Origin of the sequence: Janthinobacterium lividum (assembly GCF_034424625.1) — a bacterium.
GTDB lineage: Bacteria > Pseudomonadota > Gammaproteobacteria > Burkholderiales > Burkholderiaceae_D > Janthinobacterium > Janthinobacterium lividum.
Genome location: NZ_CP139976.1, coordinates 4574223 through 4630594, shown reverse-complemented (window position 1 = coordinate 4630594; position 56372 = coordinate 4574223). Strand labels below are relative to the sequence as shown.

General features: G+C 63.3%; 55 protein-coding genes, 1 pseudogene and 1 riboswitch (1 of these 57 only partly in view). Of the genes and pseudogenes, 37 read left to right on the top strand and 19 right to left on the bottom strand.

The genetic code is table 11. From position 1 onward, the window contains the following. Positions 1-683, bottom strand: the 5' portion of a protein-coding gene (gene dapC / locus U0004_RS20965) for a succinyldiaminopimelate transaminase (RefSeq protein WP_070255503.1). The gene continues 550 nt to the left of window position 1, outside the view; the window shows 683 of its 1233 coding nt (coding positions 1-683); it begins with the start codon at positions 681-683; its stop codon lies off the left edge, out of view. A 224-nt stretch (positions 684-907) separates the two neighbouring features. Between dapC and tsaB the strand changes: the two genes are divergently transcribed. Genes tsaB through U0004_RS20945 form a run of 4 tightly spaced genes read left to right on the top strand, consistent with a single transcriptional unit; the run spans position 908 to position 3972 of the window. Then, positions 908-1633, top strand: a complete 726-nt coding sequence (gene tsaB, locus U0004_RS20960) for a tRNA (adenosine(37)-N6)-threonylcarbamoyltransferase complex dimerization subunit type 1 TsaB (RefSeq protein WP_070255500.1) — start codon at positions 908-910, stop codon at positions 1631-1633. Then, positions 1630-2139 (top strand): ribosomal protein S18-alanine N-acetyltransferase, encoded by a 510-nt coding sequence (rimI, locus tag U0004_RS20955; RefSeq protein WP_070255497.1) that lies wholly within the window; start codon positions 1630-1632, stop codon positions 2137-2139. The genes tsaB and rimI overlap by 4 nt, the downstream gene beginning before the upstream one ends. Beyond that, positions 2136-3041, top strand: a complete 906-nt coding sequence (locus U0004_RS20950) for a uracil-DNA glycosylase (protein ID WP_070255494.1) — start codon at positions 2136-2138, stop codon at positions 3039-3041. Before rimI ends, U0004_RS20950 begins: the two co-directional genes overlap by 4 nt. Continuing rightward, positions 3037-3972: a DUF1853 family protein gene (locus U0004_RS20945; protein WP_070255778.1), complete on the top strand. Its 936-nt coding sequence runs from the start codon at positions 3037-3039 to the stop codon at positions 3970-3972. The genes U0004_RS20950 and U0004_RS20945 overlap by 5 nt, the downstream gene beginning before the upstream one ends. Before the next feature lie 75 nt (positions 3973-4047). On the opposite strand, the gene lplT is transcribed toward U0004_RS20945, so the two are convergent. Next, the gene (lplT, locus tag U0004_RS20940; protein WP_034779369.1) at positions 4048-5310 is read right to left on the bottom strand and encodes a lysophospholipid transporter LplT; all 1263 of its coding nucleotides are present in this window, start codon (positions 5308-5310) and stop codon (positions 4048-4050) included. Between the two features lie 257 nt (positions 5311-5567). On the opposite strand from lplT, the gene alr reads away from it, so the two are divergent. The 4 genes from alr (at position 5568) to fliD (ending at position 10178) form a co-directional block, all read left to right on the top strand. Next, positions 5568-6665, top strand: a complete 1098-nt coding sequence (gene alr, locus U0004_RS20935) for an alanine racemase (protein ID WP_070255488.1) — start codon at positions 5568-5570, stop codon at positions 6663-6665. Positions 6666-6734: 69 nt separating this feature from the next. After that, positions 6735-8111, top strand: a complete 1377-nt coding sequence (gene radA, locus U0004_RS20930; protein ID WP_070255485.1) for a DNA repair protein RadA — start codon at positions 6735-6737, stop codon at positions 8109-8111. A gap of 131 nt (positions 8112-8242) precedes the next feature. Further along, a complete protein-coding gene (locus U0004_RS20925; protein WP_071653418.1) occupies positions 8243-8563 on the top strand; it encodes a PilZ domain-containing protein in 321 nt (106 codons plus the stop codon). Between the two features lie 229 nt (positions 8564-8792). Further along, complete coding sequence (fliD, locus tag U0004_RS20920; RefSeq protein WP_070255482.1) at positions 8793-10178, top strand: flagellar filament capping protein FliD; 1386 nt, start codon at positions 8793-8795, stop codon at positions 10176-10178. Positions 10179-10290: 112 nt separating this feature from the next. Here the strand turns inward: fliD and U0004_RS20915 are convergent, their stop codons facing one another. Beyond that, positions 10291-11091 carry an AraC family transcriptional regulator gene (locus U0004_RS20915; protein ID WP_070255479.1) on the bottom strand — a complete coding sequence of 267 codons (801 nt, stop codon included), beginning with the start codon at positions 11089-11091 and terminating at the stop codon, positions 10291-10293. A gap of 100 nt (positions 11092-11191) precedes the next feature. Here U0004_RS20915 and U0004_RS20910 point away from each other — a divergent pair, with 100 nt between their 5' ends. The 3 genes from U0004_RS20910 (at position 11192) to U0004_RS20900 (ending at position 13748) form a co-directional block, all read left to right on the top strand. Beyond that, complete coding sequence (locus U0004_RS20910) at positions 11192-12442, top strand: MFS transporter (RefSeq protein ID WP_231958031.1); 1251 nt, start codon at positions 11192-11194, stop codon at positions 12440-12442. Positions 12443-12474: 32 nt separating this feature from the next. Further along, the gene (gene rraA, locus U0004_RS20905) at positions 12475-12969 is read left to right on the top strand and encodes a ribonuclease E activity regulator RraA (RefSeq protein WP_034779352.1); all 495 of its coding nucleotides are present in this window, start codon (positions 12475-12477) and stop codon (positions 12967-12969) included. Positions 12970-13106: 137 nt separating this feature from the next. Further along, positions 13107-13748 carry a choice-of-anchor C family PEP-CTERM protein gene (locus U0004_RS20900; protein WP_070255473.1) on the top strand — a complete coding sequence of 214 codons (642 nt, stop codon included), beginning with the start codon at positions 13107-13109 and terminating at the stop codon, positions 13746-13748. 59 nt (positions 13749-13807) lie between these two features. Here U0004_RS20900 and U0004_RS20895 read toward each other — a convergent pair. After that, positions 13808-14199, bottom strand: a pseudogene (locus tag U0004_RS20895) (MerR family transcriptional regulator). Positions 14200-14281: 82 nt separating this feature from the next. Between U0004_RS20895 and U0004_RS20890 the strand changes: the two are divergent. Beyond that, positions 14282-14719: a hypothetical protein gene (locus tag U0004_RS20890; protein ID WP_070255470.1), complete on the top strand. Its 438-nt coding sequence runs from the start codon at positions 14282-14284 to the stop codon at positions 14717-14719. A gap of 101 nt (positions 14720-14820) precedes the next feature. Then, positions 14821-16638: a DUF4153 domain-containing protein gene (locus tag U0004_RS20885; protein ID WP_115057636.1), complete on the top strand. Its 1818-nt coding sequence runs from the start codon at positions 14821-14823 to the stop codon at positions 16636-16638. A gap of 130 nt (positions 16639-16768) precedes the next feature. On the opposite strand, the gene U0004_RS20880 is transcribed toward U0004_RS20885, so the two are convergent. Continuing rightward, positions 16769-18022, bottom strand: a complete 1254-nt coding sequence (locus U0004_RS20880; protein WP_070255464.1) for an MFS transporter — start codon at positions 18020-18022, stop codon at positions 16769-16771. Between the two features lie 59 nt (positions 18023-18081). On the opposite strand from U0004_RS20880, the gene U0004_RS20875 reads away from it, so the two are divergent. The 5 genes from U0004_RS20875 (at position 18082) to U0004_RS20855 (ending at position 22478) form a co-directional block, all read left to right on the top strand. Then, on the top strand, positions 18082-19077 hold the full coding sequence (locus tag U0004_RS20875; protein WP_070255461.1) for an AraC family transcriptional regulator: 996 nt from the start codon (positions 18082-18084) through the stop codon (positions 19075-19077). 31 nt (positions 19078-19108) lie between these two features. Further along, entirely contained in the window at positions 19109-19636 is a 528-nt protein-coding gene (locus tag U0004_RS20870) for a GNAT family N-acetyltransferase (protein ID WP_231958033.1), read from the top strand. 242 nt (positions 19637-19878) lie between these two features. Beyond that, positions 19879-20463 (top strand): LysE family translocator, encoded by a 585-nt coding sequence (locus U0004_RS20865; RefSeq protein WP_070255455.1) that lies wholly within the window; start codon positions 19879-19881, stop codon positions 20461-20463. A 10-nt stretch (positions 20464-20473) separates the two neighbouring features. Further along, positions 20474-21946, top strand: a complete 1473-nt coding sequence (locus U0004_RS20860; protein ID WP_070255452.1) for an aminotransferase-like domain-containing protein — start codon at positions 20474-20476, stop codon at positions 21944-21946. Between the two features lie 133 nt (positions 21947-22079). Continuing rightward, entirely contained in the window at positions 22080-22478 is a 399-nt protein-coding gene (locus U0004_RS20855) for a VOC family protein (protein WP_070255449.1), read from the top strand. Positions 22479-22504: 26 nt separating this feature from the next. Here U0004_RS20855 and motA read toward each other — a convergent pair whose 3' ends face one another. Then, positions 22505-23368 carry a flagellar motor stator protein MotA gene (gene motA, locus U0004_RS20850; RefSeq protein WP_070255446.1) on the bottom strand — a complete coding sequence of 288 codons (864 nt, stop codon included), beginning with the start codon at positions 23366-23368 and terminating at the stop codon, positions 22505-22507. Between the two features lie 42 nt (positions 23369-23410). Then, positions 23411-24331, bottom strand: coding sequence for a LysR family transcriptional regulator (locus U0004_RS20845; protein ID WP_070255443.1), 921 nt, complete (start codon positions 24329-24331; stop codon positions 23411-23413). Between the two features lie 97 nt (positions 24332-24428). Between U0004_RS20845 and U0004_RS20840 the strand changes: the two genes are divergently transcribed. Then, positions 24429-25598, top strand: a complete 1170-nt coding sequence (locus tag U0004_RS20840; protein ID WP_070255440.1) for a mandelate racemase/muconate lactonizing enzyme family protein — start codon at positions 24429-24431, stop codon at positions 25596-25598. 3 nt (positions 25599-25601) lie between these two features. On the opposite strand, the gene U0004_RS20835 is transcribed toward U0004_RS20840, so the two are convergent. Together U0004_RS20835 and U0004_RS20830 are read right to left on the bottom strand one after the other, a co-directional pair. After that, the gene (locus U0004_RS20835; RefSeq protein WP_070255437.1) at positions 25602-25964 is read right to left on the bottom strand and encodes a glyoxalase superfamily protein; all 363 of its coding nucleotides are present in this window, start codon (positions 25962-25964) and stop codon (positions 25602-25604) included. Positions 25965-26006: 42 nt separating this feature from the next. Next, entirely contained in the window at positions 26007-26711 is a 705-nt protein-coding gene (locus tag U0004_RS20830; protein WP_070255434.1) for a hypothetical protein, read from the bottom strand. A gap of 172 nt (positions 26712-26883) precedes the next feature. On the opposite strand from U0004_RS20830, the gene U0004_RS20825 reads away from it, so the two are divergent. The 8 genes from U0004_RS20825 (at position 26884) to U0004_RS20790 (ending at position 34841) form a co-directional block, all read left to right on the top strand. Further along, complete coding sequence (locus U0004_RS20825) at positions 26884-27942, top strand: Lnb N-terminal periplasmic domain-containing protein (protein ID WP_070255431.1); 1059 nt, start codon at positions 26884-26886, stop codon at positions 27940-27942. Positions 27943-28027: 85 nt separating this feature from the next. After that, on the top strand, positions 28028-29290 hold the full coding sequence (locus U0004_RS20820) for a DEAD/DEAH box helicase (protein WP_070255428.1): 1263 nt from the start codon (positions 28028-28030) through the stop codon (positions 29288-29290). Positions 29291-29372: 82 nt separating this feature from the next. Further along, on the top strand, positions 29373-29837 hold the full coding sequence (locus U0004_RS20815) for a hypothetical protein (protein ID WP_070255424.1): 465 nt from the start codon (positions 29373-29375) through the stop codon (positions 29835-29837). Between the two features lie 148 nt (positions 29838-29985). Continuing rightward, a complete protein-coding gene (locus U0004_RS20810; RefSeq protein ID WP_070255421.1) occupies positions 29986-30834 on the top strand; it encodes a response regulator in 849 nt (282 codons plus the stop codon). Further along, positions 30831-31187, top strand: a complete 357-nt coding sequence (locus U0004_RS20805; RefSeq protein WP_147284984.1) for a hypothetical protein — start codon at positions 30831-30833, stop codon at positions 31185-31187. The genes U0004_RS20810 and U0004_RS20805 overlap by 4 nt, the downstream gene beginning before the upstream one ends. After that, positions 31184-32023, top strand: coding sequence for an HDOD domain-containing protein (locus tag U0004_RS20800; RefSeq protein ID WP_070255415.1), 840 nt, complete (start codon positions 31184-31186; stop codon positions 32021-32023). Before U0004_RS20805 ends, U0004_RS20800 begins: the two co-directional genes overlap by 4 nt. Positions 32024-32037: 14 nt before the next feature. After that, positions 32038-33501: an ATP-binding protein gene (locus U0004_RS20795; protein ID WP_070255412.1), complete on the top strand. Its 1464-nt coding sequence runs from the start codon at positions 32038-32040 to the stop codon at positions 33499-33501. 14 nt (positions 33502-33515) lie between these two features. Continuing rightward, positions 33516-34841: an HD domain-containing phosphohydrolase gene (locus tag U0004_RS20790; RefSeq protein ID WP_081345590.1), complete on the top strand. Its 1326-nt coding sequence runs from the start codon at positions 33516-33518 to the stop codon at positions 34839-34841. Here U0004_RS20790 and U0004_RS20785 read toward each other — a convergent pair. The 5 genes from U0004_RS20785 to U0004_RS20765 form a co-directional block, all read right to left on the bottom strand. Next, positions 34838-36166, bottom strand: coding sequence for an ATP-binding protein (locus U0004_RS20785; protein ID WP_070255407.1), 1329 nt, complete (start codon positions 36164-36166; stop codon positions 34838-34840). The genes U0004_RS20790 and U0004_RS20785 overlap by 4 nt on opposite strands. 87 nt (positions 36167-36253) lie before the next feature. Beyond that, entirely contained in the window at positions 36254-36925 is a 672-nt protein-coding gene (locus U0004_RS20780; protein WP_070255404.1) for a hypothetical protein, read from the bottom strand. Next, the gene (locus U0004_RS20775; RefSeq protein WP_034779304.1) at positions 36922-37953 is read right to left on the bottom strand and encodes an MlaD family protein; all 1032 of its coding nucleotides are present in this window, start codon (positions 37951-37953) and stop codon (positions 36922-36924) included. Before U0004_RS20775 ends, U0004_RS20780 begins: the two co-directional genes overlap by 4 nt. Before the next feature lie 55 nt (positions 37954-38008). Beyond that, a complete protein-coding gene (locus U0004_RS20770) occupies positions 38009-38827 on the bottom strand; it encodes an MlaE family ABC transporter permease (protein ID WP_092605990.1) in 819 nt (272 codons plus the stop codon). Between the two features lie 69 nt (positions 38828-38896). Next, positions 38897-39763: a LysR family transcriptional regulator gene (locus U0004_RS20765; protein ID WP_070255401.1), complete on the bottom strand. Its 867-nt coding sequence runs from the start codon at positions 39761-39763 to the stop codon at positions 38897-38899. Positions 39764-39897: 134 nt separating this feature from the next. On the opposite strand from U0004_RS20765, the gene U0004_RS20760 reads away from it, so the two are divergent. Continuing rightward, a complete protein-coding gene (locus U0004_RS20760; RefSeq protein ID WP_081345589.1) occupies positions 39898-41274 on the top strand; it encodes an MFS transporter in 1377 nt (458 codons plus the stop codon). 1 nt (position 41275) lies between these two features. On the opposite strand, the gene ribB is transcribed toward U0004_RS20760, so the two are convergent. Continuing rightward, the gene (ribB, locus tag U0004_RS20755; protein ID WP_070255398.1) at positions 41276-41923 is read right to left on the bottom strand and encodes a 3,4-dihydroxy-2-butanone-4-phosphate synthase; all 648 of its coding nucleotides are present in this window, start codon (positions 41921-41923) and stop codon (positions 41276-41278) included. Positions 41924-42018: 95 nt separating this feature from the next. Continuing rightward, positions 42019-42288, bottom strand: a riboswitch (FMN riboswitch). Between the two features lie 185 nt (positions 42289-42473). Between ribB and U0004_RS20750 the strand changes: the two genes are divergently transcribed. The 5 genes from U0004_RS20750 to U0004_RS20730 all read left to right on the top strand — a co-directional run bounded on the left by U0004_RS20750 (position 42474) and on the right by U0004_RS20730 (position 49384). Further along, a complete protein-coding gene (locus U0004_RS20750) occupies positions 42474-45308 on the top strand; it encodes a M16 family metallopeptidase (RefSeq protein WP_070255395.1) in 2835 nt (944 codons plus the stop codon). 93 nt (positions 45309-45401) lie between these two features. Continuing rightward, positions 45402-45599, top strand: a complete 198-nt coding sequence (locus tag U0004_RS20745; protein WP_010399555.1) for a hypothetical protein — start codon at positions 45402-45404, stop codon at positions 45597-45599. A gap of 144 nt (positions 45600-45743) precedes the next feature. Next, positions 45744-47327, top strand: coding sequence for a methyl-accepting chemotaxis protein (locus U0004_RS20740; protein ID WP_070255392.1), 1584 nt, complete (start codon positions 45744-45746; stop codon positions 47325-47327). A gap of 86 nt (positions 47328-47413) precedes the next feature. Continuing rightward, positions 47414-48283, top strand: a complete 870-nt coding sequence (locus tag U0004_RS20735; protein ID WP_034779294.1) for a ThiF family adenylyltransferase — start codon at positions 47414-47416, stop codon at positions 48281-48283. After that, positions 48284-49384, top strand: coding sequence for a nitroreductase family protein (locus U0004_RS20730; protein ID WP_070255389.1), 1101 nt, complete (start codon positions 48284-48286; stop codon positions 49382-49384). Positions 49385-49410: 26 nt separating this feature from the next. Here U0004_RS20730 and U0004_RS20725 read toward each other — a convergent pair whose 3' ends face one another. The 3 genes from U0004_RS20725 to U0004_RS20715 form a co-directional block, all read right to left on the bottom strand. Further along, entirely contained in the window at positions 49411-50406 is a 996-nt protein-coding gene (locus tag U0004_RS20725) for an EDSAP-1 family PEP-CTERM protein (RefSeq protein WP_081345574.1), read from the bottom strand. A 109-nt stretch (positions 50407-50515) separates the two neighbouring features. After that, a complete protein-coding gene (locus U0004_RS20720; RefSeq protein ID WP_070255383.1) occupies positions 50516-51496 on the bottom strand; it encodes an EDSAP-1 family PEP-CTERM protein in 981 nt (326 codons plus the stop codon). A 187-nt stretch (positions 51497-51683) separates the two neighbouring features. Further along, positions 51684-52916 carry a glycosyltransferase gene (locus U0004_RS20715; protein WP_070255380.1) on the bottom strand — a complete coding sequence of 411 codons (1233 nt, stop codon included), beginning with the start codon at positions 52914-52916 and terminating at the stop codon, positions 51684-51686. A gap of 134 nt (positions 52917-53050) precedes the next feature. Between U0004_RS20715 and U0004_RS20710 the strand changes: the two genes are divergently transcribed. The 4 genes from U0004_RS20710 (at position 53051) to U0004_RS20695 (ending at position 54637) form a co-directional block, all read left to right on the top strand. After that, a complete protein-coding gene (locus U0004_RS20710; protein WP_162835752.1) occupies positions 53051-53224 on the top strand; it encodes a hypothetical protein in 174 nt (57 codons plus the stop codon). Positions 53225-53458: 234 nt separating this feature from the next. Then, positions 53459-53596: a hypothetical protein gene (locus tag U0004_RS20705; RefSeq protein ID WP_162483240.1), complete on the top strand. Its 138-nt coding sequence runs from the start codon at positions 53459-53461 to the stop codon at positions 53594-53596. A gap of 129 nt (positions 53597-53725) precedes the next feature. Next, positions 53726-54094, top strand: a complete 369-nt coding sequence (locus tag U0004_RS20700) for a hypothetical protein (protein ID WP_034779283.1) — start codon at positions 53726-53728, stop codon at positions 54092-54094. A gap of 84 nt (positions 54095-54178) precedes the next feature. Beyond that, positions 54179-54637, top strand: a complete 459-nt coding sequence (locus U0004_RS20695) for an acyl-CoA thioesterase (RefSeq protein WP_070255772.1) — start codon at positions 54179-54181, stop codon at positions 54635-54637. 85 nt (positions 54638-54722) lie between these two features. Here U0004_RS20695 and U0004_RS20690 read toward each other — a convergent pair whose 3' ends face one another. Next, the gene (locus tag U0004_RS20690; RefSeq protein WP_035820280.1) at positions 54723-56129 is read right to left on the bottom strand and encodes a DEAD/DEAH box helicase; all 1407 of its coding nucleotides are present in this window, start codon (positions 56127-56129) and stop codon (positions 54723-54725) included. Positions 56130-56372: the final 243 nt, after the last annotated feature.

Genomic DNA, 56372 nt, shown 5'->3' with positions numbered 1-56372 from the left:
CCCAGCATGTGCGCCGCCTGCAGCGCGCCCAGCGGGGGCGTGTCGCCGTGATAGATCTCGGAATAGCACTCGTCGGCGGCGATGACGAAATCGTAGCGCTCGGACAGGGCGAACAGGTGTTCCCAGTCCGTCAGGGTCAAGACGGCGCCCGTCGGGTTGCCGGGCGAACACAGGAACAGCAGTTTGACCTTTTCCCACACGCTGGCCGGCACGCTGTCGTAGTCGCAGCCGAAATTGCGCGCCGGGTCGGAATTGACGAAATACGGTTCGGCGCCGGCCAGGTAGGCCGCGCCTTCATAGATCTGGTAAAACGGATTCGGGCTGATCACGAGCGAGCCGGCCGACGGGTCGATCACCGTTTGCGCCAGCGCAAACAGCGCTTCGCGCGAACCGTTCACGGGCAGGATTTGCGTGGCAGGATTGAGCTTGGGGATGCCGTAGCGGCGTTCCAGCCAGCCGGCGATGGCCGTGCGCAAGGCTTCCGAGCCGATGGTGGTCGGATAGCTGGCCAGGCCATGGATATTGTCGGTCAATGCCTGTTCGATGAACGCCGGCGTCGGGTGCTTGGGTTCGCCCATGCCCAGGCTGATGGGCGCATACTCGGGGTTGACCGTCACGCCGGCAAACAGCTGGCGCAGCTTTTCAAATGGATATGGTTGCAGTTTAGCAAGAAGTGGATTCACGGAACGGACCAGGGCAAGAGTGGAAAGACGATGTTGCTAAGCGACTAACTGGCGCGGCAGACTTGATGCCGGTCAAATAATAAGCTGCGTCTTTCATTATAGCCGTCCTCGCGGGCCCGCTGTGCAAGCCGCATCGGGCCGCGTCGGCCTGATCGTTGCCCGGCTTGCCACGGCATGCCGCAGCGGGGAGTGCCGCGCCATGGCGCGGCAAGGTAAAATACGCTATGTCTACCTTACTTCCCACCCTGCTTGCTATTGAAACTTCGTCCGAACTCGCCTCCTGCGCCTTGCTGCGCGGCGATGTCGTCCTGTCCCGCGCGTCGTCGGGCGTGCGCACCCATTCCCAGTCCATCTTGCCGATGGTGCAGGAATTGCTGGCCGAAGCGGGCGTGACCCTGGCCGACGTCGATGCCATCGCCTATGGCTCCGGTCCCGGCTCGTTTACGGGCGTGCGCACGGCCTGCGGCATCGCGCAAGGCCTGGCCTATGGCGCCAGCCTGCCCGTCGTGCCCGTTGTCACGCTCGACGCCATGGCGCTGGCATGCCACCAGCAGCATGGCGCGCAACGCATCGTGACCGTGCTTGACGCCCGCATGGGCGAAGTGTACTGGGCGCAATATGATTACCAGGATGGCTTGCAGCTCGTTTCGCCACCGGCACTGAGCGCGCCCGCCGGCGTGGCGCCGCAAGGCGATGTTGCCGGCTGTGGCAACGGCTTTGCGGCCTATGCCGAAGCATTGGCCGCGCTGCCATGCGCCGTCAGCGCGGACGCGGCCATCATGCCGCACGCCGAGCAGGTGGCGCAACTGGCGCGTATCGCCTTTGCCGCCGGACATTTCGTGACGGCGGCCGAGGCGCAGCCTTTGTACTTGCGCAACAAGATCGCCTACACGAGCGCGGAACGGCACGAGATGCAACAGGCCAAGGCCGCTGCGGAGCCGGCACAATGATGGAGGCGGGCAAGGACGCAGTGACGCAGGATGGCAGCGCGGCAGGCTGGGACTTGCTGCGCCTCGACTATCAGCCCATGGTCGAAGCGGACCTGCTTGAGGTGCTGGCGCTGGAGCAGCGCGTGTATCCGCATCCCTGGACGCATGGCAATTTCGTCGATTCCCTCAAGAGCGGCTACCCTGCCTGGGTGCTGCGTGACGTGGACGGCACCCTGCTCGGCTACTTTTTGCTGATGCTGGTTGTCGATGAAGCGCACTTGCTCAACGTGGCCGTCGAGGGCGCCATCCAGGGCCAGGGGCTGGGCCGCTTCCTGTTGAATCAGTCCTGCGCCTGCGCCCGCCAGCTGGGCATGGAATCGATGCTGCTGGAAGTGCGCCCGTCGAACGTGCGCGCGCTCGATATTTACCAGCGCTATGGATTTGAACAGATCGGCCGGCGCAAGGGATACTATCCGGCCAGCAACTCGCAACGTGAGGACGCCATCGTGATGCGTTATACCTTATGAGCCGCAGCGCCGTTTTCCTCGATGAAATGGGCGTCGGTCCCCTGTGGCGCCTGCGCCAGGGTGGCGCAGCCGAGGCCGCTGATGTCGTCGAAGCTCCCGTGGAGATGGAAGTCGCCGTGGCGGCCCCCATGGCCGAAGCCGCTCAATCCGTGACTGAGGTGGTTGCCGAGGTGGCCGCTGCTGTCGTCGCCGAAGTGGTCGCCGAGGTGAAGGCTGACGTACCCGCTGCCGCTACACCGGTTCCCGCCGCCGAGCCCGACGACACGGCCTGGTTCGACGATGCGCCGCCACCGCCGCCTGCCAAACAGCCGAGCGATACGGATATCGCCGCCCTCGACTGGGAAGGCTTGACGGCCGCCGTCGCCAAGTGCGCGCGCTGCGACTTGTGCAAGACGCGCAAGGGCGTCGTCATGGGCCGTGGCGACCGCCAGGGCGCTTGGCTGATGCTGGCCAGCAGCCCCTCGCGCACGGAAGAACGCGAAGGGCGCGCCTTGCCGGGCGAGCAGGGCAAGTTGCTCGACAATATGCTGAAAGCCATCGAAGTCGATGCGGGTCGCGACGTGTACATCACGCATTTGCTGAAATGCCGTCCGCTCGACGAGGCGGGCCAGGAGCGCTTGCCGACTGAATCCGAGGCCGCCGCCTGCCGTCCGTACTTTGACCGCGAACTGGCCCTGCTGCAGCCGCGCACCATCGTGACACTGGGGTCGATGGCCGCCGCCGGCATCAATCCGGGCGAAAAACCCGTGCGTGGCAAGGTGCGCCAACTGGGCAATGCCTCGGTCGTGGCCACCTTCCATCCGGAACTGTTGTTGCAGGACGAGACGGGCAAGGCCAAGGCGCGCGCCTGGGCCGACCTGTGCCTGGCGAAAAGCGCCCACGGCGATTCGCACGGTGATTGATGCGGCCGTCGTCACCTTCCAGGCCCGTTTCGAGCAGCGCTGGGGGCATCTGACGCACCCCCGCGTGCGTGCGCTGGCCTGGCTGCTCGACTCGCCCGACTTGCTGGACCCGGCCAGTCCCCACTGGGGCGGGCGCATCGCCAGCCTCGCGCCCGTCACGCCAACTGTGGCGGCCTGGCTGGGCGCGCTGCAGGATGATCCGTCGCCGCTCGATGCGGCGCTGGGGCCGAAATTCTATTCCCGCCTGGGCCTGTATGCTGAAAAGCTGCTGGCCTTTTATTTTGAGCAGCATGGAGTATTGCAAGCGCATGGCTTGCAAGTGCAGGTCAACCGCAACGACACGGTGGGCGAGTTCGATTTTTTGCTGCGTGATGGTAACGACTTGCTGCATTGGGAATTCGCCACCAAGTTCTACCTGCTGGAAGGCGCGCCCGATCCCGGTATTTTCAACCACTTGATCGGCCCCAACCTGGCCGATACTTTGGGCTTGAAGATGCGCAAGATTCTCGACAAGCAATTGGCCTTGTCCCGTCATCCGGCCGCGCAAAGCCTGCTGGCGCAACCTGTGCGCGCGGCGCAGGCGCTGGTCAAGGGCTGGCTGTTTTATGCGCTGGGCGCCACGCCCGCCATGGACGGCATTTCCCGGGAGCATGGACACGGCTTCTGGTGCACGCCGGCGCAATTGCCGGCGCGGCGCTATGTCGTGCTGCCGCGCCTGCAATGGCTGGCGCCATTCAAGGGGCGCGACGTGGAAGTGCTGGACGTGGATGCCTTGCGCGCACAGTTGTTTGATCTGGCGCAACCCGTAATGGTGGCAACGGTGGATACTATCGAAGGCTGGGAAGTGGAGTGCTCGCGCGGTTTTGTCGTGCCGCATGACTGGATGGAGCAGGCTGCCGCGCGGCGGCTGACAGGCACGCTACCTGCGTAACCATGTACCGTGAGCCTATTGCCGAAGTCATGTAGGTCGGATTAGCGCGTAGCGCGTAATGCGACGCCACATTGCTTAATGTTTTTGCTCGCCAATCAAAGAAAGATTGTCGTGCTCAGCCTGGTTCAGCTTGTGCTTGCGCATGATCATGTACATGGTGCCGGCGACGAACAGGCCGAACAGGGTGATGATGATATTGAGCGGCAGGTGCAGGCGGATCATGATCGAGTACACGGCCAGCATGGTCAGAATCGACAGGTTTTCATTGAAGTTCTGCACGGCGATGGAATGGCCGGCGCTCATCAGCACGTGGCCGCGGTGTTGTAGCAGAGCATTCATAGGCACGACGAAGAAGCCGGACAGGGCGCCGATCAGTATCAGCAGCGGGTAGGCGATCCACACGGAGTGCACTTGCGTCATCATCATGACGATCACGCCCATGGCGATGCCCAGCGGAATGACGGTCAGCGATTTGCGCAGTGGAATGAAACGTGCCGACAGCACGGCACCGGCGGCCACGCCGATGGCGACCACGCCCACCAGGCTGGTCGCCTTGTCGAATGGCATGTTCAAGGATTGCTTGGCCCATTCCAGCACGATCAGTTGCAAGGTGGCGCCGGCGCCCCAGAACAGGGTCGTCACGGCCAGGGTGATCTGGCCCAGCTTGTCTTTCCACAGGATGGAATAGCAATTGGCAAAATCGGTAATGAGTTTGATAGGATTGCGTTCCTGGTGCGGATACACGCAGCCCGTGTCGGGAATCTTCAGGTTGGCCAGGGTCGCCAGCACATAAATGCCGACCACCACGCACAGGGCCGCTTCCGTCTTGTTGGTGATGCCCGTGTCGATCAGGGGGAAGTCGAAGGACAGCAGCATGTCGGACACGTGGCCGCTGACGAGCGCGCCGCCCATGACGGTGCCGAGGATGATGGAGGTGACGGTCAAGCCTTCGATCCAGCCATTCGCCGCCACCAGCTTTTCCGGCGGCAACAGTTCCGTCAGGATGCCGTACTTGGCGGGAGAGTACACGGCCGCGCCAAAACCGACGACGGCGTAGGCCAGCAGCGGGTGTACGTGGAAGAAGACGAGGGCGCAGCCGAAGATCTTGACCATGTTGGCGATGAACATGACCTTGCCTTTAGGCAGAGCATCCGCGAAGGCGCCGACAAAAGCGGCCAACAGCACGTAAAACAGGACGAATGACAGTTTGAGCAGCGGCGTGATCCACGCCGGTGATTTCATGGACACCAATAAATCGACGGCGACAAAAAAGAGGGCGTTATCTGCCAGCGAGGAAAAGAACTGCGCCGCCATGATGGTATAAAAACCACGATTCATTCTGGAATGCCTGAAATCATATCTGGCTTGCTTTATACCACGAAAAAACGGCAAACCCCAAGTTTGGAAGGGGCTGCTTTGCATAGTCTTGTCTAAGCGAAGCTTAATTTTTCTGCCGTAGAAAAATACACATACATGTGAGCATTTTGTACATGCTGTCCTGGGCGACCATCGCAGGCATTCCCTTGCCGGCTTGCCGACCCGCATCCAGCCCATCCGGTAAAATACGGCTTTCCCACCCGCCGTGAACGACGCATATGCCCAGGCCCCTTATCGCCACCATCCATCTCGATGCCATGCAACACAATCTGGCGCGCGCCCGTGCCGGCGCCCGCGGCGCCAAGGTGTGGGCCGTCGTCAAGGCGAACGCCTACGGCCACGGCCTGGAACGGGCCATGCGGGGCTTTTCTGACGCCGATGGCCTCGCGCTGGTCGAGGTCGATTATGCCGTGCGCTTGCGCGAACTGGGGTGGACCAAGCCCATCTTGCTGCTGGAAGGGTTTTTTGATGCCAGCGATTTGCCGGTCATGGCGCAATATGGATTGAACGGTAGCGTGCATTGCGAAGAACAGATCGCCATGCTGGCAGCGGCGCACTTGCCGCACAGTATTGATGTGCACTTGAAAATGAATACGGGCATGAACCGCCTGGGTTTCACACCGCAGGCCGTGGCTGCCGCGTATGCGCGCCTGCGCGCCATCCCGCATATCGGTACGATCACCTTGATGACGCACTTCGCCAATGCGGACGAGGCGGCGCCCACGCGCTTGCCTTTGGCCCAGCAGATGCTGCGTTTTGAAGCGGGCGCGGCCAGCATAGGCACGCCGCTGCCGCGCAGCCTGTGCAATTCGGCCGGCGTGCTGCTGCACCACCTGGACAGCGATTGGGTGCGCCCCGGCATCATGCTGTACGGCGGCACGCCCAGTGGCGCTCCCGGCGGCACGTCGGCGCAGGCATTCGGCTTGCTGCCCACCATGACCTTGCGCAGCCGCATTATCGGTATCCAGGATATCGCCGCCGGCGAAGTGGTGGGCTATGGCAGCCGCTACGAAGCGGTAGGCAATATCAAGGTGGGCGTGGTGGCCTGCGGCTATGCGGATGGCTACCCGCGCCATGCGCCCGAAGGCACGCCCGTGCTGGTCGACGGCGTGCGCACGGGCCTCATCGGCCGGGTATCGATGGACATGCTGATGGTCGATCTGACGCACGTGCCGGGCGCAAAAGTTGGCAGCGCCGTGACCTTGTGGGGGCAGGGCATGCCGATCGACGAGGTGGCTCTGGCTGCCGGCACCATCGGCTACGAGCTGATGTGCGCACTGGCGCCGCGTGTGCCCGTGATCGAAGCGACACAGTGACGGCGGCCCGCTGTTTGTATATACTGTATATATAGACAGCAGTTTCACCTTACCCGGGCAAAGTACACCATGGCAAAAGTCAAGACCATCTACACCTGCAGCGATTGCGGCGCCATCAGCAACAAATGGATGGGGCAATGCACCTCGTGCAACCAGTGGAACACCATGGTGGAAACCCTGCCCGAGACGGGCGGCAACAACCGTTATTCGAATCCGCAGCACATGTCGCTGGCGCAGACGGCGCCCGTGCTGTCGCTCGATGATATCGACGCCATCGACGTGCCCCGCTTCGGCACGGGCATCGAGGAATTCGACCGCGTGCTGGGCGGCGGCATGGTGGCGGGCGGCGTCGTGCTGATCGGCGGCGACCCCGGCATCGGCAAGTCGACCCTGCTGCTGCAGGCGCTGGCCAACATGTCGCATCACAAGCGCGTGCTGTACGTCAGTGGCGAGGAATCGGGCGCGCAGATCGCCCTGCGCGCCAAGCGCCTCGTCATCGACGCCAAGGAACTCAAACTGCAGGCGGAGATCCAGCTGGAAAAGATATTGTCCACCTTGAACGACCTGAAGCCGGAAGTGGTGGTGATCGACTCGATCCAGACCGTGTATTCGGACGCGCTCAGCTCGGCGCCCGGTTCCGTGGCGCAAGTGCGCGAATGCGCGGCCCAGCTGACGCGCGCGGCCAAGCAGACGGGCGTGACCATCATTCTGGTCGGCCACGTGACGAAAGAGGGCGCGCTGGCCGGTCCTCGCGTGCTCGAGCATATTGTCGACACGGTGCTGTATTTCGAGGGCGACGCGCACTCCAGCTTCCGCCTGGTGCGCGCCATCAAGAACCGTTTCGGCGCCGTCAATGAGCTGGGCGTGTTCGCCATGACGGAAAAGGGCCTGAAGGGAGTATCGAACCCGTCCGCCCTGTTCCTGTCGCAGCACGACAATCAGGTGCCCGGTTCCTGTGTGATGGTGACGCAGGAGGGCACGCGCCCGCTGCTGGTGGAAATCCAGGCCCTCGTCGACACGAGCCACTTGCCCAACGCGCGCCGCCTGTCCGTCGGCCTGGAGCAAAACCGCCTGGCCATGCTGCTGGCCGTGGCGCACCGCCATGCGGGCATCGCCGCCTTCGACCAGGATGTGTTTATCAACGCCGTTGGCGGTGTCAAAATTACGGAACCGGCGGCCGACCTGGCCGTGTTGCTGGCGATTAACTCGTCGATGCGCAACAAGCCCTTGCCGCGGGGACTCGTGGTGTTTGGCGAGGTGGGGCTGGCCGGTGAGATCCGCCCCGCGCCACGGGGCCAGGAGCGCTTGCGCGAAGCGGCCAAGCTTGGCTTTACCCTGGCCGTGGTGCCCAAGTCGAACTTGCCCAAGCAAGTCATCGAAGGCCTCAAGGTCATCGGCGTCGAGCGTATCGATGAAGCATTCAACAAGCTGCGCGACCACGAGTAAAAGTTGGTATGGTTTAAATGCCAAGCTTGAGACAAGTCAAACAGAATTTCCGTTTAGAACTATAATATTTGTCCGATGGATTCTCCCCATGAATCCGCATCGACAATGAATTGATAGAGAAGCGGAATACAGTGTCAGTTGAGCAAAGGCAGGGCGCACGCAAGATATTGCGTGCCAAGGCGATGTTGGTAATGGATGGCGCGGGCCCCGTGGCGGCGCGCACCCTCGATGTGGGGCCGGGCGGCATGGCGGCCGTCATCGCGGAACCGGTGCCGACAGGCAAGAAGGGCAAGGTGCTGTTCGAATTGTTTTACGACGGCGCGGCGCACATCATCGAGGCGCGCGTGTCCGTCTCGCACTGCATTTTCAGCAGCGCAGGTTTCAAGGTGGGACTCACTTTCCTGCAGCTGGACATGGCCGTCAGCAGCGCCATCTCGAAATTCATGCGCTGAGGCAAGCCGGGAGGGTGCTGCAAGTGAACTGCGCTAAAATGGTGCATATGGGTTTGCAGTCAGGAAAAACCTGTTCTGTTCGCTGTTTTGATATTCCAGTAATACTGCATAATTATCAACCAGAAGAGGGACCTTGCCGCGTCACGCGCGCCTGCCGTCCGTTTCTCGCGCAGCACGGTCACGACCTGAACCGTGCGACATGACCTTACATCCGACGGGAACGCCTACCATGTTTAATTCGACCATCAACAGCAGGGCCTATACCAACAATACGCAGCAGACGACGCAGGGCAATATCTCGGCCGATGTGTATGCGAAGGTGGAGCGCCAGATGCAGTCGCAAAACACGGGCGTCGTCAAGCTCAACGCCAGCCTGGCGCGCGACCAGGCCAAGTTCTCGGGCCTGGGCCAACTGCAATCGGCGCTGGCGAAGTTTCAGACCGTGGCCAAGAACATGGCCGGCAGCGGCCTGGCCACGTCGGCCACGTCCAGCAGCAAGGATGTGCTGAGCGCCACCACCACCGACAAGGCCGCCAGCGGCAGCCATGAACTGAACGTCAAGCAACTGGCGCAGGGGCAGACCTTGCTCAGCGGCGCGCAGAAATCCTCGAGCGCGGCCATCGGCACGGGCGCGCCCGCGTTGGTGAAGATCGAAGTGGGCTCGGCCGACGGCAAGCAATTTACGCCCGGCAGCGGCAAGATCATTTCGCTGACGATTGACAGCAGCAACAATAGCCTTGACGGCATCGCCGCCGCGCTCAAGCAGCAGGGTATCGACGCCAGCGTGGTCAAGGGCCCCGATGGCTACTCGCTGGCCTTGAACGGCAAGAGCGGCGCCGACAGCAGCATGCGCATCAGCGTGGCCGGCGACGCGGCCGTCAGTAATTTGCTCAGCTATGCGCCCGGCGCCGGCAAGGGCATGCAGCAGACGGCCGCTGCGCAGGACGCGCTGCTGACCGTTGACGGCAAGGAAATCAAGAGCGCCACGAATACCCTGACGACGGCCGTCGAGGGCGCCACCATCGAATTGAAGAAAAAAGGCACGACGGACCTCGTCATCGCCAAGGACAGCAGCCAGATCGCCAGCAACGTGGCCAGCTTCGTCACGGCCTACAATGAACTCAACAGCAAGCTGCAGAGTCTGCAGCAGGGCGATTTGAAGTCTGACACGGCCCTGGGGCAGGTGCGTTCGCAGATGGAGCAGGTGCTGCGCACGGCCAGCACGGGCGTGCCATCGTCGGTGCTGGGCAGTGCCGGCGTGACCCTGGGCAAGAGCGGCGAGCTGGTGCTGGACGATAAAAAACTCAAGGCGGCCATCGCGGCCGATCCGGACGCCGTCAGCAAGATGTTCACCAATAACGGCAAGGGAGTGGCGGACCAGTTCGTCAGCAAGATCGGCGAGCTGACAGGCGAAACGAGCATCATACGCAAGGAAGTGCAGACGGTCGGCAAGGATATCACGACGCTCACCAACAAGAAAGCCGTGCTGGCCAAGGCGCTGACGGCCCAGGCGCAGGCGCTGGTGAAAGCATATTCGGCCCAGGAACAGATGGGAACGAACTCGGCCTTGCCGGGTTATACCGGCAAGAATTCCTTGTTCGACTTCATGGCTTAAGAGTGCACCGCTAAAGCGCCCATGGCGGCGTTGCATCGCCTTGCCGTACCAGCGTACTGCCTGCGGCGCTGCGCCTTGCCCTGAGCGCTGTATCGGCGCGCTTTCCAGCTGGCTAGATTCTGTCGCCCTGGGCAAAGAAGGCTGACGGCGAGCTGCCGAAAGTCTTCTTGAACATGGCGGAAAAGGCCGACTGGCTGGCATAGCCCAGTTCTTCGGCCACTTGCGATAGCGGCACGCCGCGCGCGATCAGCGGCGCCGCGTGCGCCAGGCGCACTTGCTGGCGCCACTGGCCAAAACTCATGCCCAATTCCCGTTCGAACAGCCGCGCCAGGGTACGCTCCGAGGCGCCGACCAGCTGCGCCCAGTGTTCCAGGGTCTGGTGCGAACCCGGTTTCTCGATCAGGCTGTCGCACAGGGTTTTCAGGCGCTTATCGCTGGGCAAGGGTACGCGGATGGGGCGCGTGGCCGAGCGTTTCAATTCATCGAGGATCAGTTCGGCCAGCAGCGCCTCGCGCGCCGGTTCCTGGCCAGGGTCCAGCTGTTCCAGCGCCATGATCAGCTGGCGCAGCAGGTTCGATACTTCCAGCACCTTGCAGTCCTGGCCCGCGAAAGGCGCGCGCGCGGCATGGATGCACAGGGGGCGCAAGCGGGTTTTTTCCAGTATCGTGACGGCATGCTCCACGTTGGGCGCGATCCAGATGGCGCGCATGGGCGGCAGCACCCAACTGCTGTTGTTGGCGGTGATGCGCAGCACGCCTTCGAGCGCCATCGTCACCTGGCCCCAGGGATGGCTGTGCGGTAATAAAAATTCATCGGGTTGCAGGTCGCGCGCGATCATCGTCACGGGGATGGTCGCGCTGGGCGCTTCCCGCGGCGGACACATGCGGGTATGGTGGAGGATAGGTACACCCATCAGCTTGGCCTTAATTCGATAAATTATGTCGTTCTGTCGGAAAACAGACGATGGTATTTTGCATACACTTGAGCTTCACCAGTATAAGACAGGGTATGACATGATAACAACTAACTCGGCAATGGACTTGCCACCGCACTCACCGCCAACTCTGCGCAACGATGCGCGCGTCATCGCCCTGGTGGGGCTGGCGCATGGCGTGTCGCACTTTTACCATCTGATCCTCGCGGCCCTGTTCGTCTGGCTGAAACCGGCATTCGACCTGTCGTATGCGGAGCTGGGCCTGCTGATGACGGTGTTCTTCATCATCTCGGGCGTGGGGCAGGCGCTGGCCGGCTTTGTCGTCGACCGTTTTGGCGCCCGCGCTGTGTTGTTTTCCGGCATCTTTTTGCTGGGCGTGTCGGCGCTGGCACTGTCCACTGCGCACAGCTATGCGGCGCTGATGCTGGGCGCCATGCTGGCGGGCATGGGCAACAGCGTGTTTCATCCGGCCGACTACACCATCCTCAACCAGCGCGTCTCGGCAGCCCGCGTGGCCTACGGCTTTTCCGTGCATGGCATCAGCGGCAACATCGGCTGGGCCCTGGCGCCCCTGTTCATGACGTATGTTGCCACCCATTATGACTGGCGAGTGGCGCTGCAATGCGCGGCCGTACTGCCGTTTGGCGTGCTGCTGATCCTGTTCCTGAACCGCCACGCCATCCGCCCCGAGCCCGTGAAAAAGGCCGCGCCGGGCCAGGCGGCCGGCGGCGAAGGCACGCTGGACTTTCTGCGATTGCCTGCCGTGTGGATGTGCTTTGCCTTCTTCTTCATTACGGCCATCGCCCTGGGCGGCATCCAGAGCTTTGCCAGCGTGGCCCTCGTCAAGCTGTATGGCATGAGCCTGGCGCTGGCCACCAGCGCCTACACGGCCTATATGCTGGCCTCGGCCGTGGGCATGCTGGCCGGCGGCGTGGTGGGCGCGCGCAGCAAGCAGCCGGACCGTAACGTCGCCATCGCCTTTTCCGCCGCCGCGCTGCTGGCCGTGCTGCTGGCCATGGCCGTCGTGCCGGCCTGGGGCGCGGTGGCGCTGATGGGCGCCATCGGCTTGATGTCGGGCGTGGCGGGGCCATCGCGCGACCTGATGATACGCGCGGCAGCGCCGAAGAATGCCACCGGGCGCGTGTATGGCGTCGTGTATTCGGGCCTCGACAGCGGCCTGGCCGTCGGTCCCCTGTTCTTTGGCGCGCTGATGGATGGCAACCATCCGGCCCTGCTGTTTGTCTTCATCGGCGTGTTCCAGGCGCTGGCGATTGCCACGGCCGTGGGCGTGGGCGGCAAAACCCGCGCCGCGGCGCTGCAAAAGGCATAGAATCGTTGCCATCTGCCACTCCAGGAATTCCCATGACCTTTGCCACCACCGACCTGTGCGACGACTATGCAGCCATGCTGGATGATGGCACCCTGGCCGTGCTGCCGCCCGTGTACCGCGCCTTTGGCCAGCGCGTGCGCTTCAGCGGCCCTGCCACCACCTTGCACGTGTTCGAAGACAACGCCCTCGTGCGCAGCACCCTGGAAACGCCGGGCCACGGCCATGTGCTGGTGATCGATGGCGGCGGCAGCCTGCGCCGCGCGCTGGTGGGCGGCCAGCTGGGCGTGCTGGCCGAAAGCAACGGCTGGGCCGGCATCGTCGTCGATGGCTGCATCCGCGACAGCGAGGAAATCAATGTCTGCCAGATCGGCGTGCGCGCCCTGGCCACGCATCCGCGCAAGAGCAACAAGACGGGCGCCGGCCAGCGCGACGTGCGCGTGCAGATCAGCGGCGTGGCCGTGCATCCGGGCGACTGGATCTACGCCGATGCGGACGGCATCCTGGTGGCGCGCCAGGAACTTGATTGAGGCATTCCTCTCTGGAAGATGTGTTGCAAATTTTCTACATTAAATATATTTTTGCAAAGTTCTTTGATTTTCATCATGGCTGGGATATGATTTCACTTAAGGTAACTTTAATGTCAACAAAGCAAGGAAATCAGATCATGAAAATCGCCACCATCGCCGCAGTTGCCGCTCTGTTCGTCGCCGGCAGCGCCAGCGCCAGCCCCGTCAACCTGATCGCGAATGGCAATTTTGAAACGGTCGCTTCCGGTTACACCTTCGACAGCGGCTTTAAAGTCGTCAACAGCGGTTCGTCGGCCATCACGGGCTGGACCGTGGGCGCCAGTTCCGTTGACCTGATCCGCAATGCGTATAACGCCATCGATGGCTACAGCATCGATTTGCTGGGCACGCCAGGTCCGGGTTTCCTGTCGCAAAATTTCAGCGTCGTTGCCGGCCAGACATATAACCTGAGCTTTGACATGGCGCGCAATTCCGGCGGCCCCGCAGGCCAGGGCGTGAGCGTCAATTTCGGCGGCGTGGCCGGGGATTTCTACTCGACGGCTGCCGCTTCGAACACCTTGTACAGCAACACGCTGAGCTTCACGGCCGCTGCCACCGGCCTGGCGACCCTGTCGTTTGCCAGCGCCGCCAAGGCCGGCACGCCGTTCGACAATTACTCGGGCGCCGTGATCGACAATGTTTCCGTGATGGCCGCCGTGCCGGAACCGGAAACCTATGCCATGCTGCTGGCCGGCCTGGGCCTGATGGGTTTCCTGCGCCGCCGCAAGGCCGCCAGGTAATCCCGGCTCCGCCCCACGTCAAAACCGCCTGCTGCATTGCACAGGCGGTTTTTTGTTTTTCAGGGGGCTGGTGCTGCCTCGGCATCTCCCCGCAACGGACAGGCGGCCGCCTGCGGTTCCATCCGCCGCGCCAGTTCGCCGCGCAGCTCTGCGTCAAGCCGGCGATGCGCGCATCGATGTCGGCCAGCTTGCGCGCCAGCGCCGCGCGCAGCAGGTCCGCCATGGCCGGATCGCCTGCGCCGGCCAGCAGCGGCATGTCGGCCTCGATTTCCGCCAGCGTAAAACCCAGCTGCTGCGCCGTGCGCAGGTAACGCAGCCAGTCCGCCGCCTCGGGCGGATAGTCGCGGTAGCCATTCGCGCCGCGCCGCGCGCGCAGCAAGCCCCGCTTTTCATAGAAGCGCAGGGTATCGCGGCTCAAGCCCGTCGCCTGCGCCATCTCGCCGATCTGCATGGAAATATTCCTTCATAAAATGCTTGACCATGGAGTGTACTCCAGCCTTGAGAATGGGCGCTTTCCATAGACAGGAGTTCCCATGTTATCTGTTGTTGCTTTCCGCCGCCTGGTGCGCGCCAGCGCCATTTATGATGTGCTCATGACGGCCGCGTTTGTCACGCCGTGGACGTTCCTGCTCATGCGCGAGCACTTGAACGCCCTCAACCTGGCCCTGGGCGGCGCGTCACTGCCAGTGTTCGAACCCTTGCATTTGCTCATCAGCAGCATGATGGGCAGCGTGGTGATGGTCTGGTCGGTGCTGCGCATGCTGGATCCGCAGCCGCGCTTCGGCCGCTACGACGCGGTGGCCCGCTACCTGTTTTCCACCTGGATGGCGTGGGCCTTGCTGGTGACGGGCCAGCCCCTGCTGTGGCTGTTCCTCGTGCCGGAACTGGCCTGGGGCCTCGCGCAAAGCTTGCCATTGCGCCGCAGCGAAGGTGGGCGGGAAGGGCATCCACGCGAATCGCTGTTGAGATGACGATAACGAAATGCAATAATGGCCGTGCTCGCAGTGCAACAATGACTGCAATGAACGACTCTAAGGGAATGAATATGCAGCAGGATGCCGCTGGAAAAAACATGGCGTTGCTCGATCCGGTGGTGGCGCCGCGCATCGCGGTGACGCGCCTGGTGACGGGCCTGCTGCAAGGCTTGCTGCTGTACTGGCTGTACAGCACGGCCCAGGACAAGGTGTGGCCCGCCACGGAAGCCTATCTGCTGGGTCCGTTGATGCTGATCAGCTTGCTGCTACCGATCCTGCTGGTATCCAGCCTGGGCCATATGTCGGCGAAGCGCATCGTGCTGTGGATGGCGGGCGCTGCCGTCGTACTGGCCGTGCTGGCCTGGCATGACGTGGCGCGCGGCGCCGAGCACGTAATCTGGGGCAACTACAAGCCGGGCGCGCCCCTGCGCGTCATTTCCGCCCAGCTGTTCGGTTTTTGCGTGGTGGGCTTCTATATCGCCCACGCGCTGGTGCTGGCCAGCGCCCAGGATGGCCAGCGCATCGCCCGCTATCCCACCTACTTTGAAATCGCCTGGAAGCTCGGCATCCAGCTGCTGTTTTCCCTGCTGTTCGTGCTGGGCCTGTGGCTGGTGCTGTGGCTGGGCGGGCAGCTGTTCCTGCTCATCAAGCTGAGTTTCCTGAAAAAACTGCTGGGCCAGGCCTGGTTCGTGATTCCCGTCATCTGCTTCGCGTTTTCGTTCGCCATCCATATCACGGACGTGCGCCCGTCCATCGTGCGCGGCATCCGTACTTTGCTGCTGGTGCTGCTGTCGTGGCTGATGCCGATCGCCGCCGTGCTGGTCTCCGGCTTCCTGCTGACCTTGCCATTCATCGGTTTCGAGCGCCTGTGGGCCACGCGCCATGCGGCTTCCGTACTGCTGGGCATGGCCGGCGTGCTGGTGGTGCTGATCAATGCCGCCTTCCAGAATGGCGAAGTGGGTCATGGCGTGGCGCGCGGCATCCGCCTGGGCACGCGCCTGGCCTGCCTGCTGCTGCCGTGGGTGGTGGGCATCGCCATCTATGCATTGACCTTGCGCGTGATGTCGCACGGCTGGACGTCCGACCGCCTGATCGCGGCCGCCTGCCTGCTGGTCGCCACCTGCTACGCCGCCGGCTATGCCTGGGCGGCCAGCAAGTATGGCGACTGGCTGCACCTGATCGCCAACGTCAACGTGGCCACCGCCGGCGTTACCCTGCTGGTGCTGTTTGCCCTGTTCTCGCCGCTGGCGGACCCGGCGCGCATTTCCGTGGCCAGCCAGATGGCGCGCCTGAACAGCGGCAAGGTTGGCGTGGACAAGTTCGATTTCGAATACCTGCGCTTCCAGGGCGCCCGCTATGGCCAGGCGGCCTTGCAGGAATTGAGCAAACGCACGACGGGGCCCGACGCGGCCATCGTGCGGGCCCGCGCCGACGCCATGCTCAAGCGCCAGAACCGCCTCGACGAGACGGGCGCGCTGAGCGACGTGTCGATCAACCTGACCCTGCGCCCGGCCACGGCGAAGTTGCCGGAGAGTTTCCTGCGCCAGGACTGGACGCAAGTGAGTCCGGCCTGGCACCTGCCTGCCTGCTTGAAGCGGGCAGGGCCGCAGTGCGACGCGTATCTGCTCGATTTCGATGGCGATGGCAAGCAGGACGTACTGCTGATCAGCAATGACCCGCGCGCCTCGTCGGTGTTGCTGGCGGAAAAGGAAGACGGCAGCTGGTCGGCGCGCGGGCAAATCCCCACGGATGCCCTGCGCTGCAAGCCCCTGCGCGAGAAGCTGCAGGCGGGCGAATTCCAGCTGGTGCCGCCGAAAGTGCGCGAACTGGAAGTCGACGGCCAGCGCGTGCCGATGACTTTATATACGCCAGAGGACGAGGTCAGCTGCCCCGATGAGACGGCGCCGGCTCCGTAAATGGCAGTGAGAGGACTTGGCGTACGGGACCAAGCCTCTTGCTGGTTCCGAAGGCAGCACCTTCGTGCACTGAATCACTCAGACTGCCCGGTATCGGCTGCGGATTCAATCGATCAACGCAACACACTGTTCAAATCGTTGAGCCGGTGTCTGGTAGTGTCGCGTCTTCCTGTGGCAGTTCGACTTGAACTCTGAAAGCGATGACGAGAGAAGCGAACAGCATCACAACGCCAGCAATAATGAAAACGCCTGTGACGCCACCAAACCCGAACATCATGCCACCCAATGCCGCGCCGGCAGCGATGGAAGATTGCACCGCAGCGACGACCATGCCGCCGGCCGTCTCCGCTTGATCAGGAACGGCACGAGCTACCCAGTTGGACCAGGCGACAGGTACGCCGCCGAACGCCAAGCCCCAGAGGGCCACCAAAAGCATCAGGCCGGTTCCCTGGACTGGCAGTAAAATCATGCCGAATGCCGCCAAGCCCACCAGCGCAGGCATACCCACTAAAGTAGCATGCAGGCTACGCTCCATTAGCCAGCCGGCCAGCAGCGTGCCAATGAAGTTGGCGACACCAAAACCCAGGAGCATCAGAGACAAACTGTTTACATCAATATGGGCAACGCTTTCAAGAGCGGGGCGAATATAGGTGAACAATGCGTATTGCCCCGTATGGGCAAGTACACAGCCCAACATCCCGATCCCGATCCCCGGGCGACGCAGCAGTGCCAGTACAGACGGGGTGCGCATCATCGTGCGCGGTGCCATACGGGGCAGTGTGAACAATTGAAACAACAGTGTTAGCCCTCCGACAGCTGCGGCTGCTATAAATGCACTGCGCCAGCCATATATCCCCCCCAAGTAGCTGCCCAACGGTACGGAAACAACCGTCCCGATGGCGATACCGCTGAAGATTATGGATAGCGCTCGCGGCACTGACTTTGCTGGCACCAGTCGCATAGCCACGGCTGCCGCCATACTCCAAAAGCCTCCCAAGGCAACGCCCAGCAGAATGCGCATCACCAACAAAACTGTCAGGCTTGACGATAACGCCACCAGCAAGTTCGACGCGATCATCAGCACTGTGAAAGCTAACAAGACGACACGTCGGTCAAAACTGCGCGTCAGGCGCGGCACTGTAAGCCCTGCGACCATGGCCACGACGGCCGTCACCGTCACTGCCTGACCAGCCAGCGCCTCCGACACACCGAGATCGAAGGCCATCGGGGTCAATAGGCTGGCTGGCAGGTACTCCGCCGTCAGGAGGCCGAAAACTCCCATTGCCAGTGAAAACACTGCCATCCATGCTGCCGCCGCTGGCTCTGCAACAGACGCATCGCTCGCGTTGGGCGTTTGCCCGTTACCCAAAACATCATTGTTCATCTCTAACATTCCTAAAACGATCAGAGTCGAAAGTCTAGAGGGAAAGTCCAGGATGATCTATGATGACAAGTCTTGATGTTTTGACCGAAACACCTAAAATGAGCAAGAAGAATCAAGTTTTCCTGTCCTCAAGTCTCGTCAGTGAACTGTTGATGGGGATGCGCCTGCGTGGCGTCCAGTACCGCCGCATTCAGACCGGTCCAGCTTTCGGCATAGGCTTTGAAGACAAGCCAGGCCACGCCTACTTCCACTTCGTGGCTGTTGGTACTGCCTACCTATGTAAGGATGATGGCGAGTTGCATGAGCTGTCCGCCGGTAGCGCGGTGTTCATGCCGCACGGCAGGAGGCACCAGCTGCTATCGGATGCGGGCATTGCATTTCAGGACATCGACAAGTTCGATGTCGCGCCCCTTGGTGACGCCGTTAGCGGAGTCGACACATGTCCCAGTACGGCCTCCGTGCCCAGTGCAATTATTTTTTACGGCTGCATGGAATTCGATCTCGGCGGGATGCAGGGGGTCGGTAAGTTGATGCCAACCGTCATGGTGGCCGACACGCAAGCGCAGGGTTATCCTGGCTTGCTGCCTGTGCTGGATTCAATGAAGCGTGAAATCTGCGCCGGTCGTATTGGCTTTGCAGGCATTCTGGCTCGACTGGCAGAGGTTGCGGCAGCAATGATCGTGCGCGGCTGGATTGAATGCGGTTGTGAAAGCGCCTCCGGTCTCCTCGCCGCATTGCGTGATCCGCGCCTCGCTCTTGCCATATTGGCGCTGCACCGCCAGCCAGGACGGGAATGGACAGTTGCACAGTTGGCTGCGGAGTCTCATGTCTCTCGCTCTGTCTTCGCACGACGCTTTCAAACCACCATCGGGGTGCCGCCCCTGCGGTATGCCACGGAACTGCGGATGCGTCTTGCTAAACAATTGCTCACTCACGAAAGAGTGTCCATCGACGCCGTTGCCCAACGCCTTGGCTATACATCTCAAGCCGCGTTCAGTCGTGCTTTTAAGCGCGTCATCGGCAGGCCGCCGGGTCGCGATCGGGAAGTGCTGTGAGGAGAATAGCTTTCGGGGAGCAAATATTGATTTGGCGCGCCACTTTTCAAACCTCGCCACTAGAAGGTTTATTTTTGATATGTTATTGAAAAGACCGGTTGTAACGTTTACACCGACGCAGGAAGACGACGCGGATGAACTTGTCGCACTTCGCATTGAGGCAATGCGCGATAGCCTGATGCAGGTAGGGAGATTCGATCCGGTTCGAGCGAGAGAGCGGTTTCTGTCAGGCTTCTTGCCGGAGCACACGCGCCATATTGAAATAGAAGGCAAACGGGTCGGCTTTGTTGTTCTCAAACAGCAACCAAAGGCCATGCTGCTCGACCACCTCTATATTCATCCAAACAACCAGGGCAATGGTATCGGGGCGGTTGTTCTCGCTCGTATTATCGAAGAGGCAAACGCTCTCGGTTTGCCGGTTCGAGTGGGAGCCCTGCGCGGTAGCGGCTCAAACCGTTTCTATGTGCGCCACGGATTTACATTGATCGAGGAAGGAGACTTTGACAATTATTACATTCGTCCATGCGAAATGGACACCAGGCGCCCGGATCAAATGTAGAGCGCCATTTATAATAAAGATGAGCCTCCGTTTTGTGGCGGAAACTGCCAATGAGTCCAATTGACAATCCACCAGTTGCGTTGCGCGCCTGCGGTGGAGTTTGTCCGGGCAGGGCTGCCCGTATCGCCGCTGTAGCAGTCGTCCGACTGATACAGCATGTGCTTGTACGCGTCGCCTTGTGCCTTGTCCCTGCCGCGCCGCGCTTCTAGACTGGGGCCTTCTCCACGCTTCGACTGCCTGCCATGACCGAACTCCTGCCCCTGATGAGCTATTGCTTTGTGATGTCCGCCACACCGGGGCCGAACAATGTCATGCTGGCCACCACCGGTGCCAATTTCGGCTATCGCGGCGCGCTGCCGGTGATCCTCGGCATCCAGGCCGGCATCTTCGTGCAGACCGTGCTCATGTGCGTGGGGCTGGGCAGCGTGTTCGTCGCGTATCCGATGGCGCAGCAGGTGCTGCGGATCGCGGGCGCGCTGTACCTGATGTTCCTGGCCTGGAAGCTGGCCGGCGCCTCGGTGGCAGGAAGCAGCGCACCGAAGGCCGTGTCGTTTGCGCAGGCGGCGCTGTTTCAGGCGCTGAACCCCAAGAGCTGGCTCAAGGCGGTCACCATGGCGTCGGTCTTCATGCCTACGCAGGGCAATATGCTGGCCAGCGCGCTGCTGGTGTCCGTGACCGGCACCGTGGTGGGCACGCCGTGCAACGCCATGTGGGCGCTGTTCGGCGTCTCGATCCGCAGCGTGCTGAAGGCGCCCCGCAACCAGCGCCTATTCAATCTGGCGATGGGGGCCATCCTGCTGCTCCTCGCCTTGATGTTTTTACGCTAGACTGCCACCCATGTTCGCCATCGACCGCTCCTCGCCCATCGCCCTGTTCAAGCAGATCGAGGCCGCATTGCGCCTGCAGATCGCGCAACGCGTCTTGCCTGGCGGGACCAGGCTGCCGTCGATCCGCCAGCTTGCCACGCAGCTCGCGGTCAGCACCAACACCGTGGTGGTGGCGTATGACAGGCTGGTGGCCGCAGGCGTCATCGATACGCACGGCACGACGGGCTTCTTCGTCTGCGCGCCAAGCGATGCCAGCCGCGCCATTCCCGACGAGGTGGCGCTGGAAGCGGGCCAGGAGCAGGAGCCGGTCTGGCTGAGCCAGCAAGTGAACGACCAGCGGCCGGGCGTGCTGCTGGCCAGCAGCGGCGCCTTGCCGCCCACCTGGCTGCAGGACGCGCTGCCGGCGGCTGCCGTGCAACGTGGCCTGGCGCGCAGCGCGGCCGGTATGGCTTCGCGCTGTCCGCCGCAAGGGCTGGCCGAACTGCGCGAGCAGATCGCGCTGCTGTTGCGCGGCATCGGCATCGCTGCGGACGCCAGCCACATCCTCACCACGTTCGGCGGCACCCATGCAATCGATCTGATCTGCCGCACGTTTCTGCAGCCCGGCGATACGGTGCTGGTGGAAGACCCCGGATACTTCCTGATGTTCGGCAGGCTGCGCCAGGACGGCGTGCGCCTGGTGCCCATCAAGCGCCGTCCCGATGGCCTCGACCTGGACGAACTGGAAGCGGCCTGCCGCGCGCACCGTCCGCGCCTGCTGTTCGTGCAGACGGCTTTGCACAATCCCACCGGGTGGAGCAGCAGCGCCGCCAACCTGCACAAGGTGCTGATCATGGCGCAGCAGCATGGCTTCCTGATCGCCGAAGACGACGTGCACGGCCATTTCCAGCAGGGCCACAGCACGCGGCTGGCATCGTTGTCCGGGCTGGACGGCGTGATCTACTACTCGAGCCTGTGCAAAGCGCTGAGCCCGGCCCTGCGCATGGGCTACCTGGCTGCGGCGCCCGCTTTGCTCAAGCTGCTGATGCGCACCAAGATCCACGCCATCATGACTTTGCCTGCGCTGAACGAATACGTTTTGCTGGAAGTGCTCAAGGCCGGCAACCTGCGCAAGCACCTGGAGCGGCTGCAACGCAAGATCATGGTGGCGCGCAACGCCAGCACGCGGCAATTGAGCGCGGCCGGCGTGCTGTTCGAGCAGCCCGGCGACGCCGGCATTTTCCTGTGGGGCAGCATGCCCGAAGGGCTGGACGTGGACTTGCTGGTGCAGGACGCCTACCGCAACAAGATCCTGCTGATGCGCGGCGCCGCGTTCTCCGCCAACGACACGCCCGACCAGCACATCCGCTTCAACGTCGCCTTCAGCCAGCATCCCCGCGTGAGCGCCTACCTTGAAGAACGCCTGCGGGCGGTGGCTGGCGCACGCTCAAGCCTGGCCCGCGCCAGCCGCGCCGCCAGCATCGGCGGCAAGTCCAGCGCATAGGCTGCGCCTTTCTGTATTATTTATTGATATTCTAGAGGGGCTCTTTTTTCGCCAGCGTGTCGATTGTGTGTGCCATCTCCCGTTGCAGGGAGGATGCACCGGTTGCCCATTCCACTTTTATCAGGGAAGCGCCATGAACAAACAGATCATCCTGAACCTGCCCGTGAAGGACCTGGAGAAATCCAGGGCCTTCTTTTCCGCCCTCGGCTTTACCTTCAATTCCCGCTTCAGCGGCGAGAATGCGGCCTTCATGAACATCGTCGATGACAGCATCCAGGCCATGCTGACGACCGAAGCCTTTTTCCAGTCGCTGATCGGCAAGCCGGTGGCGAATGCGAAGCAAGCCAATGAAGTCGTCATTTGCCTCAGCTGCGAAAGCCGGGAAGAGGTGGACAGCCTGATCGCCAGGGCCAAGGCCGCAGGTGGCCGCATACCGCATCCGCCCGAGGACCATGGTTTCATGTATGACCAGGGCTTCGAGGATATCGATGGCCACCTGTGGAACCTGGTCTGGACGGCGCCGGAAGCCTGACGCGCCGAGTCAGCAAACAGGCCGTATCAGTTCTTCGTGCGCACCTGGCGGACGTGGTTTTCCAGTTCGCTGAACGAGGGGCGTTCTGTGGCGGAAATGACCTTGCGGCCGAATTCCACAGCCAGCGCCGGGGCGTAGCCGTTCAGGCTGGCCAGCAAGGTGACTTTCACGCATTGGTACATCTTTGCCGTTTCATGGTGCTTGCGGCGCAGCAAGCTGGCCAGCGGCGCGATGAAGCCGTAGGCCAGCAAGATGCCGATGAAGGTACCCACCAGCGCCTGCGCGATCAGCACGCCCAGCTCGGCTGGCGGCAAGCCGACGGACGCCATCGTGTGCACCACGCCCATCACTGCGGCGACGATGCCGAAGGCGGGCATGGCGTCGGCCAGCTGGGAAATCGTCTGGATCGGCATTTCCGCATCTTCATGGTGCGTTTCGATCTCGTTATCCATCAGGTTTTCGATCTGGTAAGCATCCATATTGCCCGATACCATCAGGCGCAGGTAGTCGGTGATGAATTCCAGGATGTGCTCGTCACCGAGCGTGTACGGGTATTTCACGAAGATGGGACTGCGGTACGGGTCGTCGATATCGTCCTCGACCGACATCAGGCCTTCCTTGCGGATCTTGCTGAGGATTTCATACATCAGCCCCATCAGTTCCATATAGCGCGCCTTCGTGTATTGCGAGCCGTGGAACAGGGTGGGCAGGGCTGCGAACGTGGCGCGGATGGCCTTGGCGTCATTGCCGACAAAGAAGGTGCCCAGCGCGGCGCCGCCGATCATCAGCAGTTCCAGCGGCTGGAACAGGGCCGCCAGGTGCCCTCCCTGCATGGCGAAGCCGCCGAAGACGGAAAACAGCACGACGAGAAATCCGAGTATGACTAGCAAAACCTACTCCTTCATAATATTGCCATATCGCAATATTGTAGTTTAACCTGATTTGGCCGCCGTGGCCGCTTCCGGCTGCAACTGCCGGCTGAGAAAATTGATAAAAGCGCGCACTTTGGCGGGCAACTGGTGGCGGCTCGGATAATAGGCGTACAGGTCGGCCGGCGCCAGCGCGTAGTCTTCCAGCACCACGCGCAAGCGGCCGCTGTCGAGGTAGCGGGCCAGGTCCCATTCCGAGCGCAGCAGGATGCCGTGGCCGTCCAGCGCCCAGCCCAGCACCACGTCGCCATCGTTGCTGGACACCGTGCCGCGCACTTTCACCGTGTGGGTGGCGCGGCCACGGCTCAAGCGCCAGATGCCGTAGGCGTCGTCGTTTTGCCGGTGCACGATGCAACGGTGCCGCGCCAGCTCGTCGGGGGTCTGCGGCGTGCCGTGCGCCTGCAGGTAGGCGGGCGAGGCGCACAGGAAGCGCCGGTTCGACATGATGCGCCGCGCCGACAAGCGCGTGTCGGGCAAGTCGCCGAAGCGGATGCCCAGGTCGTACGCCTGCTCGACCAGGTTGATGGGGCTGTCCGTCAGTTGCAGCTGCACTTCCAGCTGCCGATGGCGCAGGGCGAATTGCGACAGCAGGGGGGCGATCACCGTGCGCCCGAAACCCAGGGTGGCATTCACGCGCAGCAAGCCGCGCGGCTCGGCGCTGCCGCTGGCCAAGGACTCTTCCATGGCGCGGATATCGTCGAGGATTTGCCGCGCCTGTTGCAGATAGCTTTCGCCGTCGCCCGTCAGGCTGATGCGCCGCGTGCTGCGGTTCAGCAAGCGCACGCCCAGGCGCTGCTCCATCAGCACCAATCGCTTGCTGACGGCGGGCGGCGTGATGCCCAGCTCGCGCGCCGTGGCCGACAGGCTGCCCAGCTTGGCCAGCAGCACAAAGAAGGCCATTTCCGTCGTGGCGTCGCTTTTCATTATTAACTTCAAGTGAAGAATGGTTTAAATTACTATCGATTATACGGTTTCATATCGCGGTTAAGCTGGCGTCACCATTCAAACACAGGAGACCTGCATGAAAATCGTTGAAATCCGCGAAAAGACCATCCCCATCTCTTCCCCCATCCGCAACGCTTACATCGATTTCAGCAAGATGACGCTGAGCCTGGTGGCCGTTGTCACGGATGTGATGCGCGACGGCAAGCCTGTCGTCGGCTATGGCTTCAATTCGAATGGCCGCTATGGCCAGGGCATGCTGATGCGCGAGCGCTTCATTCCCCGCATCCTCGACGCCGATCCCGCTTCGCTCGTCACGGCGGATGGCAGCAACCTCGATCCGCACAAGGTGTGGGACTGCATGTACACGAATGAAAAGCCGGGCGGCCACGGCGAACGTTCGGTAGCCATCGGCACCATCGACATGGCCATCTGGGACGCCGTGGCGAAGATCGACAACAAGCCGCTGTTCCAGCTGCTGGCCGAGCGCCATGGCACGGGCGTGCCGGACAAAAAAGTGTTCGTGTATGCGGCCGGCGGCTATTACTATCCGGGCCAGAGCCTGACGGCGCTGCAGGACGAGATGCGCAGCTATATCGACCGCGGCTACACGGTGGTCAAGAAAAAGATCGGCGGCGCCTCGCTGGACGAGGACCTGCGCCGCATCGACGCCATCATGGAAGTGCTGCAGGACGGCCAGAAGCTGTGCGTGGATGCCAACGGCCGTTTCGACCTCGACACCTCGATCGCCTACGCCAAGGCGCTGCGCCAGTACGATCTGTTCTGGTATGAAGAGGCGGGCGACCCGCTCGACTTCGAGCTGCAATCGACCTTGCGCAGCTATTACGACAAGCCGATGGCGACGGGCGAAAACCTGTTTTCCATGCAGGATGCGCGCAACCTGATCCGCTACGGCGGCATGCGCGCCGACCGCGACTGGCTGCAGTTCGATTGCGCTCTCAGCTACGGTCTGGTGGAATATTTACGCACGCTGGATATGCTGCACCAGCACGGCTGGTCGCGCAGCCGCTGCATTCCGCACGGCGGCCACCAGATGTCCTTGAATATCGCGGCCGGCCTGGGCCTGGGCGGCAATGAATCGTATCCCGATCTGTTCCAGCCGTTCGGCGGTTTTCCCGATGGCGTGCGCGTGGAAAACGGCCACATCACCATGCCGGAGCTGGTCGGCATCGGCTTCGAGGGCAAGGCCAACCTGTATGCGGAAATGCGCGCCCTGAGCGGCCAGTAAGCGCTATGGCGTTCTTTGCCAGAAGCGCAGCCGGTTGCCGAACGGGTCCGCCACTTCCAGGATGCGCCCCCAGTCCTCGTCGCGGATGCCGGGCCGCGCATACGGGTAATCCTTCGCCTGCAGCTCCGCGTGCAGGGCGGCGATGTCGTCGACGGGGATCAAGAGCGCCGTGCCTGGCGTGGCGTCGCCGTAGTGCTCGGACAGATGCAGCACGAGATCACCGCGCGTCACCTGCAGGTACAGCGGCGCCGTGGGCGCGAAGCGGTGTTCCCAGTCCAGGGTAAAACCGAGAAAACCGAGGTAGAACTCGCGCGTTTTTTCTTCGGAAAAGCTGCGCAGGATGGGGATGGCGGGGGACAGCTGCATGGCGGCCCTTTCAACAAAGGTGGCAAGATTCCTATTCTAGCGTCAGGCCAGCGCCTGCCGTTTCATGCGCGCGGCGGGGCTGGCCTTCTCCCAGCGGAACAGCCACATGATGATCAGCTTGGTCGTGGCGCTGACGCAGGCCAGCAGCAGCAAGGGCCAGCCTGTCGCCAGCCCCATGGCGCAGGCAAAGAAGATGGTGCTGACATCCATCGCCAGGATGAACTGGCTCATTTTCAGGGACACGGCACCCGTCCTGCCCGAGCGCCAGATCAAGCGGATCTGGTGCGCGTAGCCCTGCGCCAGCAGCACGGTGACGGCAACGATCAGGCTTTGCGAGATCGCGCGCTTTTCATCCGTGAAGGTGGAGCCGAACAGCAATCCCGCCACGCCCGCACCCAGCAGCAGCGCGCAGGCCTGCAGCGCGTTGCGCGATGCCCGGCTGCGGCGGTCGCGGTTGATTTCATACAGGATGCCCAGCGCGATCAGCGAGGCGATCAGGCGTGGCCAGACGATGTAGTGGTTGAAGGGCGTGATCGAATAGCCGTAGACGAAGAAGGCGCAGTAGGCGAGGAAGCTGACGGTGAACTGGTTGAGCGACAGGATGTCCGTCGCCTGGCCTGCGCCCAGGCTGGCGTCGTGCTTGCGCCGCCAGATTTTTTGCAGCTGCGACCATAAACCAAGCAGGCTGACGACGATGAAGAGGGAGTTGAGGCTGCCGGCGAGGGCGTACAGTGAACTGGATTGCAAGGTGTCTCCCTGGAGGGCAAGGCAGTCCTGTGAGATGGGACGCCTTGTCTATATATTTTGCAACATATTCGCATGAGGTAAATTGCCATGCAAGCAATATTTCATGTCTGGCTGGCTTTGCCAATACTTGCCCGAACTCACCTCTCGCCGTACTTGCCCCTATAATCATGGCATGACTTTCTTATCACTGCGTGCCCGCTCCGTGCTGGGCAGTATCGGCAAAATGGCCGTTTCCCTGATTCTCCTGTTGACCGCACTGTGGGGCGCGCTGGCGCTGTGGTACCAGTTGTCCGGCGGCACGGCCGCGCAAGCCATCGGCGCGCTGCTGTGGGGCGCGCTGGGCGTGGCCAGCATCGCGCTGTGGTGGATGCGCGGCGATGCGCGCGTGCTGCTGCCCTATGCGGCCGGTTTTATCCTGCTGCTCCTGTGGTGGAGCCTGATCACGCCGAAACAGCAGCGCGTGTGGGCCGATGACGTGGCGCGCAATGTGACGGGCACGCTCAAGGGCAATCTCGTGACCCTGGACAATGTGCGCAATTTCGACTGGCGCAGCGATGACGACTACACGGTCAAGTGGGAACAGCGCAGCTACGACCTCGACGAACTGCGCACGGTGGACACGGCGCTGTCGTACTGGACGGGACCCTATATCGCGCATACCCTGATCTCGTTCGGCTTTGCCGACGGGCGCTTTTTGACGTTTTCCATCGAAATCCGCAAGGAGAAGGGCGAGAGCTTTTCCGCCATCGGCGGCTTCTTCAAGCATTTCGAGATGAGCCTGATCGCCGCCGACGAGCGCGACATCCTGCGCGTGCGCACGAATGCGCGGGGCGAGGACATGCATCTGTACCGCGTGATGATGCCGAAAGCGGCCATGCGCTCGCTGTTCCTCGCCTACCTGGACGAGGCGCAGGCGCTGAAAAACACGCCGCAGTTCTACAACACCCTGACGGCCAACTGCACCACCATCGTCTTCGAGATGGTGCGCCGCATCGTGCCGGGCCTGCCGCTCGACTACCGGCTGATGGCTTCGGGCTACCTGGACCGCTACCTGTTCGACGTCAAGGGCCTGGTGCCCGGCTTGAGCTTCCAGCAGCTGCGCACAGGGGGCCACATCACGGCGCGCGCGCGTGCCGCCAACGACGATGCGGATTTTTCGCACACGATCCGGCGCGGCATGCCGGGCTATGACGAAGCGGGCTTCCCGAAGCTGCAAATGCCCAGGCAGTAAGCGCCTGCTTTATACTGTCGCTATTCCGACCGGCCGCACATTGCGGCCGGTCTCACTTCATGACTAAATAATAAGAAGGCCCGCTATGCCATTTTCCTCACTGGGTCTGATTCCCTCCCTGGTCCGCGCCGTCGACAAGGCCGGCTATGCCGCGCCGACGGCCATCCAGGCGGCCGCCATTCCCGCCATCCTGCGCGGCAGCGACGTGCTGGGCGCGGCGCAGACGGGTTCCGGCAAGACGGCCGCCTACGCGCTGCCGCTGCTGCAGGCGCTGATGGCGCCCGTTTCCGGCCCGCGCCAGGTGCGCGCGCTGATCCTCGTGCCTACGCGCGAGCTGGCGGCGCAGGTGGGGCAGACGGTGCACGCGCTGGCCAAGCCGCTGCCGATCAAACTGAAGATTTCCGTGCTGTTCGGCGGCGTGTCGATCAATCCGCAGATGATGGATTTGCGCGGCGGCGCCGATATCGTCGTCGCCACGCCGGGCCGCCTACTGGACCTGGTGCGCCAGAATGCCGTCAAATTGGGCGGCGTGTCGCTGTTCGTCCTGGATGAAGCCGACCGTTTGCTCGACATGGGCTTCAGCGAGGAGATCAACGCCATCCTGGCGCTGCTGCCCAAGCAGCGGCAAAACCTGTTCTTCTCCGCCACCTTCCCCGACAGCGTGCAGGCACTGGCCGACAGCCTGCTCAAGGAGCCCGTGCGCATCGAAGTGGCGTCCGAACCGCAGGACAAGCCCGACATCGTGCAGCGGGCCATCACGGTCGACGTGCCGCGCCGCACGCAGCTGCTGCGCTACCTGATCCTGCAGCAGCAGTGGGAGCGCGTGCTGGTGTTTGTCGCCACCAAGTACGCGGCCGAACACGTGGCCGACAAGCTGCAGCGCGCGGGCTTGCACGTGGGCGCCTTCCACGGCGAATTCAGCCAGGGCACGCGCAGCCAGCTGCTGGCCGACTTCAAGGCGTGCCGCTTGCAGGTGCTGGTGGCTACCGACGTGGCCGCGCGCGGCATCGACATCGCCGGCCTGCCTGCCGTCGTCAATTACGACTTGCCCCGCTCGGCCGTCGACTACACGCACCGCATCGGCCGCACGGGCCGCGCCGGCGAAAGCGGCACGGCCATCAGCTTCGTGACGGCCGACACGGAAGCGCATTTCCGCCTGATCGAAAACCGCAACGACTTGCGCATCGTGCGCGAAGTGGTGGCTGGCTTCGAACCGACGGAACTGCCCGCGCCCGTGAGCACCGTGACGGACACGGTGAACGGCGGCGTGAAGGGGGCGCGCAAGAGCAAGAAGGATAAATTGCGCGAAGCGGCAGCCCTGGCAGCGAAGGCGGCCGAGGGCAATTAAATCGCCCTTATGTGCGCTAGCCGCTTGAACGGCTGGCCGTCCCGCTTTAAGATGATGTTTCTATAAAGCAAGGGGACTGTTGATGCACATGACATTCATCACGCGCGCGGGCACCCTGGCTTGCGCGCTGGCGCTGGCAGGCTGTGCCGGCATGGGCGGCAAAAGTGATGGCAGCGGCATGCAGATGCCGGGCAAGACGCCTGCCGATGCCGCCGTGGCCGCCACCTGGTACAACCCACCCAGCGAATTTCCCGGCATTTGCCTGACCCAGTTCAAGGATGGCAGCCTGCGTTTCGATGGCGGCTTCGCCTTCTATAATCCGGGCCGCTGGGCGTATGACAGCGCCACGTCCGAGCTGCGTTTGCAACTGGCGCCGACGCCATCGCTGGAACTGTCGCACGCGCAAATCGTGCAACACATGAACCTGCTGCGTATCGAGGCGGACAAGAGCACGCTGGTGTATGGGGTGAAAGCCGATACCAAGGCCATCGGCCTGGGCGGTTTTGTGTTTTACCGCGATACGCCTTGCCCGGCACGGCGCGGATAGGTAGCTGATAAATGCCATACAGGAATATTTAGTCGTATAATTTCAACGCAAGCTGGCTGCCGCGCAAGACTCGCAAGACTGTTCCGCGTAGCAGATTCCCCCCTCCAGGCAAGCTCCGATATCGCCGCGGCGATGAGAGGATGGTCCGATGGATTTGCACGACGAACAGGGTATGCCAGGGATTGTGGCGGCGGACGCCGTGGCGCCACCGCGCACCTTGCTGCTGGTCGATGACGAGCCGAATATCCTCGCTTCCCTCAAGCGCCTGCTGCGGCGCGATGGCTACCATATCCTGACGGCGGGCAGCGGCCAGGAAGGGCTGGAGGTGCTGGCCAGCCATGCCGTCGACGTGATCGTGTCGGACCAGCGCATGCCCGGCATGCTGGGCGCCGACTTCCTGCGCAAGGCCAAGCTGCTGTGTCCGCAAACCATCCGCATCATGCTGTCAGGCTATACCGAGTTGCAGGCCGTCACGGATGCCGTCAACGAGGGCGCCATCTTCAAGTTCCTCACCAAACCATGGGAAGACCATCAGCTGCGCGAGCATATCGCCGAAGCCTTTCGCCTGAAGGGCATCGATGACGACAATGTGCGGCTCAATGCGCAGTTGCGCGAGGTCAACCTGGCGCTGGCGGCAGCCAATGCCGCCATGCAGGCGCTGGTGAGCCAGCAGCAGCATCAGATCAGCCGCGACGAAGTCAGCCTGGGCATCGCGCGCGAGTTGCTGCAATTTCTGCCACTGCCCGTGATCGGGCTCGATGAGGACGGCATGATCGCCTTCATCAACGCGGCGGCGGCCAACCTGTTTGAACGGGGCGCGGCCCTGCTGGGCAACGAGGCGGCGATCGTCTTGCCGCAGCTGTTCGGCGGGCAGGGCGCGCCTTGCCTGGCCGCCATCGATGGCCAGCCGTATGCCGTGGCGATCCATCCGATGGGCATGCATTCGCGTTCGCGCGGCAGCCTGGTCACCCTGAGCCGTCATGGAGCGGGTACATGAGTATAAGCGTGAGTACAAGCGTGAGTGACAGCGGCCGCGAGATTTCCATCGAGCAGGCGCAGGAAGGCATGGTGCTGGCGCAGGCGCTGAGCGACGCCAGCGGCGCCGTACTGCTGGCCCAGGGCGCCATTCTGACGGCGGCGAACCTGACGGCCTTGCGCAGGCGCAATGTGGAGCGCTGCCATGTCGTCATGGACGAGGCGATTGACCCCGCCGCGCAGGCGCATGCCGAGCAGGAACGGGCGCGCCGCCTGGAACGGCTGGCCGTGCTGTTCCGCGCCACGCCGCCCGATTCCGCAGGGGCGGAACTGCTGGCGCTGCTGCAGCGCTACCGGCAAGGGGGCGCGGCATGACACGGCTCAGTTTTGAACACATCATCCGCCAGATACAGGAACTGCCTTCGCTGCCGGTGGTGGTGCTGGAACTGCTGTCGAGCATGGACCAGGACGACACGGACGTGCATGTGCTGGCGCAAAAGATCGAGCTGGACCAGGCCCTGGCGGCGAAGACCCTGCGCATCGCCAACTCCTCGTTCTACGGCATGCAATCGAAGGTCACCAGCATTCCGCAAGCCGTTTCCGTGCTGGGTTTTCACAGCATCCGCACCGTCGTCACGGCCTGCGCGCTGACGGGCAGTTTCGCGCCCGTCAGCGGCGGCTTCGATTTCCAGGCGTTCTGGCGCCATTCGCTGGCCACGGCCATCGCCGCGCGCCTGCTGGCGCCGCACTTGCGCGTCAATCCCGAAACGGCGTTCACGGCGGGACTGCTGCACGACCTGGGCACCCTGGTGCTGGTGACGCGCTTCCCGGCCGAGCACGCGCTTGTGCGCAGCTACCGCCAGGCGCATGACTGCCAGATGGCCGACGCGGAACTGGCCGTCATCGGCATCGACCACGCGCAGGTGGGCAGCGCCCTGGCCGCCTACTGGAAGTTTCCCGAGGCGATACAGCAGGCGGTGGCCGACCACCACGCCATCGACCGGCTGGAGGCGGGCGGCTTGCCGCTGGCCGTGCATCTGGCCAATGCCGTCGCCCTGGCGCTCGACCTGGCCGGCGTCGACGATGCGCTGGTGCCGCCGCTGTCGCCCGCGGGCTGGCGCAGCGTCGCGCTGGACGAGCAGGCCTGGCTGGCGCTGCTGGGGCAAACGGAACACACCTTCGATGAAATGTCGCGGATCATGCTGGCATGAACAGGATACAGGCCATGGAAACAGATGCAGGGCAGGCACTGCCCGCCACGCCGGAACGCCGCCAGGGCGACACCATTGCGCTGTCGGCGTTTTTCGACGGCCATCCTGTGGCCACCTTCGCCATCGACACGGACCACGTGGTGACGCACTGGAACAGCGCCTGCGAACAGTTGCTGGGCTTTACTGCCGCCGAGATGGTCGGCACGCGCGACCACTGGAAGGCGTTTTATCCGCAGCCGCGCGCCTGCCTGGCCGACCTGCTGGTGGCCGACGATATCGCGCTCGGCGAAAATGACCTCTACCTTGGCAAGCTGAAGCGTTCTCCCGTGATCCCCGGCGCCTTTGAGGCCGAGGATTTCTTTGCCGATATCGGCCCCGAAGGCCACTGGCTGCATTTTACGGCGGCGCCCCTGCGCGACCGCCAGGGGCGCCTGGTGGGCGCCATCGAAACCCTGCGCGACGTGAGCGAGCGGCGCCTGGCGGAACTGGCGCTGCGCAAGGCGCACGACAACCTGGAACACCTGGTGGCCAAGCGCACGGCCCAGCTGGCCGACATGAACGAGCGCCTGGCCGACGATATCCGCCAGCGCCAGATCGCCGATCTGGAATTGCGCGAGCGCAACCTGGCCCTGACGGAATTGAACAGCAAGCTGTCGCTGGCCCAGCAAAAGCTGTTGCAATCGGAAAAACTGGCCTCGATCGGCCAGCTGGCCGCCGGCGTGGCGCACGAGATCAACAACCCCATCGGCTATGTGTTTTCCAATGTCGGCACGCTGGAAGGCTACCTGGACGACCTGTTCAGCATGCTCGACGCCTACGAGGAAGCCGAACCGGCCGTCGCCGACCCCGTGGTGGCGGCGCGCCTGCGGGCGCTGCGCGAACAGGTCGACCTCGATTTCCTGCGCACCGACATTCCCATGCTGATGGGCGAGTCGAAGGAGGGCATTGCGCGCGTGCGCCGCATCGTGCAGGACCTGAAGGATTTTTCGCGCACGGATGCGCACCAGGAGTGGGTCTGGGCCGACCTGCGCCAGGGCATCGATACCACGCTCAATATCGTGAATAACGAGGTCAAGTACAAGGCCGACGTGGTGCGCGAGTACGCCGACATTCCCGATATCGAATGCCAGCCTTCCGAACTGAACCAGGTGATCATGAACCTGGTCGTCAACGCGGCCCACGCCATGGGCGAGGCGCGCGGATGCATCACCCTGCGCACGGGCAGCGACAACGCGACGGAAGTGTGGATCGAGGTCGAGGACACGGGCGGCGGCATCGCGCCCGAACACCTGTCGCGCATCTTCGACCCGTTCTTCACCACCAAGGCCGTCGGCAAGGGCACGGGGCTGGGCCTGTCGCTGGCCTACACCACGGTGCAGAAACATCACGGCCGCATCGACGTGCGCAGCATCATCGGCCGCGGCACCACCTTCCGCATCACCTTGCCCGTGCGCCAGGCGCAGGCCGTCGCACCATGACCGAACAGGACAGCATGAGCACCAGTACCAGCGCCAGCACCGCGGCCGCGCCGCCCACCATCCTGTGCGTCGATGACGAACCGAATATCCTCTCGTCGCTGCGCCGGCTGTTCCGCCCGCACGGCTACCGCGTGCTGACGGCCGATGGCGGCGCGGCCGGCCTGGCCCTGCTCGAGAGCGAGACGGTGGACCTGGTCATTTCCGACATGCGCATGCCGCACATGGATGGCGCGCAGTTCCTGGCCCAGGTGCGCCAGCGCTGGCCCGGCACCATGCGCTTGCTGCTGACCGGCTATGCCGACATCCAGTCCATCCTCGACGCCATCAACCAGGGCGAGATCTACCGCTACGTGACCAAGCCGTGGGACGAGAACGATATCGTGCTGGTGGTGCGCCACGCGCTGGAACGGCGCGCGCTGGAGCAGGAAAAGCTGCGCCTGGAAGCGCTGACGGCCAGCCAGAACGTGGAGCTGCAGGCGCTCAACGCCAGCCTGGAAGCGAAGGTGGCCATGCGCACGCAGCAGCTGAAGCAGTCGCACGACGAAGTGCAGGCGGCCAACGAGCGCCTGAAGGCCACGTTCGTGACGACGATCAAGGTGTTTTCCAACCTGATCGAGATGCGCGGCGGCAAGCTGGCAGGCCATGCGCGGCGGGTGGCCGAGCTGTCGCGCAAGCTGGCGCAGGCGCTGGGCCTGGAAGGGCAGGAGGCGCGCGACGTGTTCATCGCGGCCCTGCTCAAGGATATCGGCAAGCTCAGCTTGAGCGACGATGTGCTGGAGTTGCCGGCCAGCGCCTGGACGGGCGAGCAGCTGGCCGCGTTCCGCAAGCATCCGCTGCGCGCCGAACAATTATTGATGGCGCTCGAGGAGCTGCGCGCCGTCTCCGTGATCCTGCGCTCGCAGCTCGAGCGCTTCGACGGCGGCGGCTTTCCCGATGGCCTGGTGGGCCTGGCCATTCCGATGGGGGCGCGCATCCTCGCGCTGGCGTCGGACTACGACGGCTTGCAGATCGGCGCCATGGTGCAGCGCAGCCTGCGCGCCGAAGAGGCCCGCACCCTGATCTACGACAGCGTCGGCAAGCGCTACGACCCGGCCGTGGTGGCCGCTTTCCGCAGCATCATGGAGGAGACGGAACCGCCGGCGCGCGACCTGACCGTGCTGTCGGGCCAGCTGGAACCGGGGATGGTGCTGTCGCGCGACCTGATCAGCCGCGATGGCTTGATGCTGCTGGCGGCCGAGCACGTGCTGACGGCCCGCGTGATCGCCCAGCTGCTCGACTTCGAAAGCAAGAATGGTGGCCGCCTCAGCATCCGCGTGTATGCGCCCGTCAAGGAAGGCTAGGACACTGTCTGGGCCGCCGGAGGCGAGACGGGCAGGTGCACGGTAAAGCGCGTGCCGCGGCCCACCTCCGACGCCACGTCGATGCGTCCGCCGTGCTTGTTGACGATGCCGTATGACAGCGACAGGCCCAGGCCCGTGCCGCTGCCGACGGCCTTGGTGGTGAAGAACGGTTCGAAGATACGGTTCAGGTGCTCGGGCGCGATGCCGGCGCCCGTGTCGCCGATCTCCACCCAGACCCAGTCGTCCGCATGGCCGGTGCGGATGCTGATCACGCCGTCGCTGCCGATGGCCTGGCCCGCGTTGACGAGCAGGTTCATGAAGACCTGGTTCAGCTGCGAGGCAAGGCACAGTATCGGCGGCAGCTCGCCATACTGTTTCTCGATGCGCGCCTTGTATTTCAATTCATTGGCGACGATATTCAGGGTGCTGTCCAGGCCCGCATGCAGGCTGGCCACTTGCCAGTCCGTCTCGCCCACGTGGGAAAAATCCTTCAGCGCCTGCACGATGTCGCGCACGCGTTTGAGGCCATCCATCGATTCGCGCACCAGGTCGCCGATGTCGTCCTGCAGGAAGGCCAGGTCGGCCTGCGCGCGCACCTGGACCACGTGCGCGGCCAGGGCCGGGCCGTCGAGCGGCTCGCGCATCGCCGCTTCATACTGGGCGATGACGTCGAACAGGGTGCCGACATAGCCTTGCAGCGAGCTCATGTTCGAATTGACGAAGCCGATCGGGTTATTGATTTCATGCGCGATGCCGGCCGCCAGCTGGCCGATGGACGCCATCTTTTCCGATTGCAGCAACTGGTCGTGCGCTTCCTGCAGCTTGCTGATCAGTAGTTGCTGCTCTTCGCCGCGCGCCTGCAGCATCGCTTCCATGCCCTTGCGTTCTGTGATGTCCGTCAGCGAGCCGATCACTTCGAACGGCACGCCATGCTCGTCGCGCACGAGGCGCAGGCTGTCGTGCATCCACAGATAGCTGCCGTCGCGCACGCGGAAACGGTATTCGTAGGCGCGCGCGCCTTCGACGAAGATCTGCGCCAGGCTGGAAAAAATCCCGGGCGCATCGTCGGGGTGGATATGGTCGAACCAGAAATTGGGGTCGGCCACCATCTCCTCGGGCTGGTAGCCCAGCACATTCAGGGCATTGTTGCTGACAAACGTCATCTTGAAGTCGCCGCTGGGCACGGTGCAATAGATGATGGAGGGAGTATTGTCGAGCAGGTATTGCAGGCGCACGGCCGTGGCGGCCGGTGCATCATCGCCAGGCGCCGCCCCGGCATGCCGGCCGGTATCGTGAGTGGAAAGGTCGAAATCCTCGAACTGCATCGTCACACCTCGCTGCCTGCACGGCATAGCTGTCGTCCTGCTTCGATTATGCCTGATTCCGCCTGCCTTGGGCCGGCATCGGCGCGCTCAGGGGGCCAGCGGCTGCTCGACGATTGCCATGCGCCGCGCGATGCGCTGCGCCGCCTGCGTGTCGCCCGCCTGTTCGGCGCGCAGGCGCTGCACGCCCAGCCACGCCAGCAGCGGCCGGCGCCAGCCCTGGTCCGAGGCGGTGGCCACGGCCGTATCGAGCAGTTCCGGCGTGGCGCGGCCCGAGCGCAGCAGCACGCCGGCCGCCACCAGTTGCGACAGCGGGTCCTTGATGGCCGCCACGGCGCTGGCGGCGGCCGTGTCGGAGCTGGCGCTGGCTGCCGCCCGCTGCGCTTCCGGCAGCAGGGCGACGTCGGCCGCCTGCGCCTTGCCGGCCAGCCAGGCCGCATACGCGCGGTCGGCGGCTGTCGCATCGGCTTGCAGGGCGTCAAAGCCGGTGCAGTCCTCGAACGCCAGGCTGGCCACGCGCGTGGCGCAGCGCAACAGTTCGATGCGCGCCACGAGTTCAAGCTTGCCTGTGCCGGCCACCTGGCTGCGGGCACGCCGGAATTCCGTCTGCTCGACCAGGGCGTTGCCGCCCAGGTAGGCCGCCTGGAAACGCTCGACGGAACTTTGCGCATTCATTTTCCAGTCCGGCACGGGCGGGCCGCTGGAGCAGGCGGCAAGCAAGGTGCACAGCAGGGCGGCGATGGCGGGGCGGGATATTTTCATGGCAGTTTGATCTCCGGATTGCGCTTGAACGGCCATTTGCGGTTGATTTCATTGACCAGCTGCTCGACCTTGCGCAGATTGCTTTCCACGTCGGCGCGCAGCGGACCCAGGTCGGCTGTCGCCGCCTTGGCATTGGCGCCCACGGCTTGCGCCTCGACCAGCACGGCGTCGACTTTTTTCAGGCTGTTGCGGGTGTCGGCCAGCAGGGCATTCAGCTGCACGATGGTCGCCTGCGCATCCGTCATCACGCCCTTGTCGCCGAAGACGCGCGTATCGGCATTCGCCACCAGGCCATCCGTGCGGCGGGCCAGCTGGTCCGCCGTGATCAGCAGGGCATTGGCCCGCTCGACCAGCAGGCGCGACTGCTTGTCGTCGCCCGTCAGCAAGCCCATGGCGCCGCCTGGGCCGCTCAGCTTGCCGGTGACGGCCTGCACATTGCGCAAGGTGCCGTCGAGCGCGGAATCGGTGCCCGTCAGGCTGGCTACGTTGTTCAGCAAGTCCTTGGCGGCGGCCAGCAGGCGGGGGATTTCCGCCGCCATGTCGCCCACCAGCAAGTCGCGCGTGGCGTCGTCGGGCAGCGGCGGGTCCGTCAGGATGCCGCTGTAGGCGCGCAGCTTGGCGCCGCCCACGATGCCACGTTCCAGGGTGAAGATGGAGCTGGTGCGCAGCCAGTGCGCGTCTTTTCTCGGCACGTCGATGATGACGCGCGCGCGGCCGTCCGGCGCCAGCTCGATGCGTTGCACGCGGCCGATGGGAAAGCCGGAAAAGGTCAGGTCGGCGCCCACGCCGACGCCGTCGGAATCGTCGGCCGTCAGCACCAGCGTCTGCGTGGCTTCGAAGGCGCCGCGCGCATACATCAGGTAGACGACGGAGCCGACCACCAGCACGAACATGAAGACGAGCAGGATGGCCGCCTTCAGTTCGGCGTGGCGCACGGGCGGCGGGGCGGGCAGCACGGAATCTTGCGTGAGACCGGCGGGCGCCGTGACGTCGACCTGGTCGGGATTCGGGGGTTGGCTCTGGCTCATGGCTTCTGGCTCTCGTATGGGTGGTTCGGGATCGCTGGCGGTGGCGGGCGGGGCATCAGTAGTAATTGCCCATCAGCGAAGCCACTTCGACCAGCAGGATGACGGAAAACAGGCGCAGCATTTCGGACAGACCGTGCGCGGCCCACAGGCGGTTGCGCCGGCCGTGCGGCTCTTCCGGATAATAGGAGGAGGCCAGCGGGATCAGGGCCACGGCAAAGCTGAAGAAGATGACCTTGAGCATCAGGATCAGGGCCACGGCCGGATTGAATATCTGCCCCACGACGCGCGTGTAGCCTTGCAGCGCCCACGGCGTAAAACCGTAGATGGTGACATAGGCGAGGATGAGCGAAGTGACGCAGCTGACGATGGCCAGCATCCACACGGCAAAGATGCCCGACATGACGCGTGGAAAGTATTCGCGGCGCAGCAGGTCGACGCCCTGGCGCTGCATTTTCTCGAGCATGCCGGACGAGCGCATTTGTGCGAACGCAATGCCGTCGGGCAAGGTCAGGCGCAGCGCCACGAACAGGGCGGCCGTCAGCGGTATCAGTTCCAGCACCAGCACGCGCACCACCATTTCCAGCGCATAGCGCGACAGGCCGTAGCTTTGCGCGCTGACGACGACGATGCGTATCAGCACCAGGCTGACCAGCGCGCAGGCGACGCTGAACCACACGAGGTTCGGCGCCGTATTCGTCACCAGGCGGTGCGCGAGGATGGGGCGGTTGTCGCGGTTATAGCTCGATGGCGACAGGGCCAGCGAAAACACGAGGATGGCGAAATGCAGCATGCGCCACCAGCTGACCAGCCAGGCCATGGTGGCCCGGTGCAGGCGGCGCAGGCTGATGATGAGGGAGACGGATAGGGTCATCATGGCATCTTAACATTGGATGCGTTCGATACAAGCGATTGTCCTGCCGTGCGGCCGTGCCTGGCAGCCCCGCTATTGGCCGGCCACGCTGGCAATGATGGCATCGGCCGCCGCCCGTACCCGGGCAGAACGGTTCAGGTCGGCATGCATGACCAGCCACACGTCGTAGCTTTCCGCCCGCTCGGGCCAGATGCGCACGAGCTGCGGGTCGATGTCGCCCAGGTGCGTGGCCAGCTCGGCCACGCCCAGGCCCGCGCGCGTGGCGTCCTGCAGCATCGCCGCCGAGTTTACTTCCATGGCGACCCGGGCGTTGGCGACGGGTTCACCGGCCAGTTTTTCCCCGTGGCGGGGCGTCACGGAATGGTGGTAGATGACGATATCGTGGCCGGCCAGCGCCGTGCCGCGCACGGGTTCGCCCCGTTCCGCCAGGTAGCTTTTCGACGCGTACAGGCCCAGGCTGCGCTTGACGAGGTGGCGCGAGATCAGGTCCGGGTCGGTGGGACGCACGCCGCGCACGGCCAGGTCCGCTTCGCGCCGCGTCAGGCTGGCCAGCGCGGGCGCCACGTTGAGCACGATGCGGATGTCCGGGTGGGCCGCATGCAGCTGCTGCATGGCGCGGATGACGAAATGGCTGGCCATGGTGTCGGTGGTGGCCACGCGCACCAGGCCGCTTAAACGATTGTCGACGCCCTGCATCTCGCGCTGCAGCTTGTCGGCCGCCCGTTCCATGGCTTCGGCCGCCGTGAGCGCCAGTTCGCCGGCCGGCGTGGGCACGTAACCGGACGGCGTGCGCAGGAACAGGGTGGCGCCCAGCGAGCTTTCCAGCGCGGCCAGGCGGCGCCCGCACGTGGCTTGGTCGATGTGCAGCAGGGCCGCCGCGCCGCGCAGGGTGCCGGCCCGGCCGATGGCCAGAAAGATGCGCGCGTTATCCCAGTCCATAAGCCCAGTCCATGACTTGTTTTCCTGTCGTGATGCTGATGCATTTTTGCATCATAGTGCTGATTTTATGCCTGTTTACTGCATCATGCAACGCTCGCATAATGGCTGCCCCGCTGTCCCTGCAAGGAAATACCATGTCCGCCCCCACACCGCGCCGCGCCAGCGGCTTCATCCTGCTGACCCTGGCGTTCGGCTTCGTCATGGCGATGATCGACGTCACGGCCGTCAACGTGGCCCTGTCCGATATCGCGCTGGACCTGGCCATACCGCTGACGGGCCTGGTCTGGGTGGTCGACGGCTACACCCTGACGTTTGCCGCGCTGCTGCTGGCCGGCGGCGCGCTGGCCGACCGCTACGGCCCGAAAGCCGTGTACCAGGGCGGCCTGGGCGTCTTCCTCCTCGGCTCGATCCTGTGCGGCGCCGCGCCCGACGGGCATTTCCTCACCGCCGCGCGCTTGCTGCAGGGGGCGGGCGCGGCCCTGTTCATGCCCAGTTCCCTGAGCTTGCTCACGCACAGCTTTGACGACGAGCGCGAGCGCACGCGCATGCTGGGCGCCTGGTCGGCGCTGGTGGGCGTGGCCGGCGCATCCGGCCCCTTGATCGGCGGCATCCTTGTGCACCAGTTCGGCTGGCGCAGCGTGTTCTGGGTGAATGTGCCGCTGGGCGTGCTGGCCATCGTCATGGCGCAAGTGCTGCTGGCCGCGCCGGCGCGCCAGCCGCGCGATCTGTCGCTGCTCAGCCATGCCCTGGGCGTGGCGGCGCTGGCGGGCCTCAGTTTCGTGCTGATCGAAGGTCCCGTGCTGGGCTGGTTGTCGTCGGGCGTGCTGGCGGCGGGGGCCTTGACGGTGCTGTCCACCGGGCAATTGCTGCGGCGCGAACGCAGCGGCAGCCATCCGCTGTTGCCGCGCGCACTGTTCCACAGCAGCAGCTTTGGCGCGGCCAATGGCGTGGGTTTCCTGATCAATTTCTGCGTGTTCGGCCAGCTGTTCTTATTGAGCCTGTTCCTGCAGCAGTCGGGCGGCGCCGATGCCTTGCAATCGGGCTTGCGCCTGCTGCCCATGATGGCGGCCTATACGGTGGGAAACTTTATGGCAGGCGGTATCGCGGCCCGGCATGGCACGCGACTGCCGATGCTGGCCGGCTTGCTGGTGGGCGCTTGCATGGCGCTGTTGCTAATGGGTTTGCATCCGGGCACGCCATATTTCCTGCTGGCGCTTGGCACGGCAGTCATGAACGTGGCCATCGGCATCGCCATTCCCGCCATGACGGCCACCGTGATGCGGGTGGCCGGCAAGCAGCATGCGAACAGCGCGGCGGCAGCCCTGAATGCGAACCGGCAAATTGGCGCGCTGGTGGGGGTGGCCCTGATCGGCAGCATCCTGCACATGGTGCCGGACTGGTCGCTGCGCTTGCCGCTGGCCTACGCGACGATTGCCGTCGCGTATGGCCTGGCGGCGGGCCTCGTGTACAAGCATGTACATTTGCCCAAGGCCGTGGCCGCCTTAAGCTAGCTTACTGTTCGCGCGTGCTGCGCCACTCCACCAGTTCCTCGATGGTGAGGATCGGCATGCCGTGCAATTCGGCGAAGCGTTCGATATCGTCGCCGCGCATCATGGTGCCGTCCGGGTTCATCAGCTCGCACAGCACGGCGGCCGGGTTCAGGCCCGCCATGCGCGACAGGTCGACGGAGCCTTCCGTGTGGCCACGGCGCTCGAGCACGCCACCGGGCGCGGCGCGCAGGGGAAACACGTGGCCAGGGCGCACCAGGTCGGATGGCTTGGCGTTCGGCGCGATGGCGGCGCGGATGGTGGTCACGCGGTCGGCGGCCGACACGCCCGTCGTGACGCCGTCGCGCGCCTCGATGGAGACCGTGAACGGCGTGCCGTAGCGGCTGCCATTGTCGGACGACATGGGCGGCAATTCCAGCGCGCTGACGACGTCCGTCGGCAGGCACAGGCAGACGATGCCGCTGCATTCGCGGATCAGCAGGGCCATGGTTTCGTTCGTCAATTTTTCGGCCGACAGGATCAAATCGGCTTCGTTTTCACGGTCGAAATCGTCAAGCAGGATGACGGGAATGCCGGCGCGCATGGCGGCCAGGGCGGATTGGATGCGACCTTCCAGGTCGTTGGAAAGCAGGGTGTAGCTGTTGACTAACATGGTGAAACGCTCCTCGCATAGGCGAAAAACGCTGCAGGGCAAGCGAATAGACGCAGCCGGCCGCATCGACAGGTCGATCGGACATCGCGTTTACTGCACATCTTCTTTCATCCGGACTATACCGTCGGCTCTGGAATTACACCAGATCTGCTGACCTTTCCTCGGATTGGCTTATTAACCTGCTGCGCAGCCCACTCTCGACTTTGCGTTGCTCACTGTACCTTCGTACAGTTGCGCTACTCAAGCCGATATTGAGCTTGCTCGCGACGGTTACTAATGCCAATCCTTGTCGGAAAGCGCTCGCGGGCTTGACCGTTGCCGGTCTTACCGCCGGTGGGGAATCGCACCCCGCCCCGAAGACGTATTGTTGTGCCGGTCCACATGACCGGCGGCAATACTTTAGCACAATTGAAAGAAGCTGGCAGGGCACTGTTGAGTTTGTCATTCGGCAAAATTGCCTGGGGAAAGCAGTTCTTCCTAAGCTGTTTTTAATGGCGGAAAGACGATTTCAGTGTAAGGTACGCTTACTGAATCTTACCGTTGAGAATACATGAAGCTGAGTAAATTACGCCTGATCTCGGGCGCCGTCTTGCTGGCGTGCGCCTGCTTGGCCCAGGCGGAAATCCGTTTGAGCGATCCCCTGCCGCTGGCACCAGAAGTTACCGTCGGAAAACTGCCGAACGGCTTGACCTATTACATCAAGAAAAATGCCCGTCCCGCGCAAAAAGTGGAATTGCGCCTGGTGGTGAAAGCCGGTTCCATCCTGGAAGATGACGACCAGCAAGGCCTGGCCCATTTCACGGAACACATGGCCTTCAATGGCTCCACGCATTTCAAGCGCAATGAACTGATTTCCTATCTGCAATCGATCGGCGTGAAGTTCGGCGCCGACCTGAATGCCTACACGAGCTTTGATGAAACCGTGTACGTGCTGCCGATTCCGACGAACAAGAAGGAAAACCTGGAAAAGGGTTTTCTCGTGCTGGAAGACTGGGCGCATGGCTTGAAATTCAATCCGGCCGACATCAACAGCGAGCGCGGCATCGTGCTGGAAGAGGCGCGCCTGGGCAAGGGCGCCAGCGACCGCATGAACAAGATCCTGTATCCGAAGTTGCTGAACGGTTCGCGCTATGCGGAACGCATGCCGATCGGCAAGGAATCCGTCTTGAAGACGTTCAAGCCGGAAGCCATCAAGCGTTTCTACAAGGATTGGTACCGTCCCGACCTGATGGCCGTGATGGTGGTCGGTGATGTGGAACCGAAACAGGCTGAAAAGCTGATCCAGCAGCATTTCGGCAAACTGAAAAATCCCGTGAAGCCGCGTCCGCGCCTTTATGCGGAAGTGCCGCAGCGCTCGCAAACGGAAGCGCTGGTGATCACGGACAAGGAAGCGCCGGACGACACCGTCTTCATCCGCTACCCGATCCGCGCCGCGCAGGAGCCCGTTACCATTGCCGACTACCGCCGCCAGATGATCGAAAACCTGTATGGGCAAATGCTCAGCGCGCGCATGCAGGAATTGACGCAGCAAGCCAATCCCCCGTTCATCCAGGGCGGCAGCAGCATGGGCAAGCTGGTGCGCGGCTATGAATCGTTCAGCGCGTATGCCTTGTTGGGCAAGGGCGGCGTGCAGCCGGCCGTCGATGCGCTGGTGCAGGAAGATGAGCGGGCGCGCCGCTTCGGTTTCAGCCAGGACGAGCTGGACCGCGCGCGCAAGAACATGCTGCGCAATTACGAGCGCGCGTACAGCGAGCGCGACAAGTCCGACTCGGCCGGTTTCGTGGCCGAGTATTCGCGTAACTTCCTGGAGCAGGAAGCCATCCCCGGCATCGCCAATGAATTGCTGTACGCGCAGGAACTCTTGCCGCAAGTAACTCTGCAGGAAATCAACGAGACGGTGGCCAAGGTGATTCCCGACCAGCAAAAGAAACTGGTGGTCTTCATGGGCGCCGAACCGAAAGCGGGCGCCAGCGTGCCGACGCAGCAGCAATTGCTCGACGCGGTGGCGAAGGCCGAGCAGCAAACCATCGAGCCGCGCACGGAAAAAGTCCTGGCCAGCAAGCTGATGGACGGCCCGCCGGCCGGCGGCAGCATCGCCTCGGAAAAGTTGAATAGCGCCATCGGCGTGACGGAACTGACCCTGGGCAATGGCGTGCGCGTGCTGCTCAAACCCACGGACTTCAAGAATGACCAGGTGCTGATGGGCTCGACGCGTTTCGGCGGCCAGTCGCTGTTTGGCGATGCCGACATCTACAACGCCCGCTACGCGAGCGCCGTGGTCGGCAGCATGGGCCTGAAAGACCTGGCGCCGCTGGACTTGCAGAAAGTGCTGGCCGGCAAAACGGTCAACGTGGGCGCTTCGCTGGGCGAACTGAGCGAAGGCTTTGGCGGCTCGGCCAGCAGCGCCGACGTGGAAGCCATGCTGCAACTGGTGTACCTGTATTTCAACGACGTGCGCAAGGATGCTGGCCTGTACCAGTCCTTCATCGGCAAGCAGCAGGACCTGGCGAAAAACAGCATGGCGCAGCCGGAGGCCGTGTTTTACGATGCCATCCAGCACGCCATGTTTGGCGACAACCCGCGCGTCGATGGCGTGCCGCGCGTGGCCGACTTCGACAAGGTGGGCCTGGACCGTTCGCTGGAAATCTTCCGCCAGCGTTTTTCCAGCGCGCGCGGCATGACCTTCATCTTTACGGGCAGCTTCGAGCTCGACAAGATCAAGCCCCTGATCGCCAGCTACCTGGGCACCTTGCCCGTGGCCGACGTGCCGCACGCCTACCGCGACGTGGGCATGCGCCCGGTGACCGGGATCGTCAAGAAGGATATCTACATGGGCAGCGAGCCCAAAAGCACGATTTCCATCACCTTCAATGGCGACGTGGCGTATTCGGATGAGCAAAAGCTGACCCTGCAGGCGCTGGGCGAGGTGCTGAACCTGAAAGTCATCGAAGTGCTGCGCGAAAAGATGAGCATGATCTATGGCGGCGGCTTTGAAACCTCGATGGGCCAGCATCCGTACGGCCATTACTCGGTGGCCTTGAACTTGCCCACCGGACCGGAGAACGTGGACAAGGTGATCGCCGCGGCGTTTGCCGAAATCAACAAGATGAAGACGGACGGGCCATCCGCGGCGGACCTGGAAAAGGTCAAGCTGAACTGGATCACGCGCCAGCAGAAATCCTTGCGGGAAAACAACTACTGGATGAACCAATTGATGGGTTCGGTAACGCAGGGGCGCGACCCCGCGCACATCCTGCGCTACGAGCAGCGCGTGCGCGCCATCACGCCGCAAGCTGTGAAACTGGCGGCGCAGCGCTACCTGGACATGCACAATTATGTGCAGGTAGTGCTGTATCCGGAACGTAAAAACGTTGCAGCCAAGTAAGCTTCATTGTTGAACTGCTGGGGCGGCAGTGTGGCGAAGCTGTTAAACTGCTGCTTATTGATGTGATCGCAATTTAACAAGCAAGGAAATACGATGGCTAAGAAAGAAGAACTCGATCCGGAGACCCTGGAGTTGATCAACTGGTGTATCGAGGTCGAAGGCTTCCTCGTGGCGGGCGGCGCCACCGTGGCGCAGGCGCAGGACCACATCGAAGAACAGGTCGAGTGGTTTACCGACCAGTTCTACGACGGCTTGACGCCGGAAGAGGCAGCCAAGGAAGCCTTGGCCTGACCTTTCAGTCAGACTTCAGCAAGACATATGCGGGCGGTGCCTGCCGGGCATCAGCCTGGTAGCGCCGCCCGCTTTGCTTTTCTGAAAAGATTTCCATATGGAAATTGTTTATAATTCCACATTTTATTCTTTACCCAGGCACCCATGACACTCCGTTCGCGCATTCTCCTCCTGTGTTTCAGCACCTTGCTGGGCATCGTCCTCATCGCTTCGTTTTCCCTGTATTCCTTGCGCCAGACCATGATGGCGGAAAGGGTGGAGCAGCTGACGGTGCTGGTGGAATTGGCCAATGCCTCGGTGGAAAAGGCGTATGCGCTGGAACAGTCGGGCAAGCTCACGCGTGAGCAGGCGCAGCAGCAGGCCAAGCTGGCCATCGGCAGCTTCGTCAAGGACGAGATGTATTATTTCGTGCGCGATTTCAGCACGGACTTGCTGTACGTGCACCCGAATGCGTCGCGCATCGGCACGCCGCAAAAGAACATGAAGCAGTCGGGCGACCGCTACCGCGCGGCCCTGGCCACCAGCCGCATCGGCCTGGTGCAGGCGGACGGCACGCGTCCGGGCGTGAAGGACCCGGTGGCGAAGATGTATGCCGTGGTGAAATTTGCGCCGTGGGATTGGCTGATCGGCACAGGCACGTACATCGATGACATCAACCACAAATTCTGGGCCCAGGCGGGCGTGTTGCTGGCCATCGGCGGCGCGCTGATGCTGGTGGTGGGCGCCCTGGCGGCCTTGATGCTGCGCCGCATCCTGGGCCAGCTCGGTGGCGAACCCGACTATGCAGCGGCCATCGTGGCGCAAATCGCCCAGGGCGACCTGACAACGCAGATCGATACGCGCCCCGGCGATACGTCCAGTTTGCTGATGGCGATCAAGGCTATGCGCGACAACCTGGCCCATCTGGTGAGCCAGGTGCGCAACGATGCGGAATCCATTTCCACGGCATCGGGCGAGATCGCTTCCGGCAACCACGACCTGTCGGCGCGTACGGAGCAGCAGGCGGGCTCATTGGAAGAGACGGCCTCGACCATGGAAGAAATGACCTCGACCGTGCGTCAGAATGCGGACAATGCGCGCCAGGCGAACCAGTTGGCTATTTCTGCCTCGCAAGTGGCGACGCAGGCGGGCGGCGTCGTGAGCCAGGTGGTCGACACCATGGGCGCCATCAATGCCTCGTCGAAGAAGATCGGCGACATCATCGCCGTCATCGACGGCATCGCCTTCCAGACGAATATCCTGGCCTTGAACGCGGCCGTGGAAGCGGCGCGCGCGGGCGAGCAGGGCCGTGGCTTCGCCGTCGTCGCCAGCGAGGTGCGCAACCTGGCGCAGCGTTCGGCTGCGGCCGCCAAGGAGATCAAGCAATTGATCGACAGTTCCGCCGAGCAAGTGGGCGCCGGTGAAAAACTGGTGGCGCTGGCGGGCGAGACGATGGAAAAAGTCGTCTCCAGCGTGCAGCATGTGACCGATATCGTGGCCGAGATTTCCTCTGCCAGCGCCGAGCAAAGCGCTGGTATCGAGCAGATCAACCAGGCCATCGTCGAGATGGACAACATGACGCAGCAAAACTCGGCCCTCGTCGAGCAGGCGTCGGCGGCGGCGCAAGCCATGAACGAGCAGGCGGCGGGGCTGGCGCAGATCGTCAGCGTGTTCAAGGTGGGTGCAGTGGCGCCGACAGCGGCAGCACTACAGCGCAGGGTGCCTGCGGCGCGGCGCCTGACGCGCTAAGCGCTTTTTTCTGTCACTGGGGAACTTCACCCCGGCTCACCTGTCCAAACTTTTTCGTCCGCACTGGACGCACAGAAGAGGTGAGCATGACAGACGGTTTTTCCTATCACGCGGCGTTCGCCCGCAACCTGGGCTGGGTCACGCAGGCGGAGCAGGATAGCTTGCGCGGCAAGCGCGTGGCCATTGCCGGCATGGGTGGCGTCGGTGGCGTGCATTTGCTGACCCTGGCGCGGCTCGGTATCGGCGCTTTTCATATCGCCGATTTCGACACCTTCGATATCGCCAACTTCAACCGCCAGGCCGGCGCCATGGTCTCCACCCTGGGGCAGCCCAAGGTGGCCGTGCTGGCGCAGATGGCGCGTGACATCAATCCCGAACTTGAGATTAAACAATTTCCAGACGGTATACACGACAGCAACCTGGCCGAGTTCTTTGCCGGTGTCGACCTGTATGTGGACGGCCTGGATTTCTTCGCCTTTCCCGCGCGCCAGGCTACCTTCGCCACGTGCGCCCGCCTGGGCATCCCCGCCATCACGGCAGCGCCGCTGGGCATGGGCACGGCCGTGCTCAGCTTCATGCCGGGTGGCATGACGTTCGAAGAGTATTTTGGCTGGGGCGACTTGCCAGAAGAAGAGAAAGCCTTGCGCTTCCTGGTCGGATTGGCGCCGGCCGGCTTGCACGGCCCCTATCTGGTCGACCCGTCCGCCATCAACCTGAAGGAGCGGCGCGGGCCGTCGACCATCATGGGCTGCCAGCTGTGCGCGGGCGCGGCCGCCACGGAAGCCTTGAAGATATTGTTAAAGCGTGGCAAGGTAATGGCGGCGCCGCACGGCATGCATTTCGACGCCTACCGCAACAAGCTCGTGCATACCTGGCGTCCGGGCGGCAACCGTCATCCGCTGCAGCGCCTGACGATGGCCATCATCAAGCGGCGCCGCGCGGCGCAGGGGGCATAAATGGCGCAAGCACTGCTGATCGATCCCGTACTGGAAAACATCCTCGACCAGGCGCGCTGGGCGCCCAGCGGCGACAACACGCAGCCGTGGCGCTTTGAAGTCGTGGACCCGCGGCACGTGGTCGTGCATGGCTTCGATACGCGCAGCCATTGCGTGTATGACCTCGACGGCCATCCCAGCCAGCTATCGCTCGGTGCCTTGCTCGAAAGCATGGCACTGGCGGCCAGCAGCCATGGCTTGCGCATGGAAGCGCGCCGGCGTCTGTCCATGCCCGACACGCTACCCACCTTCGATGTGCGCCTGGTCGACAGTCCCGGCATGCAGCCCGACCCGCTGGCGGCCTTCTTGCCGCAGCGCAGTGTGCAGCGGCGCCGGCTCAGCATGCGCAGCTTGCGCGCCAGCGAAAAGGCGGCGCTGGCGGCCAGCTTGCCGCCCGGGTACGGCGTGCAGTGGTTCGAAGGCGGGCGTGCGCGCCTGGCCTGCGCGCGCCTGATGTTCGACAATGCGAAGCTGCGCCTGACCATGCCCGAGGCGCACAAGGTGCACCGCGACGTCATCGAATGGGGCGCGCGCTTCAGCAGCGACCGCATCCCGGAGCAGGCGCTCGGCGTCGACCCGATGACGGCGCGCCTGATGCGCTGGGTCATGCACAGCTGGCGCCGCGTGGATTTTTTCAATACCTGGCTGGCTGGCACCGTCGCGCCGCGCCTGCAGATGGACTTGCTGCCGGGCCTGTATTGCGCCGCGCATTTCATGCTGCTGGCCGATGCGCCGCCGCGCCACATCGACGATTACGTGGCGGCCGGCCGCGCCATGCAGCGCTTCTGGCTGACGGCCACGCAGCTGGGCCTGCAATTGCAGCCGGAACTGACGCCGCTGATCTTTGCCCGCTATGTGCGCGAACGGCGCACTTTTTCGCGCACCGATGGCATGCAGGAGCTGGCGCAGGAGCTGGCCGCGCAATGCCAGGCCGTGCTGGGCGCCACGGCGGTTGAGCGGGCCGTCTTTCTCGGGCGCATAGGCGCCGGGCCGGCGGCCAGTGCGCGCTCGCTGCGCCGTCCGCTGCAAGACTTGCTGGTGGCGCCAATGGCGGGGCAGTGAGGCGCGCGTGACGCCAGGCGCGCGCCTCAGCCTTGTCGGCGCCGTGGCGCCAGGCTGGCCAGCGCTGCCAGGCCAGCCGCCAATAGCGGCAAGGTTCCCGGCAGCGCCACTGGCGTGACGACTGGCACGTAGACCAGTTCGGAACTGTTCAGCATGTTCAACACCAGCGTGTAGTTGCCCGCCACCAGGTGATCCGTGACGGCGCTGTATTGCCCGCCGCACGTCGTGCCGATGCCGGTGCCTGTGGGTGCGCCGCAGCCGCTGGGGTCGTAGGTGAACATGCTGCCGCTGGTGAGCGGCGTTTGCGCGTAGCCGGTATTGAGGTTGGCGGCATCGGCCAGTTCGGTGCCGCCCAGGATGCCGGAACCGAGGTTGCCGTCGGGCGCCCAGCTGAAGACGATCTGGCCATGTTCATCGATGATGCTAAACGTCATCGCCATATTCGTGGTGGCCGCCGAGCCTGTGCCGGCCAAGGCGTCCAGGTACAGCTGCATGAAGGGCAGGGCCTGGAAGTCGAAGGCCATGGTTGCGCCCGGTTGGCCGACGACAAAATTGACGGTCATCGCGGTGCTGGAACCATTGCGTCCCGAGGCGTCGGCGCTGCCGCCGCCCGCCAGGAAGGTTTCTGCCGCGTTTACGGTGTGTGTGCTGGTCGAGCCCGGTGGAAAGGGGGGGATTTGCGAGGTGACGATTTGCGCCTCGCCGCGCGCATACGAGGCATTGCCCATGCCTTGCCGTGTGAAATCATTCTCTCCCTTGCTGACGGCGCCGCGTGTCGCTTGCGGCGCGTCGATCTCATTGCTGCCGCCGTTGATGATGCTGCTGCCGTTGAGCGTGGCGGTGGTGCGCGACAGGTCGATGTTGCTGAGCAGGGAGACGGAGCCGGAGGGATTGCTGATGACCAGGCCAAAGACACTGGTGTACGAATAGCCGTAGGCGGCGGCGCTGGCGGTGCCGCTGCTGGCCAGCAGCAGAAAGGCTAACAAGACCGTTGGCAGTCGGGTGCAAGAAAATGTCGTCATGAAAAATCCTCATCTCCTGATCGGCCGCGTTGTAAGGAAAACCGACAGGCTTGCCACATAAAAAAGGCGAGGAGAGCCTCCTCGCCTGTGAATCCCCCTGTTGCCTGGTTCAGGCGGCAACCTTGCGGCGACGGGCATAGCCCAGGCCAGCCAGACCCAGGCCCAGCAGAGCCAGGGTGCCGGGCTCAGGCGCGGCCTGTTTCACCAGATCCACGCTTTCCACCGCATTCAGGGTCAAGGTGTAGTTGCCGGCTGTCAAAGCATTGCTGACGGAGCTGAAGTTGCTGCCGCACGCGGTGCCGACACCGGTGCCCGTGGGCGTGCCGCAGCCGGATGGGTCGTAGGTGAACAGGTTGCCACGTGTGAGGAAATTGGTCGCCAGGCTGGTGTTCAGGTTGGCGCCATCGGCGTTTTCCGTGCCGCCGAAGATGCCAGACCCGATCGCGCCATCGGGCGTCCAGTTGAACACCGTTGCGCCGGTCGCATCCGTGATGGTGAAGGTGACGACCAGGTTGGCCGTGGCGGTGGACAGCTGCCCGACCGTGCTTTGCAGGAAGACCTGCATGAAGGGCGAGGCCAGGAAGTCAAAGCTCAGCGTTGCCGTGGGCGAACCGACGATGAAATCGACGGAGAAGCCCGTGGTCGAGCCATTGCGCCCGGACGCATCGGCCGTGCCGGCGGGGCCGTCCAGGTGGGCTTCGGCCACGTTCACCACCTGGGTGGAGGTGGAGCCGGGCGGGAACGAAGGGAACTGCGTGCTGACGATCTGCGCATCGCCGCGCGAATAGGTGTTGGTGGGGCCTTGCTGCGTGAAGTCGTTCTCGCCTTTGGTGACGGCGCCGACGTTGGCGCGCAGGGCATCGAGCGAGCCGGCGCCGCCATTGATGACGCTTACCCCATTCAGGGTGGCCGTGCTGCGCGAGATGGTGGTGCTGTTGGCCACCGTGATCTGGCCCGTTGGTACGCCGATCACGAGGCCGAAGATGTTGTTGTAGGAATAGCCGTAGGCGCCCGCCTGTGCGCTACCTGCGGCGCACAGCATGGCCAGTGCCGCTGCGGCCGGGAGCAGTTTCAGTTTCGAGAGTTTCATTGTATTCACCTCGTGGTTGAGTGAGTCTGGAAGTCTTGCTGAGTCCTGTCGGCAGGTGCTCATGGCCAGTACCTAGCGACTTCCATGCCAACGCATGAGGCCCTTTTGAAATCAATGACTTGGCGTGTTTTTGTTGATGCGGTGCAGGCTTTGCCGGACTCGCTGTAAGAAAAACCGACGCTGCCCGTCAAGGCTGGCTGCCTTGCGGCAACGAGCCCAGCAGGGAGTGCACATGGGGTAGCAAGCGTTGCCCTGGCACATAGTCGCGCATGGCCGTGGCCAGCTGGCGCGCCGCCAGCTTGGCCCGGCCATCGTCGAGCATGCGCGTGGCGGCATGGCGTAGGGCGGTTTCCTGGAAGCGGTCGGCGCGCAGCAGCAGGCCGGCCCCGGCCTCCGTGATGCCGTGCATGTTGAGGAATTGATCGAGGTTGCCGGCGATACCGATGACGGGCACGCCCGCCGTCAGCGCCTGCTGGCTGGTGGGGCTGCCGCCGTTGCAGATCACCAGGCTGGCGCGCCGCGCGGCCGCGTCGCCCGGCAGAAAGGGCGCGACATAGGCGTTTGGCGGCACGGCGTCGACGCGGATGGTGCCGGCCGTGGCTGCCAATACGGTGACAGGCAGGGGCGCCAGCGCGCGCAGCACGCGCGGCAGCAATTGCCCCTGGCCGGAACTGCCCAGGGTGACATAGATGATGGGCCGTCCGTTGCTCAGTTCCGGACGCTGCCACCAGTCCGGCAAGTCGAGCGGCGGCGCCCAGATGATGGCGCCCAGGTAGTCGTGCGTGGGCGGCATGGCCTGCGGCGGGAACAGTTGCGGAATATCCGCATACAAGGTGCGGTCGGCATCCGTATAGATGCGCCGCAGGTCGCTGCCCAGCGAGGGCAAGCCATGGCGGCGGCGCACGCGGTTCAGGGGCACGGCATGCGAGGCGAAGGCCAGCGGGCGGATCAGGCGGAACAGGGGGGCGGCCAGCCAGATGGGCAGCAGGCCTGTCAGGGGCAGGCTGGGTACCGTGTAGTGCTGGCGCACGTACGGACTCCAATAGGCATTGCTGAGCGTAATGTAGGGAATGCGCTGCAGGCGCGCGCTGACCGACAGCGACAGGCGGAAGTCGCCGATCACGAGATCGGGCTGGACCGCATTGAGCAGGCGCAAGTCGTCTTCCACGTACGCGTGCAGGGTACTTTCAGTGTAGACAGGCTTGCCGTGGGCCAGCGCCTGCAGGAATTGCAGCGATGAAATACTGTCGATGCGCCAGCGGCGAAAGGGCGCTTGCTTGAAGCAAAAGTCATAGCCATCGGCGCAGGCGAAATGCACTTCGTACTCTTCCTCGTCCAGGCTCTGGGTCAGGCTCAGAGGGCGGCCGACGTGGGCCAGGGTCACTGCCTCGGCCATAAAGAGGATTTTTTTGCGCGCCATGGGAACCGCTGTACTCGCAGGAGGGGATGCCTGCCAGGTTGGAGTGGCGCCACGCCGTTTAGTTCCCCCGTCGCGTGCCACTGGCGGGCGCCAGGATTTGGCCGTATCGGCTAGAGTGGGGCAAAGGAGGTCACATGCAAACCCAATTCCGTCCTGCCCTGTTGCGTGCGCACAGCACGCCCGAACCCGATATGCCGCCACCGCCGGAAGGCGATCCCGTCACACCGCCGCCGGAAACGCCTCCCCACATCGAGCCCGTGCCCGTCGAGGAACCGACGCCGCCGCCACCGCCTGTGAAAATGCAGTGACGGGGCGCGGTGCGCCGCCGGCATGGCGGTGACAGGGAGATGTGCGCCGCGTTTATTTCCGATCGGAAATGGACTGCGCGGTGGCCGCTGGCGCCACGCCATTTAAACAACAAAAACGTCAATAAATGTTGCCGAGTGGATACAAATCAAACTCTAACTGTCGAGTGTCATGCGGCCGTCACGATTCTGTTCTTATAATGAGACATCATAAAAATTCTTGTACAGGAGACCATCATGGGCAATTCCTTGCATAACAAAATCTACCTGGGCCGGCGGCCTGTGATGACCAGCAAAAACCTCGTGGCGCTGGCCCTGGCGGGCGCCGTGGCGGGTTGCGGCCTGGCCTGGCTGCTGCTGCGCAACTATAAATAAGGGCTGTCCTGCCCGTCTTCCAGTCAGCCGTCCGCCGCGCGGGCGGTGACTGATTCACGTTGCCTGTTGCCGATGCGCAGCGGGGCGCGTACCATGGGGGCCGAACACCTGGCCTTTTATGGAAAAGTAATGAAGAACGAGAAATTAACAACCGATGAATATGACGCGCTGGAGCAAGTTGCACGCGGCATCAAGACCGAGCGCCCCAGCGCTTGCGTTGCCCGCAATGCCAAGCGCCTGTCCGGCCTGAAGCTGCTCAGCTATGCACGCGATGGCCGTCTGTCCATCACCGAGAAAGCACAGCAACTGCTGTTCCTGCGCCGCTGCATCATGGGGCTGCGCGCCGTCGCCACCGATCCCCTGACCAAGCTGGAGTCGGATGTGGCTTACTTCCTGGGCAAGAAAGCCCACATCGTGGCGCGCGCCGAAGGCGAAGGCTACGACATTTCCGACAAGGGCCGCGAGTCGCTGGCCGATATCGACACCCTGGGCCTGTAAGGCTCACAACCGGCCCTCGTGGCCGGTTTTCACATCTCCCCTCACTTTTAATTTCCCCCTTTGGAGAATACTTTGGACAGCGCGATGAACTGGTCGGCCCACGAACTGACGATGACGGTCTTGATGACGCCCGATATGGCCAATTTTTCCGGCAATGTGCACGGCGGCACCATCCTGAAATACCTCGACAGCGTCGCCTATGCCTGCGCCAGCCGCTATTCGGGCAGCTATGTGGTGACCCTGTCGGTGGACCAGGTGATGTTCCTGCAGCCTATCCACGTGGGCGAACTGGTGACGTTCCTCGCGTCGATCAACTACACGGGCACGACGTCGATGGAAGTGGGTATCCGCGTGGTGACGGAAAACATCCAGCAGCGCCTGGTGCGCCACGCCAACAGCTGCTATTTCACGATGGTGGCCGTGGATGCCAACCGCAAACCGGTGGCCGTGCCGCCGCTGGCGCTGGAAACGCCGGAACAGCACGCGCGCTTCGAGCAGGCCAAGCTGCGCAAGCTGTCGCGCCAGAAAGTGTCGAAGAAATAAGTCGTTGCGGACATAAAAAAACGGCCACCAGAGCGATCTGGTGGCCGTTTTTCATTGCATGCCTAGAGGCAATGGGAGACCGTGATTAACGGTCGCCGTAGCTGCGGCGTGCGCCGTCGGTGCTGCGCGGGTTGGAACCCTTGTAGCCGCCGCCGGTGCTCGGTGCGCCGTCTTTGCGTGGTGCGCCTGGCTTGCTGAACGTGCGTTGACCTGGCTTCGCGCCGCCACGGTTGTCGCCTGGTTTCCAGCCGCCTGGACGGGCGCTCGAACGTGGTGCCGATGCCGTTTTCTTAGGCTCGAAACCTTCGATGACATTGACCGGGATCAATTGCTTGGTGAAGCGTTCGATACGCTTGACGTTCATGCCTTCAGCGTGGTTCACCAGCGAGATGGCCAGGCCATTGCGGCCAGCGCGGCCGGTACGGCCGATGCGGTGGACGTAGTCTTCCGGGAACTTCGGCAGATCGTAGTTGAACACGTGGGTGATCGTTGGCACGTCGATACCGCGGGCGGCAACGTCGGTGGCAACCAGCACCTTGACCTGGCCGCGGCGCATGCCGTCCAGGGTGCGGTTGCGCGCGCCCTGATGCATGTCGCCGTGCAAGGCGGCAGCCGAGAAGCCGGCGATGTTCAGACGGTCGGCGATGGTGTCGGCGTCACGCTTGGTGGCGGTAAACACAACAGCCTGGTCCAGCGATTCGTCGCGCAGCAGGTGGTCCAGCAGGCGATTCTTGTGCGACAGGTCGTCGACGAAGTGAACGCGCTGGGTGATGTTTTCATGCTTGTTGCTCGAGCTTGCCACCTGGATGACCAGCGGGTTCTTCGTGATGCGGCGAGCCATGTTGCCGACGACGCCGTCCAGCGTTGCCGAGAACAGCATGGTTTGACGGCCTTCCGGCGTCGCTTCCACGATCTTTTCGATGTCGTCGATGAAACCCATGTCCAGCATGCGGTCGGCTTCGTCCAGCACCAGGATTTCCAGTTGCGAGAAGTCGATCTTGCCCGAGTCCATGTGGTCGATCAGACGGCCAGGGGTAGCGACCAGGATCTCAGGATTCTTGGCCAGCAATTGCATCTGTTTAGGGTAAGGCATGCCGCCCAGGATCGACACAGCCTTGATGCGGCGGATGCCGGTGCTGTACTTGTCGGTATTGGTGGTCACTTGCAGGGCCAGTTCGCGCGTTGGCGTCAGCACCAGCATTTTTGGCTGGGCGGCCTTGAAACGTGGACGCTCGCCGCGGGCGCGCGATGCTTGCATTTCCTGGTTCGGCGTCTTGCCGGCGGCGCTTTGTTCGGCGCTGGCCAGTTTGTGCAGCGATGGCAGCATGAAAGCTGCCGTCTTGCCCGAACCGGTCTGCGACGAGACCAGCAGGTCACGGCCTTCGATCGCGGCTGGAATCGCTTGCGACTGTACCGCGGTTGGCGCGGTGTAGCCCGATTCGGTCAGAGCGGCGATGATGGACGGATGCAGGCCTAAGGATTCAAATGTCATTCTTTTTCTTTCGTGAAAATCAGCGTTCTTGCAAAAAGCAGAACGCAAAATAGCAACGCCAACCAAAACGAAATGACTCAACTAGAAAGAAATTTCGGCACAAAAGCTTTGCGCCGGGACGGTGTCAGGTGCGACACACAAGGCGGGAGGGCTTTATAAGCGGCATCCTGTGGATGCGCTAAGGCTTGCGAAGCTGCTAAGTTTGTAGTGCATGTAACTGCGGTGTTGCCATCGCTTCAAGGA

Bases quoted from the DNA above. Each gene is read 5' to 3' on its own strand.
- tsaB (WP_070255500.1), top strand. From the start codon at position 908: ATGTCTACCTTACTTCCCACCCTGCTTGCTATTGAAACTTCGTCCGAA.
- rimI (WP_070255497.1), top strand. From the start codon at position 1,630: ATGATGGAGGCGGGCAAGGACGCAGTGACGCAGGATGGCAGCGCGGCA.
- U0004_RS20950 (WP_070255494.1), top strand. From the start codon at position 2,136: ATGAGCCGCAGCGCCGTTTTCCTCGATGAAATGGGCGTCGGTCCCCTG.
- lplT (WP_034779369.1), bottom strand. From the start codon at position 5,310: ATGAATCGTGGTTTTTATACCATCATGGCGGCGCAGTTCTTTTCCTCG.
- alr (WP_070255488.1), top strand. From the start codon at position 5,568: ATGCCCAGGCCCCTTATCGCCACCATCCATCTCGATGCCATGCAACAC.
- radA (WP_070255485.1), top strand. From the start codon at position 6,735: ATGGCAAAAGTCAAGACCATCTACACCTGCAGCGATTGCGGCGCCATC.
- fliD (WP_070255482.1), top strand. From the start codon at position 8,793: ATGTTTAATTCGACCATCAACAGCAGGGCCTATACCAACAATACGCAG.
- U0004_RS20915 (WP_070255479.1), bottom strand. From the start codon at position 11,091: ATGGGTGTACCTATCCTCCACCATACCCGCATGTGTCCGCCGCGGGAA.
- U0004_RS20910 (WP_231958031.1), top strand. From the start codon at position 11,192: ATGATAACAACTAACTCGGCAATGGACTTGCCACCGCACTCACCGCCA.
- rraA (WP_034779352.1), top strand. From the start codon at position 12,475: ATGACCTTTGCCACCACCGACCTGTGCGACGACTATGCAGCCATGCTG.
- U0004_RS20900 (WP_070255473.1), top strand. From the start codon at position 13,107: ATGAAAATCGCCACCATCGCCGCAGTTGCCGCTCTGTTCGTCGCCGGC.
- U0004_RS20890 (WP_070255470.1), top strand. From the start codon at position 14,282: ATGTTATCTGTTGTTGCTTTCCGCCGCCTGGTGCGCGCCAGCGCCATT.
- U0004_RS20885 (WP_115057636.1), top strand. From the start codon at position 14,821: ATGGCGTTGCTCGATCCGGTGGTGGCGCCGCGCATCGCGGTGACGCGC.
- U0004_RS20880 (WP_070255464.1), bottom strand. From the start codon at position 18,022: ATGAACAATGATGTTTTGGGTAACGGGCAAACGCCCAACGCGAGCGAT.
- U0004_RS20875 (WP_070255461.1), top strand. From the start codon at position 18,082: ATGATGACAAGTCTTGATGTTTTGACCGAAACACCTAAAATGAGCAAG.
- U0004_RS20865 (WP_070255455.1), top strand. From the start codon at position 19,879: ATGACCGAACTCCTGCCCCTGATGAGCTATTGCTTTGTGATGTCCGCC.
- U0004_RS20860 (WP_070255452.1), top strand. From the start codon at position 20,474: ATGTTCGCCATCGACCGCTCCTCGCCCATCGCCCTGTTCAAGCAGATC.
- U0004_RS20855 (WP_070255449.1), top strand. From the start codon at position 22,080: ATGAACAAACAGATCATCCTGAACCTGCCCGTGAAGGACCTGGAGAAA.
- U0004_RS20845 (WP_070255443.1), bottom strand. From the start codon at position 24,331: ATGAAAAGCGACGCCACGACGGAAATGGCCTTCTTTGTGCTGCTGGCC.
- U0004_RS20840 (WP_070255440.1), top strand. From the start codon at position 24,429: ATGAAAATCGTTGAAATCCGCGAAAAGACCATCCCCATCTCTTCCCCC.
- U0004_RS20835 (WP_070255437.1), bottom strand. From the start codon at position 25,964: ATGCAGCTGTCCCCCGCCATCCCCATCCTGCGCAGCTTTTCCGAAGAA.
- U0004_RS20825 (WP_070255431.1), top strand. From the start codon at position 26,884: ATGACTTTCTTATCACTGCGTGCCCGCTCCGTGCTGGGCAGTATCGGC.
- U0004_RS20820 (WP_070255428.1), top strand. From the start codon at position 28,028: ATGCCATTTTCCTCACTGGGTCTGATTCCCTCCCTGGTCCGCGCCGTC.
- U0004_RS20815 (WP_070255424.1), top strand. From the start codon at position 29,373: ATGCACATGACATTCATCACGCGCGCGGGCACCCTGGCTTGCGCGCTG.
- U0004_RS20810 (WP_070255421.1), top strand. From the start codon at position 29,986: ATGGATTTGCACGACGAACAGGGTATGCCAGGGATTGTGGCGGCGGAC.
- U0004_RS20805 (WP_147284984.1), top strand. From the start codon at position 30,831: ATGAGTATAAGCGTGAGTACAAGCGTGAGTGACAGCGGCCGCGAGATT.
- U0004_RS20800 (WP_070255415.1), top strand. From the start codon at position 31,184: ATGACACGGCTCAGTTTTGAACACATCATCCGCCAGATACAGGAACTG.
- U0004_RS20795 (WP_070255412.1), top strand. From the start codon at position 32,038: ATGGAAACAGATGCAGGGCAGGCACTGCCCGCCACGCCGGAACGCCGC.
- U0004_RS20790 (WP_081345590.1), top strand. From the start codon at position 33,516: ATGAGCACCAGTACCAGCGCCAGCACCGCGGCCGCGCCGCCCACCATC.
- U0004_RS20785 (WP_070255407.1), bottom strand. From the start codon at position 36,166: ATGCAGTTCGAGGATTTCGACCTTTCCACTCACGATACCGGCCGGCAT.
- U0004_RS20780 (WP_070255404.1), bottom strand. From the start codon at position 36,925: ATGAAAATATCCCGCCCCGCCATCGCCGCCCTGCTGTGCACCTTGCTT.
- U0004_RS20775 (WP_034779304.1), bottom strand. From the start codon at position 37,953: ATGAGCCAGAGCCAACCCCCGAATCCCGACCAGGTCGACGTCACGGCG.
- U0004_RS20770 (WP_092605990.1), bottom strand. From the start codon at position 38,827: ATGATGACCCTATCCGTCTCCCTCATCATCAGCCTGCGCCGCCTGCAC.
- U0004_RS20765 (WP_070255401.1), bottom strand. From the start codon at position 39,763: ATGGACTGGGATAACGCGCGCATCTTTCTGGCCATCGGCCGGGCCGGC.
- U0004_RS20760 (WP_081345589.1), top strand. From the start codon at position 39,898: ATGTCCGCCCCCACACCGCGCCGCGCCAGCGGCTTCATCCTGCTGACC.
- ribB (WP_070255398.1), bottom strand. From the start codon at position 41,923: ATGTTAGTCAACAGCTACACCCTGCTTTCCAACGACCTGGAAGGTCGC.
- U0004_RS20750 (WP_070255395.1), top strand. From the start codon at position 42,474: ATGAAGCTGAGTAAATTACGCCTGATCTCGGGCGCCGTCTTGCTGGCG.
- U0004_RS20745 (WP_010399555.1), top strand. From the start codon at position 45,402: ATGGCTAAGAAAGAAGAACTCGATCCGGAGACCCTGGAGTTGATCAAC.
- U0004_RS20740 (WP_070255392.1), top strand. From the start codon at position 45,744: ATGACACTCCGTTCGCGCATTCTCCTCCTGTGTTTCAGCACCTTGCTG.
- U0004_RS20735 (WP_034779294.1), top strand. From the start codon at position 47,414: ATGACAGACGGTTTTTCCTATCACGCGGCGTTCGCCCGCAACCTGGGC.
- U0004_RS20730 (WP_070255389.1), top strand. From the start codon at position 48,284: ATGGCGCAAGCACTGCTGATCGATCCCGTACTGGAAAACATCCTCGAC.
- U0004_RS20725 (WP_081345574.1), bottom strand. From the start codon at position 50,406: ATGACGACATTTTCTTGCACCCGACTGCCAACGGTCTTGTTAGCCTTT.
- U0004_RS20720 (WP_070255383.1), bottom strand. From the start codon at position 51,496: ATGAAACTCTCGAAACTGAAACTGCTCCCGGCCGCAGCGGCACTGGCC.
- U0004_RS20715 (WP_070255380.1), bottom strand. From the start codon at position 52,916: ATGGCGCGCAAAAAAATCCTCTTTATGGCCGAGGCAGTGACCCTGGCC.
- U0004_RS20710 (WP_162835752.1), top strand. From the start codon at position 53,051: ATGCAAACCCAATTCCGTCCTGCCCTGTTGCGTGCGCACAGCACGCCC.
- U0004_RS20705 (WP_162483240.1), top strand. From the start codon at position 53,459: ATGGGCAATTCCTTGCATAACAAAATCTACCTGGGCCGGCGGCCTGTG.
- U0004_RS20700 (WP_034779283.1), top strand. From the start codon at position 53,726: ATGAAGAACGAGAAATTAACAACCGATGAATATGACGCGCTGGAGCAA.
- U0004_RS20695 (WP_070255772.1), top strand. From the start codon at position 54,179: ATGAACTGGTCGGCCCACGAACTGACGATGACGGTCTTGATGACGCCC.
- U0004_RS20690 (WP_035820280.1), bottom strand. From the start codon at position 56,129: ATGACATTTGAATCCTTAGGCCTGCATCCGTCCATCATCGCCGCTCTG.